Consider the following 57,671-nt stretch of genomic DNA (forward strand, 5'->3'; position numbering starts at 1 on the left):
CTTCCGATGACATTCATGCTCGGGAGCGTCTGGCTTGCCACTTGGCCCAGACTCTCGCCGGTCACGAGCGCAAGCGCCCCTTCCCGCTCGGCCAGCCGGGTTGAAATCCGCAGCATGGCGCGGCGCATCAGAGTGACCATCAGATTGTCCTGGCCAATTCCCGTGAAGGCGGTCTGCACCTCCGTGAACGGCACCAGGTGAAGCGTCACCGAACCGGCGTAGCGCGACAGGCGCCGGGTCAGGTCGATGACCTTCTGCCGGGCCTCCCGGCTGGTGTAGGGGTAGCTGTAGAAGTGGACGCATTCCACTTCGAGGCCGCGGCGCATGGCCGACCAGCCCGCCACCGGGCTGTCGATGCCGCCCGAGAGCAGCAGCAGCGCCTTGCCGTTCGTCCCCAGCGGGAAGCCGCCGACCCCCGGAAGATTCTCGCAGAACAGGTACGTGCCGTTCTCCCGCACCTCCACCCGCAGTTCCACCTGCGGATGATGAACATCGACGCGCAGATGGCCGAACTGCTGAAGAATCGGGCCGGAGACCAGCCGGTTCAGCTCCTGCGAGCCGTGCGGGAATGCCTTATCGACCCGGCGGGCGTTGACTTTGAAGGTCGTCCCCGGTTCGGGAGCGAGGGCTTCCATGAAGGAGCGGGCCGCTTCGATGATGGCCTGAAGCTCCGAATCCGCCGTTCGGACCGGGCTGACCGAAGCGATGCCGAACAGCTTCCGCAGCGCTTCCGCCAGCGGCTCCGCCGGCGCGCCGTTCAGCGCGACATAGATCCGGCCGAATTCGCGCAGCAGCTTGACCTGGGGATAAGGCTTGACCAATTCCCGGACCTGCCGGTAGATGACTTTCTCGAACCTTACGCGGTTCTTGCCCTTCAGGGTAAATTCGCCGAATCTCAGGAGCAGCGTATCCGCTTCCTGCAGGCTTCTTCCCGGGACCTGCCCGGGGCTATGAATATTCATGATGGATGATTAACCTCCTGCCTTCAGTTCCTACAGTTAGAACGATTCGTACAGTATAGAACGGCTCCGCCGCAGGGCGCAATCCCGGCCCGCAAGGAGCGCGTAACTTCAGCTATCTGGCCGCCGGCTTCAGCTCGGCCACGGCTCTTGCGATCGCCTGCTCCAGCGCGGCGACGTCGGCTTCGGTGTGTTCGGCGCCCAGACTGATTCTCACGCCGCTCTGCGCCGTCTCCCGGTCCAGTCCCATCGCGAGCAGAACCCGGCTCGGTTCCGCCGTCTTGGAGGAACAGGCGGACCGGGTGGAGACGATCATGCCCAGCGCTTCGAGCTGCCGGGCCATGACCTCGCCCTTCATCCCGGGAAAGACAAAATGAACGATATGCGGCGCCCCGTCCATCGGGCTGATAAGCCGCAGCTCCGGCAGACCGGCCACAAAGCGGGCCAGCCGGTCCCGCAGCGGCCGGAGCCGGGCCGCCTCTGCGGGCCCGTTCTCGGCGGCCAGCCGCACCGCCTTGGAGGCCGCGACCAGCGCCGGCACATTCTCGGTGCCGGCCCGCAGGCCGCCCTCCTGTCCGCCGCCGGCAAGGAGCGGAGCCAGCCGCACGCCCCGGCGGACATACAGCAGCCCGGCCCCGCGCGGGCCGCGCAGCTTGTGGGCGGACAGGCTGTACAGGTCCGCGTCCCAGTCCGCCGGCACGCCCGGCACGCGGCCGAAGCCCTGGACGCCGTCCACATGGTACAGCGTCCGCGGATTCACGGCCCGGATGGCGCGCCCGATCCCGGCTGAAGGCTGGACCGCGCCGGTCTCGTTGTTCACCTGCATGATGCTGACCAGCGCCGTATCCGGCCGGACGGCAGCGGCCACCGCTTCGGGGGTAACCGATCCGTCCGTCTGCGGATCGACCACCGTCACTTCCCAGCCTTCGTTCGCAAGCTGCACGAAGCTCTCGTAGACGGAAGGATGCTCGATCCGGCTGGTGACCAGATGTCGGCCGCGCCGGTCCGGATGCCGGGCGGCTCCTTTGACCGCCAGATTATTGCTCTCGGTCGCACCCGAGGTGAACAGAATTTCTTCCGGCTGCGCGCGCAGCGCCGCGGCGCAGGTGCTCCGGGCCCGTTCCAGCAGCTCCGCCGCCCGTCTGCCCTCTCCGTGCAGAGAAGCCGGATTGGCATAGAAGAGGGGCATCAGCTGCCCCATCGTCCGGACCACCTCTTCATAAGGAGGCGCAGCAGCGGCATAATCCCAGTAGATCATCAGTTCTCTCCTCCTCACAGCTTATTCGGAACTCCTTCTAAGCTCCCTCCATACTCCTTCTGTACACAGCGAAAGGACCAAGCTGTCCTTCGCTTGATCCTTTCTATTATACCGCGTATAAGATCCAAATGGATGATTTCTATTGATCTGCGTATTTCTGCCGGTTCCGCTCAATCTTGGCGATATAATCCTGCGTCTCCTTCGGCAGCCGGTCCATCTGGTCCAGCAGTTCCTGATCCGTGCTGACCCCAAGCTTGAGCACCCGGCCCGGTCCGGCATTGTAGGCGGCCAGCGCCATGTTCACCTGGCCTCCGAACCGCTTGAGCTGATAGGATAAATATTTGACTCCGCCGTCGATGTTCTGCGCCGGGTCGAAAGGATCGGAGACGCCCAGCCCTGCGGCCGTGCCGTCCATAAGCTGCATCAGCCCCTTCGCGCCCGCGGAAGATTCCACATTGGGATTGAAGGAGGATTCGGCATCGATGACCGCTTTGATAAGGTCGCCGGGAACGCCGTATTTGGCACTGGCTGCCTGAATCAAATCCTCATAATCCGTGGGACGCCCTGCCCCACCTCCGAGAGAGACGCCGGAAATGGCTCCGCTGACCGATCCGCCGGAATCCAGCCGCTGCCACAAAAGCGCATCGGTATCCAGCGTTCCCTTGGCCAGAGCCGCCGCCGTGTCCGATGTTCCTTCCTTCTGTCTGCCCTCCAGCAGCTTCGCGAACTTCACTTCGCCGCCCGCTTCGGATGCGGATGCGGACGCCGCCGCGCCGACCGAGCTTCTCAGACTGACCCATCTTAGTTGTCCCGATACTGCGGGCACTGCAGAGCTTGCATTCATCTGGATATTTCCTCCCCGCCTCATTCTACTCCTTTTATCGGACGGGACGGGACGGGAATGAAGCCCCGGACGGCAAGAAGACCGAAGCACCGACAGGAAGCCGCCTATAAGCGCCCTGATCGGAACAGGACGCTTGATAGGGCGGCTTCCCGCGGCTTTGCCGATGTCCCTCTTCCCGGAAGAGAAGGGGCTCAGCGCGTCAGAGGAACCAGTACCAGATAACTCAGACTCGACAGGATGCCCAGGCCGATCGCCCAGGCCCCGACCGTCTTCTGCTTGCGGGCATAGGCGTAGCCCCCCAGCACGATGGCGGCCGGGCCAAGAAGAATGGACCAGATGAAGAGGGAAGCGATGCCCAGTGCGAGGCCCACGTAACCGGTCGTCCGGTTCGCTTCCTGCTCCCGGGCCTTCCCTTCTTCCCGCCCGTCTGCCGTTACGCCCTGCTCCGGCGAAGACAGTGCCCCTACTTCCGCCGCGTATTCCTCGCGGTGCTCCGGCGACTTGCGCGGATAATCTACCCGACGCGGCCGCAGTATAATCGTCTTGCGTCTCGGGTTATCGCGGTCCATGGCGCCCTCCTAGGATTTCGGCTTGAACGTCAGACAGCAGGTCGCGGAGGAGTTCGGCGCGACGTCGCGATGATTCTTATCCAGCGTCATTTCCTCGGCAAATTCTTCCTTGAAGCGGCTGCCCGTATGCTTGTCGATCTCGATGATGATCTCCTCGGCCCGGCAGATGTTGCGTTCCCCCCAATAGCCGCAGTTGCTTACGCTGCAATTGACCACCGTTTTGGCGGTATCATTCATTAGGATCACCTCGCCGGTTAATGTAACCGCAGGCTCGGCTCCTTATGCGCAGCAAGTTGTTCCGGTCACGGCTGCGGCCCGGCTGAACCCGGAGCCTCTCGGGCGGAACAGCAAAAAACCTCCCCGGCCGGAAGCCGGGGAGGTCATGAATCAAGCGCTATACCTGATTCTGCATGCGCCGTTCAGTCAAGTAATCATTCTCATAATAGGTGAGATCGTCCCGAAGCTCTTCATACACCTTCGTGATCTCCAGGATGATATCCCGCGCCGGGCGAACCGGCTTCTTGCGGAAACGGATGGCATCCTGCCCGGTATACGCATAGCGTCCGTCCTCGGAGTAGCTCTCGCTCTTCGGATAGAAGAAGTTGTTCACTCCGTAATGATACGTATTGTACAGCGCCTTCTGCGCAAAATCGACGTCGAATTGGGCTCTGCGAAGGGCGACGCCCAGCTTCTCGTAAGACATCTCCGAGAAGACCAGCAGATGCCGAAGGTCCGACAGAAATCCTTCATAGAAACGGGTTGCATCTTCATCGTCACCCGGATCCAGTTGAGGCAGGGCGTAGTGGTTCAGAAAAAACTCCATTTTGTCGATGGCTGATTTAAGTTTTTCTCTCGTCGTTTCGCACAGCTTCTGGACATTGGCTGACATGGCGGTGCTCCCCCTTAAAGTTCCAGCTAGTATTGGATGGTGAAGTAACATACTTCCTTGCAATAATTACGCTTTCCTGCTTATATCCTACCATAAAAACGGGACCGGCGGTATCCTTTTTGCGTCCCGCCCGTCAGGCTTTTCGGTATGCATAATTCTGCGCGGCTTCCCGCAACCTAACGGAAAGATGTCTACGCATGAATGAAAGGAGCCTGATTGATCCGTGTCCCGAAAAAATGCGGCCATCGCTCTCTCCCTGACGGCGGTTCTGGCCGTCTCCGTGCTCGCTGCCCGTCCAGACCGGAAAGGCAACACTGCCGCCCCGGAGCCCGCTCCGCCTGCACCCGCCGCCGAGCAGCAGCTCAAAAGCTCGCAGATGGACCGGGATGTCATGGCTACCCGGGCCATCGCCTCGGCCGACCTCGGCCATGATCTGGAGCGCCTGCTGGCCGTTTCCCCCGGGAGCGGCAAAGGCAAGGCCCTTCCGGACCGGGCCGCCGCGCTGCAGCGCACCCACAAGCACATCGCGATGCTGATGTGGATTGATTTTGACCAGAACCAGGTCCGAACCTTCACCTCCCATTCTCCGAAGGGCAGCGAGGCCGAGATGAAGCAGATGCGCCGCTACCTTGCCGCCGCCAAGAAGGCGCTCAAAGCGCACCGGACGTACGAATCCCCTTCTTTCCGCGTCGAGGACCGGTCCTACCGGCTGCTCGGACAGCGCAGCGAAGACGGCCGCACCGGCGTAATCGCCCTGCTTGACCAGGACCTGCTGAGCAAGGTCGAGGAACATCAGCGCAAGAACCTCCGGCTGATTCCCTATCCCCGGGAGGGCCGCTACCGCGTGGAATCGGTCCACACCGATACGCTGCGGGACATGACGGTCAAGACCGGGCACGACAACGAGAACGCCAGCCACTATTACGAGAACGAGATTGTCGTCCGCTTCCGGAACGGCCATCCGACCGGCCGGCAGCTCCGGACGATCGCCCGGGACATTCACGGGGGTAGCCCGAGAAAGATCGGGTACGCCTACATTTTTAAATCCGCCGACATGAATTTCTCGCAGCTCCGGACCTACTTCGCCTACAAATGGCATCCGCAGTATACGGAGCCTCACTATCTGTATTTAACCAATGACCGCGTCGTTGCCCAAACTTCGGATGAAATCATGCCGAACGACCTGCTCTTCTCGGCTTATCAGTGGAACCTGCCGGCGATCGAAACCGGGAAAGGCTGGGCACTTACGCGCGGAAGCGGGGACTGCATCGTAGCGGTGGTGGATACCGGGGTGCAGAAGGACCATCCCGATCTTCAGGGACAGCTGCTGAACGGTTACAATGCGGTGACGGGCGGCGGTTCGGTTCCCGATGACGATGTCGGGCACGGCACCCATGTCTCGGGCATCATCGGAGCTCTGGTGAACAACGGCGAGGGCGTGGCGGGGATTAGCTGGTACAACAAGATTTTGCCGGTAAAAGCGCTCGACGCGAGCGGCGCGGGCACGACCTATTCCGTCGCCGAAGGCATCATCTGGGCCGCCGATCACGGCGCCCGGGTCATCAACCTCAGCCTCGGCAATTACGCCGATTCGCAGTTCCTGCACGATGCCGTCAAGTATGCCTACGACCGGGATATTGTGCTCGTCTCCGCTACCGGCAACGACAATACGGAACGGCCCGGCTACCCGGCCGCCTATCCCGAGGTGCTCGCCGTCGGCGCTACCAATGCGGGGGCGGAGCGCGCCTCCTTCTCCAACTACGGCGATTACGTCGATGTCTGCGCCCCCGGCGAATCCATCGCCAGCACTTACATCGGCAGCCAGTATGCCGCCCTGTCCGGCACGTCGATGGCCAGCCCGCATGTCGCTGCGCTCGCAGGCCTGGTCCGCTCGCTGAACCCCGACCTGACGAACAAGGAGGTCGTCGAGCTGATGAAGAAGAACGCCACCGATCTCGGCTCGCCGGGCCACGATAAATACTTCGGCTGGGGACAGGTCGATATCTACCGCACCCTGGCCGCCGCAGCCGGGGAAGATACGCCCCTTCAGCTCTGGCCGCAGCGGGTGCGGGAGAAGATCCGGCGGCTTGAGAGCCGGGAGTAGACCGGGGGACCCGCAGCTTCGCTGGTCGCGCGCGGCTTATGGGCCGGTCCGAAGCGCCACAGCATGCAAGGCGCTGCGTCCGGGAGGAGGCGGCGGCTTAGCGGCCGGGCTTGCGCTTACGCCCGCGCCAGATGCCGGGCCAGCAGCGGAAGCAGCAGCCGCAGGGCCCGCTCCGTATCCGCCTCGCTCAGAATCGAGTAGCAGATTCGGATGTGGCGGGAGCGGGCTTCGCCGGTGCGGCATACGCTGCCCGGCAGAAAGGATACGCCGGCCGCTGCGGCGTCGGCGGCCAGCGCGGCCGTGTCCAGCGGCCGCGGCAGGGACAGCCACAGGCAGAGTCCGCCCTCCGGGGCGGTCCAGCCCACACCGGGCGGCGCGATTTCCGAGAGGATCCGCGCCGCCTTCTCCATGCGCCGGCGCAGCGCGGCGCGGAGCCCCGCCGCATAGGCGTCATAGCGCCCGGCGATGAAGGGCAGCAGCGCCCGCTGCGTCAGGAGCGGGCTGCCGAGATCGCTGGCGGACTTGGCCGCGATCAGCCGGGTCAGCACATCGCCGTCGGCGGCCAGAGCGGCGAGCCGGAAGCCGGGCGCCAGCATTTTGCTGAAGCTTTTGAGATAGAGCACATGCCCGTCGGTATCCAGCGATTTGATCGGGGGCGGCGGCGGGCTGCCGAAGTAGAGGTCGCTGAACGGATCGTCCTCCAGGATCAGGGCGCCGTACGCCTGGGCCACCTCCAGCAGCGCCCGCCTTCTTCGCTCGCCGAGCGTCACGCCGCTCGGGTTCTGGTACGTCGGAACGGTATAAATCAGCTTGGGCGGCCGTTCATCGCACATCCTTAGAAGCATATCCACCCGCATGCCGTCCCGGTCGGTGGGAACGAACGCCATGCGCGCGCCCCGGCCGGCCCACAGATCAATGGCCCCCGTATAGCTCGGATCCTCCAGATAGACAACATCGCCCGGCCCGACAAAAGTCCGGGCCACAAGATCAATGCCCTGCTGGGCTCCGCTGGTCACCAGCACCCGCTCCGGCTCCGCGGCAATCCCCCTTTGACGAAGATGCCGGGCCATCGTCGCCCTCAGCTCATAATCCCCTTGGAAATTCCCGTACGCCGACATCAGTTCCGGCTGCCCGGTCACCAGCTTCGCCACGCTCCCTCCAAGCTCCCGAAGCGGAAGAAGACTCTCATGAATGGCCGCCAGGTGAAGCGGATAGCGCATTTCCCGGTCATCGAAATTCCGCCACAGCTGCGCCCGGGGCAGGTAATCGTTCAGCCTCTCCTGCCAGGCATAGCCCGAACGCTCCTTCCCCGGGGCCGCCTGCTTCACATAGCATCCGATTCCGTGCCGGCGTTCAATCCAGCCCTCCCGCTCCAGCTCGGCGTACGCCTTGCCCGCCGTCACCTGACTGACACCCAGCTCGCGGGCCAGATTCCGGATCGACGGCAGCAGCGCTCCCGGCGCCAGCAGCCCGGAAGCAATGCGGTGTCCCAGCGCCTCCGCAATCTGCAACGGAAGCGGTGGGGCCCCTCCCGACCGGTCCAGTCCAATCTGCATCCTCTCCGCCTCCCACTGTTATACCGAGCCCTTTACTGTTATAGCTTCCTGCCGCTATGATACCATCAAAATCAACGGCAAGGGAGCGTTTCTCATGAACTACCGATATTCCGCCGCAGCCCGGAACCTGGGCAGCTCAGCCGTCCGCGAGATTCTCAAGCTTACCCAAGGCGGCGACATGATCTCCCTGGCGGGAGGCCTTCCCGCCGAAGATCTGTTCCCGCTAGAAGCGGTCCGCTCCGCCTATGAGAGCGTCTTCCGGGAGGACCGCGGGGTGCTTCAGTACGGCTTGACCGAGGGCTACGCCCCGCTGCGCGGAGCGATCGCCGACCGTCTTCGGCTCCAGGGCATGCCCGTCTCGGCGGACGAGCTCCTGCTTACGACCGGTTCCCAGCAGGCGATTGACCTGATCTGCCGAACGCTGATCGACCCCGGCGATGCCGTGCTGGTGGAGTCGCCTACATACTTGGCCGCTCTCCAGGTTCTGGGCTCGTACCGGGCGAAGATCATTCCCGTCGACGGGGATGAGCACGGCATGGACCCGGACGATCTGGAGCGCAAGCTGGCGCTCCACCGCCCGAAGCTGCTCTATGCCGTTCCAACCTTCGGCAATCCGACCGGGCATACGTGGAGCTCTGCGCGCCGGCTCGCGGTCGTTGAGGCCTGCCGGCGGCACGGCACGCCGATTCTGGAAGATAACCCGTACGGCGAATTATCCTTCGCTCCCTCCGGCCAGCTCCCGCCTCCGTCTCTCTCCGCCGTCGCCCACTCCCTCGGCTGCGGGGATCTCGTCCTCTATACCGGCACCTTCTCCAAAATCGTAGCCCCCGCCCTCCGCACCGGCTGGATCGCTGCCGACCGCTCGCTGATTGCCGTGCTGGCCCGGGCGAAGCAGGCTGCCGATCTGCACTCCGGCACGGTAGACCAGCGGGCGCTGGAGGCGCTCCTGCGGAACTTCGATCTGGCGGGCCATATTGCCGCCGTCTCTCTGGAATACGGCGTCCGCATGAAGCGGCTCTCCGCCGTGCTGGCCGCCCGCGCCTAGGAAGGCGCCGTCTGGCGCGAGCCCGAAGGCGGCATGTTCCTGTGGCTGGAACTCGCTCCCGGCATCGAGACGGCGCGGCTGCTGCCGCTCGCTCTGGAGCAGGGCGTCGCCTTCGTGCCGGGCGAAGTCTTCTTCGCCGGCGAGCCCCGGCGGAATACGATGCGTCTGAACTTCACCCACACGCCGCCGGAGCGGGTTCCGGCCGCCGTGGACCGGCTGGAACGGGCGCTTGCCGGCTACAGGGCTGCGGCAAGCGTACAGAGCTGAAGACACAAACGGCGCCTACGCAATCCGCAGAGCGCCGCTTTTTCCTGCACCGCAGCTATTATGGCCCATTCACCTCTCCCAAGCGATTACTCCGGCAGAATTCATCACGTTCATCCTATATATAAAAAAAACGGCGGCGCCTGCATCTGCAGCGCGCCGCCGTCTGTTCACGACGAATTCCGTTCTATTCACAATAAGCTGTTGCCAGTTAGGAAAGTCTGCCGTAAGCCGGGTTCTGTGCTTCTGGTGGTTATAACGGGAACTACCCTCCCACGTCAAGCGACAATCATCTATCTAGGCCGTACATTGCTGCACAGCTCCAGCGACCAACCCGAACGCGCCCCAGGCGAGGGCTGCCTCCTCCCTTGCGGGATCGGCGGCGTTCCATTAGGTCTTGCTCCAGGTGGGGTTTACCAGGAACGAAGTCACCAGCGTTCCTCGGGGTCTCTTACACCTCGGTTCCATCCTTGCCTGTGCGCGCTGCGCTGTGAAGCGAAGCGGCCATCGGCGGTCCATTTCTGTGGCACTATCCTTCGGCTCGCGCCGACTGGACGTTATCCAGCACCCTGCCTTGTGGAGCCCGGACTTTCCTCCCGCGGCCTCTCGGCCGCCGGCGATTGTCTGTCAAACTTTCCGAAACAACACGGTATATTATACAGACTCGGCTCTGCTTAGACAAGAGGCAAATGGCCCCAGCTATCAGCAGCGTCATCAGGTCGGACCCAAATGACCTTATTCCGTATTCTCCACTTATTTTCTCGTTAGAGCGGGCCTCAGTGACCTAATTCCTGCATGATACCGTTGATAATCACCTGATCTCACAAAATAGCGCCTCCTCGGTCCGCTTGCAAGGAAATCCGCGGGTTACCGGGCCCCATAAGGTCTCTCTAGTCCGATACCAGATAACAGCAGCAATACGGATCAATAAATCCGGCGCGCCGGTCATCTTCCTCGCATGTGCGTGCCTGCCCTCACAGAAAGCGGAACGGCTCCGTATTAACCGCCGAAGCGAAGACCGGCGTGGCATACTTGTGCTCGCCCAGCTTGCAGCTGATCCATTCCGCCACCTTCAGCTTCATGATCTTCTCGGCATTGTGTCCGGGGTCGATCAGCGCCACCCCGGCCATCAGGGCATCCTGCGCCGTATGGTAGTCGATGTCCCCGGTCACCAGCACATCGGCTCCCCGGAAGATGGCGCTCTGCAGGAATTTGCCGCCCGAGCCGCCGAGCACGGCGGCCTTCGAGACCGTCCGGTTCAGGTCGCCGACCACGCGCACCCGGTCGACCTGCAAGCCTTTCTTCACCGTCTCGATGAATTCGGCCAGCGACACCGGCTGCTTCAACCGGCCGACCCGGCCCAGACCGAAGCTGCGCCCTTTCAGATCCATTGAATACAAGTCATAAGCCACTTCCTCATAGGGGTGGGCTTTCAGCATGGCCTGAATCACTTTGGCGCGGACGCCCAGCGGCACAATGGTCTCGATCCGGATCTCCTCGGCCCGTTCCATCTTGCCCTGCTCCCCGATGAACGGGTCCGTGCCCTCGCGCGGAACGAACGTCCCGTACCCTTCGATATTGAAGCTGCAATGGCTGTAGTTGCCGATCCATCCCGCGCCTGCATTCAGCACGGCGTCCAGCACCTGCTGATGATGGGATTTCGGAACGAACACGACCAGCTTGGACAGGCGTTCCGTATGAATATCCTTCAGCGGAGCTACACCCTCCGTAATGCCGAGCACCTCCGCCATCCAGTCGTTCATCCCGCCTTCGGTTACATCGAGGTTCGTATGACTGATATAGACGGCGATGTCGTGCTTGATCAGCTTCTCATAGATCCGGCCCATCGGCGTATCCGTCTGAAGCTGCTGAATCGGCCGGAAGATGATGGCATGATGGGCGATAATCAGGTTGCAGCCGTGGGCAATCGCCTCTTCTACGACCTCATCCGTCACATCCAGCGCAACCAGAACCCCGGTAATTTCTTTCTGAAGACTTCCGAGCTGCAGACCGATCTTGTCGCCTTCCTCGGCCACATGCTTCGGAGCCAGCTGTTCCATGTACTGAATTACAGTCTGTCCTTTGGCAAGCATTCCAGCACCTCCGCAATCTTCCGGATGCGCGCTTCCAGTTCAGCGGATTTCTCCTCGGCAGCTCCCTGCTCCGAACGGGAGAGCGATTCCCGGATTTTCTTCATTTTGTCGATTTCGCTTCGCCATTTGGCTTCAAAAATCTCCCCGCCGCTGCGCAGCAGCCAGGGCCCCATCAAATACTTTATTTCCCGGTCAATAATCGGACCGTTTCCGTCCGCCAAGGTGCTGTCTGCGTACAGCCCGGCGCCGTACGGAGCAGCTACCGCTGCGGACGGAATCGCAGCCAGCACCTCATAGATCTTGCCGTCTTCCTCCAGAATCCGCTCGTCCGTCAGCAGCCAGCCGTTTCGGTCCAGCCACCTGCGGACGATATCCTCGCCGACATTCGGCTGAAGCAGCAGCTGCTTCACCCCGTTCAGCTTGCCGGCGGCAGCGCCCCGCTCCAGAATGGATGCGATCAGCCCACCGCCCATGCCGGCAATCGTAATGCAGTCGGCCTCGCCGGCCTCCACCACGTCCAGCCCGTCTCCGCGGCGCACCTCCACGGCTGCGCCAAGGCCTGTCTCCGCCACAGTCCGCCGCGCGGCCTCATAGGGCCCCGGATTCACCTCTCCGGCGATGGCCCGGACCGCCCGGCCTTCCTGTACCGCAGCCGCCGGAAGAAGCGCATGGTCCGATCCGATATCGGCCAGCACACTCCCCGTCGGAATTTGCTCCAGCAGCTGTGCCAGCCGCCGCGATAATTTGACAATGCTCATGTTGTTACCCACACCATCCATTTCTTCCGAAATCCAAAAAGCAGCGCCAGCCCGATCCCGATTTTGGCGATGAGCAGCGTCGGCAGCCAGTCCGGTTCCGTGCCGCGCAGCACCAGGCTGTCCAGCTCAGGCATCAGCCACAGCGCCGCCCCTACCGCAAAATACACGCCGGCGATTCCGCTGATCCGGTGATGGAGAAGCCAGCTCAGCCAGATCATCAGCACACAGAGCGGAAGCCAGAGCAGCTGGAGCTCGGCAATTCCCGCATCCGGACGCACACTCCCGAAGAATTCCGCATAGAGCAGGCAGAGAGCGCCGTAGCCGGCGAACTGCAACAGCCCGATTCGCATGCCGAATCCGAGGATGCACCACAGGAGTCCGCACAGGGCCAGCAGCGAAGGCTTCCAGTAAGGCGCGGTGAGATCATGAAGTCCGATCATCCAGATGCCGAAGAGGAGCGTCAGCAGGCTTCCGATCCCCGCCAGAATCAGACTGAGATTCGGTTCACGGACCCGAAGAACGCCGGCATACCCGTAGCACACCACCAAAATCGATATCGCTGTCGCGATTTGCAAACCCCAGGGAAAAACGCTAAAATAAAAGCCAATTAACAAAATCAAGGAAATTACGCCAAAACCAAACAGCCAGACTTTGATGCTGCCCTGCTCCAGATTTCGCAGCGAAATGGGGTTCCCGCCGCGCTCCCGGCCTTCCTCATCGTACAGATTAGTTAGAAAGTCGCAGTATTGCTCCGGCAGCAGCTTGCTCCGTCGCCAATACTGAATTTCACGCAAGATCGTTTCCCGCTTCTCCGTATTCAAGGGCACGTCCCCCAACTTTCGCATCTACTAAAGTTCCGGTAAAGTTCCGGTTACGACAAGACCTCCTGCCGCATGCAGCAGAAGGTCAGAACAATCGCCTTTATTCGAGAAAATCCTTAAGCCGCTTGCTGCGGCTCGGATGACGGAGCTTGCGAAGCGCCTTCGCTTCAATCTGACGAATGCGTTCGCGCGTTACGCCGAATACCTTGCCCACTTCTTCCAGCGTCCGGGTGCGTCCGTCGTCCAGCCCGAAGCGGAGACGAAGCACATTCTCCTCGCGCTCGGTCAGCGTATCGAGCACATCCTCCAGCTGTTCCTTGAGCAGCTCATAGGCTGCCGCGTCGGCCGGAGCCAATGCTTCCTGATCCTCAATGAAGTCGCCCAGATGCGAATCGTCCTCTTCCCCGATCGGGGTCTCCAGCGATACCGGCTCCTGCGCAATCTTCATGATTTCGCGCACCTTCTCTACGCTCAGCTCCATCTCCGCCGCAATTTCTTCCGGCGTGGGTTCGCGCCCGAGTTCCTGCAAGAGTTGCCGGGATACCCGAATCAGCTTGTTGATCGTCTCCACCATGTGAACCGGAATCCGGATCGTACGCGCCTGGTCGGCAATCGCCCGGGTAATGGCCTGACGAATCCACCAGGTGGCATACGTACTGAATTTGAAGCCTTTGTTATGGTCAAATTTCTCGACCGCCTTGATCAGACCCATATTGCCTTCCTGAATCAGATCAAGGAACAGCATGCCGCGGCCGACATAGCGCTTGGCGATGCTGACAACCAGACGCAGGTTCGCTTCGGCGAGCCGGCGCTTGGCTTCTTCGTCCCCGTTCTTGATCCGCATAGCCAGTTCGACCTCGTCGTCTGCGGACAGCAGCGGAACGCGGCCGATTTCCTTCAGATACATGCGCACCGGGTCATTGATCTTGATGCCGGGCGGCAGCGACAGATCGTCGTCAAAGCTGAAGTCGTCGCTGTCGTTGTTCTCGTTGTCCTCGCTTGGACGCAGATTCACTTCTTCGTCGTTATCGTTGACCACCTCGATGCCGAGATCGCTGAGCTGCTCATAGAACTCATCCATCTGTTCGGGGTCCTGATCGAATGGCGATAACTTCTCCATAATATCCTTGATGTTCAAGGATGACCGTTTCTTGCCCTGCTCAATAAGCTGATCCTTAACCTGGTCGAGCGTAAATTCCGTCTCCAGTTCCGTATGCTGATCGTTCGCCATTATACGACTCCCTCCTCCCTAGCTGCCTGCTGACTGAACGTTTATTGTCGCTCTAGGGCTATAATCTCACTTGCAATTTGAGCCGCGCGCAAAAAATCGCCGGCTCGCTCCGCCCGGATCATCTCTTCCCGCTTCTGCTCCATCTGCCGCTGCACCGGGTACTTCCGCACTTCGCGGATGCAGTCGTCCAGAACCTGGGGATTCCATGCCGGCGGCGATTCCATCATGGCTATGGAGGCAGCGGTCTTCTCCAGCTTGTCGTCCTGAAGCGAGGACAAAAAGCGGCTCAGATCCGGCTGCTTGCCTTGCGCATAATAAGCATATAGATAAGCGGCCAAAGCCGCATGATCCTCGATGTTGAATGCATCGCCAAGGCGTTCATTCACATAAGCGGCGGCGTCCGCGTCCTGGAACATGACAGCCAGAAGACTGCGTTCCGCCGCATGATAGGCCGGCAGCAGGGCTCGCTTCTGCACCTGCTCTTTTTTATGCCTACCATTATTCCACCTTTTGTCGTTATTATCCCCTTCGGGAATGTTTTTTTGCAGAGAGGCCCGCAGCAGATTGCAGTCCTGCTTCAGACTCTCGTAACTTAGATTCAGTTCGGTTGCAATCTCCTTGAGATAGACCTCCCGTTCGGTCGACGACGGCAGCGCGGCGATGATCTCCAGCGCCTCCTTAACATAGGCAATCTTGCCGTCTTCCTCTAGGAGTATATGGCCTTTTTTCAGATATATAAGCTTAAATTTCACCGTGGAAACAGCGGCATGAATGACCTGATCCATGAAGCGTTCCCCGCCGTAGCGGCCAATAAATTCGTCGGGGTCCAGCCCGCTCGGCAGTACGGCGATCTTGACCCGCAGACCGACATTCTCCAGCATCGGAATCGACTTCATCGCAGCGGCCTGTCCGGCTTTGTCGCCGTCGTAAGCGACCACCACTTCATCCGCCAGCGTCTTCATCAGCGCCGCATGGCCTTCCGTCAGAGATGTGCCCATAGTCGCCACGCCGTTGTGCACGCCCGCTTCCCAAGCCGAAATGACATCCCCGTATCCTTCGAACAGAACGATTTGCCGCGTCTTGCGGATGGAGGCTCTGGCTTGATGCAGGTTGTACAGCAGCCGGCTCTTGTTGAACAGTCTGCTCTCCGGCGAGTTCAGGTACTTGGGCTGTCCTTCGCCCAGAATACGGGCGGCGAACGCCACGGTCTTGCCCGTGCGGTTGGCGATCGGAAAAATAATGCGGCCCCGGAATCGGTCCACATAGCCCCGGCCTTCGCTTCTTGCCGACAGCAGTCCGCCCCGTTCCATTTCGGCCAGATCGAAGCTCCGCTTCTCCAGAAACTGCTGAAGGGTATCCCAGCGGTCCGGTGCAAAGCCGATCTGGAACTGGTCAATCATCTTGTCGCTGAAGTTGCGGCTCCGCAAGTAAGCCATCGCTTCTTTGCCGTATTCCGTGTTCTTCAGCAGAAAATGATAGAACTTGGCCGACAGGTCATAAGCCTGAAGCAGCCGATCCCGCTCGGGATCGGGCGCGGCATGTCCGCCGGACGGGCCGTCAGGTACAGCGATATCGCTCTCGTCGGCCATAATCCGGACGGCCTCGGGAAAGGACAAGCCTTCAATCTCCATACGGAACTTGATGGCATTGCCTCCCATGCCGCAGCCGAAACAGTGGAACACTCCGCGGTCGGGCGTCACAGTAAAAGATGGGGTGCTCTCCGAATGGAAAGGGCACAATCCCCATAAATATTTGCCCCGCTTCGTCAGGTGAACGACCTTTCCTACTGTTTCGACAATATCATGTCTGGCCAGTACGCTCTCGATGACCTCTTCGGGAATGCTCCCGTGTCCGCTTGCCAATACAAACCACCTTCATCTCAAATAAATAGTATTCGCTATGGCTGGACATTTTCCTGCAACCGGGATAAAAGATTTGTCAGTTTATGTTGAAAAAATAGTTTCTCCCCCGCCGTAAGCGGCTTGGGGCCTTTGCCGTAGCGTCCGCTGCGGCGTTCCTTGGCTCTGGCGTGCCGGCCTTCCAGCATCATATCCATGTTGTCGTCGCCGTAGACAATCCCGCGAAACGACAGACACAGGCACTTCTTGCCGAGCGCCAGCGCCGCCAGGCCGTAATCATTCGTCAGCACAAGATCGCCGGGCTTCATCCGGTTGGCGATATAGAGATCGGCACTCTGATCCCCGCTGTCGACGCGGACAATCTCCACTCCCTCTTCCCCCTGAAGTTCGTGGTTGTAGGAAGAGACCATGATCACCGGAACCCCGGCCGTGCGGGCCGCTTCGGCGATTTCGCTTTTGACCGGACAGGCATCTCCGTCTACCAGCACCATCTGGTTCGAGGATCTGGAATGGGCCATCTTCTCAGCCACCGCCGTTTCCCGTGTAATATATATACGCGCCGCCTTTCCCAAAATCCTTCAAGATCAACAAGGTCCGGGAAAAGCGTAAATACGGAACGGCTCCTCCGGCTTGCGCCAGGCACCGTTCCGTATATTTATACCCCAAAGTGTTCCGTGCTACCAATTCCCGCTAATGGACGGGTATTACCAGACCAATTTGCCGAAATCGGCAAAGCGCTTCAGGTCGGCGTCGATGCCCGACAGTAGGGCCAGACGGTTGCGGCGAACCGCATCGTCCTCGGCCATAACCATGACGGAATCGAAGAATGAGGTGACCGCTTCCTTCAATCCGGACAGAAGCCGGAGCGCTTCGGCGGCATCCTTAATTTCCAGCGCCTTGGCGTAAGGAATGCGCAGGGACTGCCATCCTTCATAGAGCGCTTGTTCAGCCGGATCATCAAAGACGCCGGTATCCACCGCATCGCCGCTCTCCGCCTTGGCGGCCAGATTGCTGACGCGCGTGAAGGAATCCACAGTAGCTTTGAAATCAACCTGCGAGGCTATCGTCTCCGCCAGCGCCCGGCTTCTGGCTACCACTGCCGCGATATCGTCATAACCGGCCGACATGGCCGCATCCACGACATCATAGCGAATTCCCAGATCGGACAACAGGCGCTTCACGCGAAGGCCGAAGAACTCGTATAAGTTTATACGCAGTTCATTTGCAGAAAGTTTCAAATTACGGACATTTTCATGCACGTCGACGGCAATATCAAAAATGTCGCCCAGTTCGATTTCCAGACCGCGCTCCAGAACGATCTGCACAATGCCTGCGCTCTGGCGGCGCAGCGCGTAAGGGTCCTGCGATCCGGTCGGAATAATCCCGATCGAGAAGCAGCCGACGATCGTGTCGATCTTGTCCGCAATGCTGACCAGAGCTCCCGCTTCCGTGGAAGGCACATCGTCTCCGGCAAAGCGCGGCTGATAGTGCTCGAACACGGCCTTGGCAATCGTCTCCGGCTCTCCGGCCTTGCGGGCGTAATCCTCGCCCATCGTCCCCTGCAGTTCAGGGAACTCATACACCATTTGTGTGACAAGATCGAACTTGGCGATGTCCGCAGTCCGCGATACTTCGGCCGCTGCCGCATCCGTAACCTGCAGCTTCGCTGCCAGCTTGTCGGCGATGGCGCGAATCCGGCGGACCTTGTCGCCCACGCTGCCGAGCTCTTCATGGTAGACAATCGTTTCGAGCTTGGCCAGCGCATCCCCGATCTTCAGCTTCTGGTCTTCTTCATAGAAGAACTTCGCGTCGGACAGCCGGGCACGCAGCACCTTCTCATTCCCTTTTGCAATGACGTCCAGACTCTCGGCATTGCCGTTGCGGACGGTTACGAAGAAGGGCAGCAGCTTGCCGGAAGCATCCAGAACCGGGAAATAACGCTGATGCTCGCGCATGGAAGTGATCAGCACTTCCTGCGGAATATCAAGGAACGACGGATCGAACGTGCCGAAGAGCACGGTCGGCGTTTCGACCAGGAACAACACCTCTTCAAGCAGGTCTTCCTGGATGGCAATCGTCCATGCTTTATCATCGGCCAGTTGATGAATCTGGTTAAGAATCATCTGCTCCCGTTCTTTTACATCGGCGATGACATGCTGGGCGCGCAGGCTCTCCACATATTCCGCAGCCGATCCGATTACGGCTTCTTGTCCGAGGAAGCGGTGTCCCCGGCTGACCCGGTCTGCCCGGACGCCTGCCACCGACAGATCGATCACATCCTGGCCGAAGAGGGCCACGATCCAGCGGATCGGACGAACGAACTTGATCTCATGCGCTCCCCAGCGCATATTCTTCGGGAAGGTCATGGCGGAGACGATGCCGCTCAAGCCCTCGCCCAGCAGGGAAGCCGTCTCTACCCCCTGGCTGCTCTTGGTGGCGTAGACGTACTCTACGCCCGCCAATTCCCGGAAAGTGAACTGTTCCGGCGAGACGCCCTGGCTTCGGGCGAAGCCGAGAGCGGCTTTGCTCCAGCCGCCGCTTTCGTCCAGCGCGATTTTGCGGGAAGGTCCCTTGACTTCTTCATTCACATCATCCTGCTTGTCGGCCACTTCCTTGACTCGTACGGCCAGACGGCGCGGGGTTGCGTAGGCCGTTACCTCGCCGTGGGCGATGCGGGAAGCCTCCAGCCACTTGACGGTCCGCTCCTGGAGCTGATCCATGGCGGCGCGCAGGAAGCGGGCCGGCACTTCTTCCAGCCCGATTTCAAACAGCAGATCTTTAGGCATGGGACGCACCTTCTTTCTTCAGAAGCGGGAAGCCGAGCTTCTCGCGTTCCTCTACATAAGTCGCGGCTACCTGGCGGGCCAGGTTGCGGACGCGGGTAATAAAGCCGGTCCGTTCGGTTACGCTAATCGCGCCGCGCGCGTCCAGCAGGTTGAAGGTATGGGAGCATTTCAGCACATAGTCATAAGCCGGGAAGACCAGATGGCGGTCCATGGCCCGCTTGGCTTCCGCTTCATACGTATTGAACAGATTGAACAACATCTGCACATCCGAGACCTGGAACGTATACGTCGAATGCTCGACCTCGGCTTGATGGAAGACATCTCCGTAGGTCAGACCGTCTACCCACTCCAAGTCGAACACATTCTCCTTCTCCTGGATATAAGAAGCCAGCCGCTCCATACCGTAAGTAATCTCCACGGCCACCGGATGGGTCTCGATTCCGCCGACCTGCTGGAAATACGTGAACTGCGTAATCTCCATGCCGTCCAGCCATACTTCCCAGCCGAGTCCGGCACAGCCGAGCGACGGATTCTCCCAGTTGTCTTCGACGAACCGGATGTCGTGCAGCAGCGGATCGACGCCGAGCGCCTTCAGACTGTCCAGATACAGCTCCTGAATGTTGTCGGGGGACGGCTTGATGATGACCTGGAATTGGTGATGCTGATACAGCCGGTTCGGGTTTTCCCCGTAGCGGCCGTCGGACGGACGGCGGGAAGGCTCGACATAGGCGACTCTCCACGGCTCCGGACCGAGCGAGCGGAGGAAGGTCATCGGGTTCATCGTTCCTGCACCCTTCTCCGTATCGTAAGGCTGCACGATGATGCAGCCCTGTCCGCCCCAGAATTCCTGAAGCGTCAAAATCATCTGCTGAAAGTTCATGCTTACCACTCCTTCGGCTCAAATCTTGGTTCAGACTTATGGAGGCGCCAAAAAAGCTCCCGCCCCCATGCCTGATCGACAGACATAGGGACGAGAGCTGTAATCTCCCGCGGTTCCACCCTACTTGATTTTAGCGACAGAGAAGACTGAACCATCCGGATCTTCCGCCGCAAAATCCACTTTCACGTTAATGCTACCGCGCTCCCGGGCGCCCTTTCGCCTGCCTGTCGTCCGCCGGGCTCCCACTCTCCCCGACTCGCTGTCTACCGGACACTCAAGGCCGCTACTTTCCCGTTCACCGCGCGTCATATGGAATCTATATTAGCGCATCCGGCTCCGTCCGTCAAACCCCGTATTTGTCGAGCTGGTCGAGGAAGTTTCTCGATTTCAGCTTCAGCCCCAGCTGGACATCCATGAAGGACCGCATAATGGCCTTCAGCTCATCCCGCGTCTCCTTCTTCACGTCCACGCTTCCGAGCCGGGTCAGATCCAGCTTCGCGAACAGACGAAGCAGCTTGAGCGCCTTCGGCGAGACAGCCGGGGCGGCAGGGTCGTTATGCCGGCAGCGGCGGCAGAGCATTCCCCCGAGCCCCGCGCTGATGCGCACGTCTTCATCCTTCTCCTGCGCGCCGCAGAGCACGCAGTTCTCCAGTTCCGGGCCGTAGCCGGCGGCCTGAAGGATTTTCATCTCGTAGACATTAAGAATAATATCGGGTTCCTTGTCTTCGTCAAGCGCCGTCAGACAGGCGGAGAGCTGCCGGAACCAGAACGGTCCGCTCTCCTCTTCATGAAGCACACGGTCCAGCAGTTCGCAGGCATAGGAAGCGTAAGCCGCTTTGGTGAGATCCTCGCGCAGCCCGTGGTGGGATACGATGATCTCGCCCGCATTCAGCGTTCCAAGCCCGCTGTTGCCGCGGAAGAATACGTATTGTCCCAGCGTGAACGGCTGAATGAGGGCCGAATGCCGGCTCTTCGCCTTCTTCGCCCCTCGGACCAGCACGCCTATCTTGCCCGCGTTCTCGGTACAAAGCGTAATGATCGCATTCCCTTCTCCGTAGTCCATGCTGCGGAGGACGATCCCTTCCACTCGGTGTAGCACATCTCTTCCTCCAGCCACTGGGCCGGCAACCGGTCCCTACCGGGCTTCTTCATCATAGACGATCGGTTCCTCCTCCGCCGGTTCTTCCGCTGCCGCGCCGGCGGCTTCGGCCGCCTGCCGGTACAGCAAGTAAGATTCGACATCACCGGTCTTTGCAAAATACTTCCACGAAAAATCTCGCATCGTATTCATCCCCCTTCGCCAAACGCGATGTCTCTTTGACTTAGGATGGAACGAAGGGACCGGATCTATCCGTGCAAATCCTGCCAGCGGCCAAGGAAGCGGCGGGGCCGCTTATACGTCTTTGTGGAAGCCCAGGTCGCGCAGGACGCGTTCCTGGTTGCGCCAGTCTTTTTTCACTTTCACCCATAATTCCAGGTAGATCTTCGAGCCGAGCAGGTTCTCGATATCCGTGCGCGCCCGCCGTCCGACCTCTTTCAGCATGGCCCCCTGCTTGCCGATGATAATGCCTTTCTGGGAGTCCCGTTCGACAAAAATCACCGCGCCGATATGAACGACGCCGTTGTTCTCCACGCGCATATCTTCAATGGCGACGGCAATGGAATGCGGAACCTCTTCCCGGGTCAGGTGCAGAATCTTCTCGCGGATGAGCTCGGCGATTACAAACTGTTCGGGATGATCGGTTACCTGGTCTTCCGGGTAATATTGCGGGCCTTCCGGCAAATACTTCTGGAGCTGCTTCAGGAGAGTATCGACATTGCTTCCCGCCTTGGCAGAGATCGGAACCACCTCGGCGAACGGATGCAGCTTGCTGTACTCGGTAATGAGCGGCAGCAAGGCTTCCGGCTCCAGCTTGTCGATCTTGTTCATCACCAGAATGACCGGGGTCTTCAGCCCCTTGAGCTGCTCGGCGATATAGCGGTCGCCTCCGCCGAGTCCGTCGGCGGCGTCGATCAGGAACAGCACCGCTTCCACCTCGTTCAGCGTGCTCATCGCCGTCTGATTCATATAGTCGCCAAGCCTGGACTGGCGTTTGTGAATGCCCGGCGTGTCCAGGAATACAATCTGCGATTGGTCCTTCGTGTAGACGCCGTGAATTTTATTGCGGGTCGTCTGCGGCTTGTCCGACATGATCGCGATCTTCTGACCGATCACCTGGTTCATCAGCGTTGACTTCCCGACATTCGGTCTGCCGATAATGGCGACAAAACCGGATTTAAATGCCATCAATTTCTTCCTCCTCGTCAATGCCTTGCCTGTGAGCCCTGCACTTGTCCAACCATCATACCAGACGGAACAGACCGATTCAATGCAGACGGCAGCACGTCAATCCGCCTCCGGAACGGCCTCGCAACAAACAACCCCCGCCATATTAAGGAGGGGGTTGGAGAATCAAAGATGAAGTCAGGCGTCCTTCTGTCCCTGCCGAAGCTCATCCGGTCCAAAGGCGCCCGGAAGGAGATCGCGAATCGTCGTCTCCCGGATATCGCCCTTCATGTTCCCGAGATACACCGGCATGTCAGGGTCGCAGAGCTCCAGCATCACCTGGCGGCAGACGCCGCAGGGCGTAATCGGCTGATCCGTATCGCCGACCACCGCCAGCGCCTTGAAGGAACCCGGCGCCAGTCCCTGGGAGATTGCGCTGAAGAGCGCGCTTCGTTCCGCGCAGTTGCCGGCGCTGTAGGCCGCATTCTCGATGTTGCAGCCGTGGTAGACCTGTCCGTCCCGCCCCAGCAGCGCGGCGCCAACGCCGAAGCGCGAGTATGGAATGTAGGCCTTGGCCCGGGCTTTGATCGCTTCCTGTAGCAGTGTCGTGGAATCCATGGGTCATTCCTCCTGATTCGCTTAAATGACTTCAATGAGTCGTACTCCCGATTATGACACAATCCCTGCAATCCAGTCTATCACCGGACGGTAGAAGACATAAATCCCCGCTGCGACAGCGAACAGCGCCGTCAGGAGCACAGCGCCGGCGGCGGTATCCTTGGCAGCCTTGGCAAGCGGGTGAATCTCCGGCGACGCAAGATCGACTGCCGCCTCGATCGCCGTATTGAGAAGCTCTGCGGACAGCACCAGCGTAACGGCCAGCAGCAGCAGCATGACGTCCCGGCCCGGCACCCGGAAGAAGGCGGCCGCAGCCAGGACCACAACCGCAACGACGCTATGGACCCTCATATTCTGCTCCGAACGGTACGCCTGGACAATGCCCTGCGCGGCATAGCGGAAAGAATGCAGAAACCGCTTGATTCCGGTCGCCTCCGGCTTGGGCATCAGCGCGTCAGCCCCACCTGGGACAGCACCTGCTCCTGCTTGCCCATCATGACCGCTTCTTCCGCTTCCGTCCCGTGGTCGTAGCCCATCACATGCAGGAAGCCGTGGACGAAGAGAAAGCCCAGCTCCCGCTCCAGCGAATGCCCGTATTCTTCCGCCTGCTCCCGGGCGCGCGTTACGGAGATAATGACATCCCCCAGCAGCTCCGGAATGTCGCCGTCTTCGCCGTTCTCATCCACCTCATATACGATATCCGGTTCGCCTTCTCCCGATTCGTTCATAGCAAAAGACAGTACATCCGTCGGACGGTCGATCCCCCGGTACTCCCGGTTCAGTTCATGAATCCGCTCATTGTCAACGAAGGTAAGATCCAGCTCTCCGCTGTCCACGCCTTCCATTTCGGCGGCCTTCTGCAAAATTTGTTCGAGCAGGGCAATCAGCTCTTCGCCAATCTCCATTTCATTTTGTTCATTGTTCCATACCAGCTCCAGGCTCATGCTTCAGCCGCCCCCTCTTCTTTTTTGGGCTTCTTGGCTTCCTCCGGATACTCGATCCGGGAATGGAAGATTCCCATAACCGTCTCTTTCAGCGTCTTGGCGATAATGTCCAGCTCGCGCAGCGTCAGGTCGCATTCATCGAACTGATGATCGTCCAGCCGGCTCTTGATAATCCTCTCGATCATGGTCTCTACCTGCCCCACGGTCGGGCTGCGGAGCGAGCGGACCGCTGCTTCCACACTGTCCGCAATTCCGATGACCGCGGCTTCCTTGGACTGAGCCTTCGGTCCGGGATAACGGAAGTCGTCCTCGGTGAAATCCGGCGCCAGCCCTTTCTCTTCCGCCTGACGGAGCGCTTTATGATAGAAATAGTGCAGGAATGTTGTGCCGTGATGCTGCTCCGCGATATCGCGAATCGGCTTGGGCAGCTTGTACTCTCTCAGCATCTCCACGCCGTCGCGGGCGTGGGCGACAATGATCGACTTGCTGAGAGAAGGGTCGATCGAATCATGCGGATTCTCCATATTGTTCTGATTCTCGATGAAGTAGAACGGACGCTTCGTCTTGCCGATGTCGTGATAATAGGAGCCGACCCGGCAGAGCAGCCCGTCCGCCCCGATGGCTTCCGCCGCCGCTTCCGACAGATTGCCGACCATCACGCTGTGGTGATACGTTCCCGGCGTCTCTGTAAGAAGCTTGCGCAGGAGCGGATGATTCGGATTGGAGAGCTCCACCAGCTTAAGCGCCGACAGAATGCCGAACGTCGTCTCGAAGAAAGGCATCAGTCCGATGACCAGTACCGAGGTCAGGAGCCCGCCCGTCAAGGCAAAGCCTACTGCGTACAAGGTATCCATCTCTTTCCAGGCCGAGTTGCCCAGAAGGAAGAGCGCGAACACCGTCAGTGCACCGGTCAGGCTTGCGAGAATGCCGCCTTTCAGCACCGTAGACCGTTGGCCTGCCCGGTGCGTCGCGAACACGGCCACATAAGAAGTGACGAGTGCAAAGAAACCGTAGTTGAAATCAAACACCGTGTTCTGCTGAACGTTCAGGACAATGCTGGCGATCAGGGCGAACAGCGTGGAACAGAAATAGGCCAGCGACACATCGAGCAGCAGCGCAACCAGCAGCGCCCCTACGGAGACGGGAGCCAGGTAGCCGATGAAATGGCGGGCGTCGCTCTGAAGCACCGCAATAATCCGAAGCGAAACGATGGTGATGAAGAAGACCAGCAGCAGCATGAGCAGCTGGGCGTTGTTGTATTTAAATCCTTTATAGTCCAGATGGCGGATATACATCAGCAGACCGACGGCGAGAATAGCCGACAGAAGGAACAGACCGAGCTCCGGCCAGTAGTTGACCTCATTGTTGAGCAGACCGTTCTCGTCCAGCAGCTTGTACAGCTCGGGCGTGATCTTCTCGCCCTTGGCGACCAGCACATCCCCCTGCTCGATGTATACCGGCGGCGTGTTCTCCCGGGCTTTCACTTCCGCTTCCTTCGTCGCGTCCTCATCGTAGAACTTATTGGCCGTAATAGCCAGCCGGGCCAGCTCCTGCACGACTTCCCGGGCCGTCCGCTGCGACAGCGAACTGATGCTGACCTGCTCGGCGACTTTGGCCCGCGCGGCATCGGCATCGACAATCTGGTCGTTCATCAGCTTGCTGACAATATCCCGGGCCACCGGCTTCATCTCGATGATATCCTGGGAAGTCAGCCGGGGAATCTTGATATACGTCTCTTCAGGAATCGTATAGGTCTGTTCCTTGATCTTCGTCTGCATCTCCTGCAGAAGATGATCGGAGTACGAACCCGCCGAACGGCTGGAGGCCACAAAATTCAGAATGAAATCGCTGGCCCGCTTCGGAATCTCCTCCCGGTAGATGGCCGTCTTGTCGCTCTGGGAGATCGAATCATCCTGATTGAGCCGGTCGATCCGGTCCAGCAGCGACGTAATCAGATTCTCCGCCCGAAGCGGAATAATCTGATACTTCGGCTGAACGCTCTCGGCCGCTTCTTCCTGCGCTTTCAGCGTCGCCTTCTTGTCCTGAATCTGGACAGGCGCCGTAATTTCCTTGGCGCTCAGCGCGCCCTCCTTGATATCGTAGCGTTTCGGCAGCAGGTCCGGCGACATGCTGAAGTAGAACATCAGACCCAGCAGAAAAAACAAAGCATAGCGCGTTGCCGCGCTATACTTCCATCCGTTGTTGTTGTATTTGAATCCGCTGAATTTACCGGGCTGTGGCGAAGGCATGAAGACAATCCCCTTTATTCAAGGTTTTCGGCTGAACGTTCATAGGCAACGATGATTTTTTGGACAAGGGAGTGACGAACCACATCCTGCTCCGCAAAATAGACAAAGCCGATTTCTTCAACGGACGACAAGATCGTATTGGCTTCGATAAGACCCGATTTCTTGCCCCGCGGCAGGTCAATCTGGGTAACGTCGCCCGTGATGACCATCTTCGACCCGAAGCCCAGACGCGTAAGGAACATCTTCATCTGCTCCGGCGTGGTGTTCTGGGCCTCGTCTAAAATGATGAAGGAGTCGTCCAGCGTGCGCCCGCGCATGTAGGCCAGCGGAGCGATCTCGATCAGCCCGCGCTCCAGCGCCTTGGATACCTGATCCGGCCCCATGACATCATACAGAGCATCATACAAAGGCCGCAGATAAGGGTCTACCTTCTCCTGAAGATCGCCCGGAAGGAACCCGAGACTCTCGCCGGCTTCCACCGCCGGACGGGTCAGAATAATCCGCTTGGCCGTGCCCTCCTTGAGAGCGGCTACAGCCAGAACAACGGCCAGATACGTCTTGCCTGTACCCGCCGGCCCGATGCCGAAGACAATATCGCGTTTCTTGATTGTAGTTACGTAGTGCTTCTGTCCGATGGTCTTGACGCGGATCGGCTTGCCCCGGTAAGTCGTCGTAATCTCGCCTTTGAATAGATCCAGCAGTTGATCGGCCTTGAAATCTTTCGCCAGCTCGACCGCATACTGAACGTCCCGCTCGGTCAGAATATACCCGCTGCGAATCAGTGTCAGCAGCACCTGGAAGAGCTGATCCAGCATATCCACCTCGCGGCTGCCTCCGCGGATTGTGATTTCCGCTTCGCGGGAATCGACCACGGCGGGAATTTCCTGTTCAACCAGCTTCAGAAACCCGTCCTGCGGACCGAAGAGCGCCAGCGCTTCGCCCGCATTCTGCAATGATATCCGTACGCTTGCACTCTGCTCTGCCAAATAGCCTCATTCTCCTTGGTTGTATACTATCGGTAGCTCCTGAGAGATAACCTCTTCCACTTCAAAAAGCACTTTCATATAAACTTTACCATTCTCTTTCTTCTCATGCAAAATTTTTTGACTCCGAATGACGCTGTCCGTGCCGTAGCGGGCCGCAATATCGGCCATCGCCGCGGTCAGTCCTTCCCGCTTCGCCTCCGCCGCGGTTACGGTCTCGGAAGTCTGGCCGACCTCCATCTCCTTCTCGGTCATTACACCGACAGGAAGCTCGATCCCCCGCCAGGTCAGCGGGTCCATCTGGGACAGTGTACGGGACTTCGCATACGGCTCCCGGCCATAGCCCCAGAGCTGCACCGCCCAGTTGCCCAGCACGAGATAAGTCCGGTCTTTGCGCCCTCCGGTGTAGGCGTCCCGGGTGCGGGTCAGCGGCACGGCAATCTCGTACTCGTGCCAGACGAGCCCTTTGACCGTGCCTTTGGCCACGACGCTCTGACTGTTCTCCTCGTCTCCGAGCGTGCCGGAGATGAGAATCTGGCCCTTCTTCACGCGGGCATGGCGGGAGACAACCGGCCGGCCCTGCTCGGCAAACACATCCGTCACCACGGCGTCGCTGCGGCTGACCAGATGGCGCGGACTGCTGAGCGGCTTCTCGGGAGGCAGATCGGCCTCAACCACCTGAATCGTAATCACGGTCCCGCTGCGCTGAATCCCGACCCAGGAGACGCCAGGAAGCCGGCTTGCGAGCTTCTTCGACAGCTTGTCCGGCTCCTCCAGCCGCCAGATCCACTGAAACGCCGAGAGCCCCTCGCGGCGGGCCGCATCCAGGATGTCCTCGCGGGCCAGCCGCTGGTTCCCTTCCACGCGGATGCTCCAGACGAGCGAACACAAGAGAAACAGCAGCACCGCAAAGAGCACCACCCCGGCCGCAAAAAACTTGCGCTTCCACAGGCGCGCCAGCCGGAACGGCAAGCCGTCCCGCTTCGTTATCCTGACCCGGCAGCCTGTCCCCCGCACGAACGGACGCAGCCGGTAAAAGTCGCCCAGCAGCAGCTTCAGCGACACCCCGTCCTCCCCAGTCCGAACTTCCCAGACCACAATGCCCGCCTCCGTCAGCGCATTGAGCAGCCGTTCGGGCCGTTCGCCGGTAATCCGGACTCTAACCGTCCCGCGCAGCTTCGATGCCGGCGGTTGCTTCATAGGCCATCCCCGCTTTCTTTATAGCTGATCTCGCCAATGATCCCCTCCACGGCCATGTCTCCGCCGATGATCGAGGCAATCTCGAGTCCTTCGCCTTGGATTTCCAATACTCCGTTCTTCAGCGCCAGCTTCAGCCGGCCGGGGGAAAAATCCAGCACGCCGCGGTGGTTCTCGATATGCAGCTGCCGGTTACCGATCAGGGTAAGGCGAGGCAGATCATGCACCAAATCCTGCGGCAGATCCAGCATCCCGCCGGTCAAGCCCCGTAGTCTGCGGCCAATCCGGGTCATAGGTAGAGACTCCCCCTTCCTGTACTTCTAACCTTATGCGGAAGAAAGGCGCTTTATGAGAGCGGGGAGATTCCGGCATGACAAAAAAAGAGTGTCCCCGTCACGGCCGGTAAGGCCGCTTGGGGGACACTCTTGCTTTGCAGGGAAAAGGCCGCTTGACGGACGCGGCCAAGGATTGCCGGCCAGCGGCCGGACAGCAGCGCAGCCGGCTGCGCGCTTAACGGGGAGGCCGGCTTCCGTGCGGCCGGCGGGCCCGGGGCGGACCGAGGATCTCCGCCCAGATAAGCCCTTGGCGGAGCCGCTCGGTACGCTCCGCCTCCTCGGCCTTGGCTCCGCTGCGGACAGGGCGGTTCCGGGCGGTCTGCCCGGAACGGGCATTGCCCGGAGCCGTCGTCTCGATCTGGTCAAAGGCCGCATGCATGCGGTCCAGCTCGCGCTGCATCGACCGGATGCGGTCGTCCAGGCTCGTGTCCGGCTGCTCCTGCGATATCCCTTCGCCCGTCTCGTAATCGGGCGAAGGCGGGGGCGGCGCGAACGGCGACGCGCCGCGTTCTTCCGCCGGCCGCTGCCCGGCCGGCGCCGGACGGTCCGCCCGGGTTCCGGGCGGACCCGGGAACCCGCTCCCCCCGGCGGGGCGGGACCCCGGCTCCCGCGCCTGCTGCGCGCGGGGAACCGGACTGTCATCCCGCCGCCGGTCCGGGGCGGGACGGGACTCTCCTCTGCCCTGGCCGAACGGAGGCATGCCTCCCCGGCCCGGCGGACTGCCTTTTCGGCGGGAGCCCTTGCCGAGACTCGACAGCAGCGCAAACGCAATGACCGCCACCACATACACTATGCTCACGGGGAATCACCTCTTCTGCCGCCGATGGACGGTCTTATTTGCCGCTCTTCGGCGCGTCCGGCCCTTCGGCATCGCTTGTTTTGCCCAGCGAACCGCGCATCTGCGTATCGGCTTCAATGTTCTTCAGATTCATATAATCCATCACGCCGAGCTGGCCGCCGCGCAGCGCTTCGGCCATTGCCAGCGGCACCTGGGATTCGGATTCCACGACCAGCGCCTTCATTTCGACGACGCGGGCTTTCATCTCCTGCTCCTGGGCAACGGCCATCGCCCGGCGCTCTTCCGCCTTCGCCTGGGCGATCCGCTTGTCGGCTTCCGCCTGCTCGGTCTGGAGATAAGCGCCGATGTTCTTGCCGACGTCGACGTCCGCGATGTCGATGGACAGAATTTCAAAGGCCGTCCCGGCATCCAGCCCCTTGGACAGCACGGTCCGGGAAATGGAATCCGGATTCTCCAGCACGTCCTTGTGCGAGCCGCTGCTGCCGACTGTCGTTACAATCCCCTCGCCGACACGGGCGATAATCGTCTCTTCGCCGGCGCCCCCGACGAGCCGGTCGATGTTCGCCCGCACCGTAACGCGGGCCTTGACCTTGACCTCGATGCCGTCCTTGGCGACGGCCGCAACGGTCGGAGTCTCGATCACGCGCGGGTTAACGCTCATTTGAACGGCCTGGAGCACATCGCGCCCGGCCAGATCAATCGCGGCGGCGCGGGTGAATTCCAGCGGAATATCCGCGCGCTGGGCCGCAATCAGGGCATTGACTACCCGGTCGACGTTACCGCCCGCCAGATAGTGACTCTCCAGCTGGTTGATATTGAGGCCAAGCCCCGCCTTGGTGGCCTTGATCATCGGGTTGACGATCCGGCTTGGCGTGACGCGCCGCAGCCGCATCGCGACCAGCGTGATGATGCTGATGCGCACGCCCGAGGCCAGGGCCGAAATCCAGAGCATAAACGGGAAGAAACTGAAAAACACGCTCAGTACGATGACCGCAACGACCGCGATCAGCAGAATGGTGACCAAAGATGCATCCATGCCACTACCTACCCTTCAACTTGAATTGTTTGAACGACTACCTTGCCGCCTTCTACGCGAATAACCTGCACCGGCACGCTGGCGGCGATAAATCCGCCCTCCGTAATGACGTCGAAGCGGCGGCCGCCGATCTCCGCCGTCCCGGCCGGACGCAGCGGCGTCAGACTGACGCCTCTCTCCCCCAACAGCTCCGGCAGCGGGGCAACCGGGACGAAGCCTTCCTCCCGGGTCAGGCTGCTGCTGAGGATGAACCGGTTCCAGATCCCCCGGTCCCGAAATACCATAACCACAATCGCAATGACCACGACCGCCGCGCCGAAGGCGATGCCGAGCGAGAACAAGGCATGCTCCAGGCTGAACGCTGCCCGCACCACCCCGGCAATCAGACACGCCGAGCCAAGCAGACCCAGAATGCCAAAGCTCGGTACAAAGATCTCCAGTACGAGCATCACCAGTCCGGCAATGAACAGCAGCCAGGTCTCGGCCCCTGCGAACCCCGCCACGTAGTTCCCGAAGAAATACAGGACAAAGGCGACGATGCCGACGATGCCAAAGACACCGAACCCCGGGACAAGCAGCTCGATCACAACTCCGGCAATTCCGAGGAACAGCAGGATCGTCATCACGATCGGATTCGTCAGAAAGGTCGACAGCTTCTCCGCTCCGGTATGCTTCACCTGAATCATATCATGCCCGCCGTACCCCATCCAGTCCGCCGCTTCCTTCACTGACGGCTCAATCGAATCGGCGTAGCCTGCCTTCAGCGCCTGCTCCGGCGACAAGGCGGTGATCTCTCCCTTCTCTTTCTTCAAGCCGATCTCCGGCTTGTCAAAGACAAGATTGCGGTCGGTCATTCCGGCGGCAATGTCGGGATCGCGCTGATTCAACAGAGCTGCGCCTGTCATTTTGGCTTTCCAGAAGGAGATCAGCTTGGCGTCTTCAATGGCTCTTCCCGACCCGTCCACCAGCGACGCCGATCCCATCATGCTTCCCGGCTTCATGACAATGGCATCCGCGTTCAGAGCGAGATAGCTTCCCGCAGAAGCCGCATCGCCTTCGATGTAGGCCAGGACGGGAATCCTGCTGTCGCGGATCAGGGCCCCGATCTCTTCGGCGCTTGCTACCAGGCCTCCCGGCGTGTCAATCGTCAGGACGATCAGAGACGCCTCATACTTCCGGGCTTCCTTGAACCCCCGCTCCAGAAACGCCTGCAGCCCCCGTTCAATCGGCTGATCCACCGGTATGACGTACACCGGGCCCTGTCCCGCAACATCCGTCTTCACGGAAGGCCTCGCTTCCCCGGAACCAGACGCAGCGGAGACGGAGGGCAGGGCCAGCAGCATAAGCAGGCACACCAGCATCAGGCAGACGGCCGGCCATCTTTTTTGAAAGGTCACGTTTCTCTCCTCCATTCCCTTGCGGATCGACATTCACCCTAATGCTACATACGCAGGAATAACGAAAGCGTTTCATCGGCCGGAAGGCCGGGAGACAATCCCATCATGCCCGCCATACTCCCCAAAGATTCCGAACTGCGTCTAAATGCGGCTTAAATAAAGAAAAGCCGCCACACATGTGGCGACTTCTCGTCAATCTTAAAGGTGCTTTGCTTATTGCAGAAATTGCTGAACCGCTTGGTTCACGAGTTTACCGTCGGCGCGCCCCTTGACTTTCGGCATCAGCGCGCTCATCACCTTGCCCATTTCGCTTTTCGAAGAAGCACCGGTTTCCTGGATGGTCTGCTGTACAATTGCCTTAATTTCTTCTTCGGTAAGCTGCTGGGGAAGATACTCCTGAATAACCTCGATCTCTGCTTTATTGCTCGCGGCAAGTTCGTCGCGGCCCGCTTTCTCAAATTCCTGGAGGGCATCTTTGCGCTGTTTGATCTCACGACTAAGGATATCAAGCACTTCGCTGTCGTCTAATGTTCTCTTCAAATCTATTTCAAGATTCTTTATCGTCGAACGAACCATTCGAATGGTGGAGAGTCTGAACTTGTCCTTACTCTTCATCGCTTGCTTCATATCTTCGTTCAATCGTTCGCTAAGATTCATGCTACTTCTTTTCCTCCTAGAACTTTCTCTTGCGAGCAGCCTCGGACTTTTTCTTGCGCTTAACGCTTGGCTTTTCATAATGCTTGCGTTTCTTCACCTCAGCCAAGACACCATCCTTTGCGATGGAACGTTTAAAGCGACGAAGTGCAGCATCAATTGTCTCGTTTTTGCGAACTTTCGTTTCAGACACCAGTTTTCCCTCCCTCCGACCAGACCGTCCAAGAGCATAACACGGTTCATCAAATTTCATTATAGTTCATTGCAAAACAGGGTGTCAACCTATAGTGAAGGTTTTTATTCTCCCGCTCAGGAATGGGAAGCCGAGATGCCGGTCAGGGCACCGAGCTTCGCTCCGCCGAGCAGATGATAATGCAGGTGGTAGACGGCTTGTCCGCTGTCTGGGCCGCAGTTGTTAATCAACCGGTACCCGCTCTCGGCAATCCCCAGTTCGGCGGCGAGCTTCTGCGCAACCTGGTGAATCTCGGCGATCAGCGGGAGGTCCTCCTCGGTCACATCGTTCATCGTCGGAATCGGCTTCTTGGGAATGATAAGCACGTGAACAGGGGCCGCCGGTTCGATATCGTGAAAAGCGAGAATCCGCTCATTCTCGAATACTTTATTGCTCGGAATGGTACCTTCGATGATTTTGCTGAAAATCGTCTCCATCTGGCTCGTTCCTCCTACAGAATCAAGATCACGGTCGCTCCTGCAATCGCTGTTCCTCCATCATACAGGAAAATGTTCTTTCGCGAAAGACGGAGGACCTCTATTCAGGCCCCGAATAAGTCTAGTTGTGCAAACCGTGAGGCTGCGGCCGATGAAGCCTGCGGATGACAGCCTTCCAAGGCTGTATCAGTAACAGTTGTCCCTGCTTGGACTTGATCCCTGGAAGCGGCGGTCCGGTGAACAGCCGGACGGATCGCCCGCCGCCGTTCAGACCGGTCTTTCGATTCCTGCCGTTCTGAAGCCTTGCGCCCGCTTCTGCCGCAGAATCAGCGGCGGAGAAATGCGGAACAGTCAAAAAGACAAAAAAAAGAAACACCCTTCGCAAGCTCAGAGAGCTGCTCTGGCGGCGAACGTATACTTGGGAGTTCATCCCCCGCATACGTCCGCCGAGGTGTTTCAAGAAGATGTCGGCTTAGCTGTATTATAACAGCGGGGTGCCACAGCCTCTGTGACCGTTGTCACACCCCGCTTGCTATTTTACATTTTTTCCAAAACGATTCGCGACCCCTGTCCGCCCGGCTCGGCCGGGACGACGATGAGCTTGCGGGCGAGGCGCGCGCGCAGCTCGGGAACGTGACTGATAATGCCCACCGACAGCTTGTCGTTATGCAGCCGTTCCAGCGACGTAATCACGGTATCCAGCAGTTCCGGGTCAAGCGTCCCGAAGCCTTCGTCCAGGAAGAAGAACTGCAGCGGATACTGCCCGCGAAGCTGGATCTGGGCCGACAGCGCCAAGGCCAGCGAGAGCGAGGTCAGGAACGTCTCTCCGCCCGAGAGCGTGGAGACCGGACGCTTGACCCCGCCGTTGCCGTCATCGCGAATCACGAACCCTCCGCCGGAGTCCACCTCCAGGGAATAGCGCTGCTTGCTCAGGTAGCGCAGCCGCTGGGAGGCGGCCTGGCAGACCTGCATCAGCTGCTCTTCGGCGATGTACTCAACGAAGGCGTTGCCCCGAAGACAGGACTGCAGCTTGCCGAGCCGTCCGCGCTGCTCTTCTTCCGCCGCCCGCAGTTCCTCCAGCTCCATCCACCGCACATGGCGCCGGCGCAGGTCTTCCAGGTCGCGCTCGGCTCTGGCCCGGCTCTGTAGCGCTTCCTCATCCGCCGTCTTGGCCTGGTCCAGCCCGTCCCTGGCGTCTGCCCATTCCTGCTCCCCGATGCGTTCGCCGTTCAGCTTCTCCACAATGTGGCGAAGCTGCGCTTCCGTCCGGGCCAGACCTTCGCGGTGCTCCCGGATCAGGGCCTGACCCCGCTCCTGCTCTCCGGGGCTCAGCGCCGCCGCAAGCGCCTCTTCAGCCGTAGCGAACGGAGAACCGCTCAGCAGCTCTCCGAAGCGACCGGCCGCCTGTTCCTCATGCTCCCTGGCCGACTCGAACGCTTGGCGGGCGATTGCGGCTTCCTGGGCAAGCGCCATCGCAGCCTCGGCGTTCTGCCGGTGCAGAGCCCGCGCCTGCTCGGCCGCCGCCCTCAGCCCCTTGAGGCGCTCCTCGCATGCCTCCAGCAGCCCTGCGGCCGGCCGGCCTTCGGTCCACTGGAACAGCCGCTCTTCCTTCTCCCGGATCAGTTCGCCCCGGCTCTGTATGCCCGATTCGCACTGGACCAGCTGTTTGTCCAGCTCGGCAATCTCTTCCCGAAGTCCCTGGACCAGCATCGTCTTGTCCTCCAGGAACTTGACGCTGACTTCCAGCCGGGCGCGGATATCCTCGGCCTGCTCGTCCTTGCGCCGCAGCTCCCGGCTTGCTTCCTCGGTGTCTTCCGGCGCAAGCCCGGGAAGCTCTTGCCGCCATGCTTCCAGGAGAGCCGCCGCTCTGCGGTTCAGCTCATCGGCTTTGCCCGCGGTCTGCTCCGCCCAGCTTCGCTCGGCCTCCACCGAGGCCGTCTCCTTCTCCCCGAGCTGCCGGGCGGCCTGCCAGGCGCTGCTCCAGCGCGTCCCGGCTGCCCGCAGCTCCCGGGACCGGCTGCCGGCTTCCCCGGCGGCGCGCTCCAGCTCTTCCAGCATCGCTGCGGCAGCCGGCCCGTCTGCCGCAAGCCCGGCCGGTACCGCTTGGTCCCCCCCGACCGCTGCCGCCTGGTCCCCATCTGCGCCGTTCCGTCGCGCAGATTCGCTTCCGGCTGGCGCTTCGCCCGCGGCTGCCGCCGGCGGGAACGCTTCTTCCGCAGGCAGGCTGTAGGACTGCGCCAGCAGGATGCGGTCCTGCTCGGCCTGGGCGCGCAGGGCGGCGGCAAGCTCCGCCGCTCTGCGCTGGAGAAGGCGCGTCTCCTCCAGCGCCCGGGACGCTTCTTCCGCCCCGTCTTCGCCGTCTTCCTGCGGCGCGGCGGGGGCGGGGTGGCTCAGGCTGCCGCAGACCGGACACGGGCAGCCTTCCCCGAGTTCGCGCGCGAGCGAGAGCGACAGCCGGTGAATCTCGCCGCTGCGGCGCGCGTCCTCCAGCGCCGCTGCGCGCCGGTCCAGCGCCTCGGCCGCGCCGGAGGCGCGCAGCGCCAGCTCCTGCATCGCTTCCAGATGCAGGGCGATCTCCCCGGCGGCGCTCCGCTGCGCCGCCGCAAGGTCCGCCGCCGTCTTCGAGGCGGCGGCCAGGCGCTGCTGCGCCGCCGCCAGCGCAGCGGCGCGGGCGGCGCGCTCCCGCTCCGCGTCATCCCGCAGGGACTCCGCGGAGCGCAGCGCTTGCAGACGCTGCATCGCTTCCTGCAGCGTCTGCCGCTCCCGGGAGCGGACTTCGAGCGGCTGCAGCATCGCCTGCAGCTCGGCCTGGCGCTTCTGGCCTTTGGCCGCAAGCTCCTGCTCCCGTTCCAGGCTCTCCTTCCGGCCGCCCAGGCGGCGGCCCGTCTCCTCGCGGCGCCGGCTCCAGTCGGCCAGCTCGCGGCGCCGGGCGCCCAGCTCGCCTTCCAGCTCCAGCGCCCGGCGGAAGCGCTCGGCGCCTTCCCTAAGACCCGGCTCCTCGCGCTCCAGCGCCGCTGCGCCCTCCCGGTCCGATGCTTCGGACCGGCGCGCCGCCTCCTCGGCCCGGGCGCTTCTTGCAGCCTTGGCCTCGGCGGCGGCCTTCTTCGCTTCGGCAGCCACCGAAGCCTCCTTCCAGGCCCGCAGCGCCGGAGCCAGCTTCCCGGCCTCGTCGCTGCGGCCGAGCGCCGCCTCCAGGCGGGCGATCTCCGGCTCGGCGGCCAGCAATACCTGACGCCGGCGCTCCCGCTCTTCGCGTTCGGCCTGAAGCTCCCGGATGCGGCCGAAGCGCTCGAACCGTTCCTGCGCCTCCGCCAATCTACGGCGGCAGTCTTCGGCATGCCGGACCGCTTCCGTGAGCCGCAGCTCGGAAGCCTCTACCTCCTCGGCTCCGGCATTCCCGAGTCCCTGGCGCTCGGCCTCGAGACTGCGAAGCGCTGCCTCATTCTCCTTGACCCGCCGGCTCAGCTTCAGGGACAGCACATCCCCGTACTGCTCCAAGTGGAACAGGCGCTGAAGCATCTGGCGGCGGTCCGCTCCGCGCAGCGACAGAAATTCCGCGAACTTGCCCTGGGGCAGCACGACGGCGCGGGTGAAGTCATCCATCTTCAGTCCGATCCGTTCCTCTACGCTGCGGGTAACCTCGGCCAGCTTGTCCGCCACTACGACGTCGCCGCCGTCCGTCACCTCGACGAACCGGCTGACCGTGTTGCTGACGGTCTGCTCCCCTGTCCGCTTGAAGCGCCGCTCCACCCGGAAGCGGCGCGGCCCGTCCGCGCCCGACAGCTCGAAGGTGAAGGACACCGCGAGCTGGTCCTCCGAATGGTTCATGATTCCCTGGGTCCCGCCCGGCGCCCGTTCCACCTTGCCGTACATCGCCAGGGTAATGGCATCCAGCAGGCTGGACTTGCCGCTGCCCGTCGGACCGAAGATCCCGAACAGCCCGGTCTCGCACAGATGGGCAAAATCAATCTCCTGCGGCTCCCGGTAGCTCTGGAGCCCCGACAGTTTCAAATGAATCGGCTTCATTCGGCCTCCTCCTCCCGTTCGTCTTCCTCCTGGGCCAGCTGCAGGAACAGCTCCACCATCGCCTCGTCGGGCTCCGCGCCGCCTGTCTGCCGCTGGTAGAACTTGCGGAAGAGTTCGTGCACAGGCAGACGGGAGCGCAGCGACGCTTCGATCTCGCGCTCCATCTCGGGGTAGACCGGCCGAATGTGAACGATGCCGTCATGGGCCCGGCGGAGCCGCTGAATGTCGCCCAGCGACAGCGCCTCGTCAAGACGGATGCGCAGGTCGATGAACGCCCCGGCGTCCATGCCTTCGTCCAGCCGGCGGTACACTTCGTCGAGTCCGCCGGCCACGTCCCACTCTACCAGCGGACGGCCGCAGCTCAAATAGACTTCCCGGATCAGCGCCTCTCCGCCGGGAGCCGCATCCAGCACGGTCACCGACTTGGCCTGGCCCGCCTCCGAGAAGCTGTATGCAAGCGGCGAACCGCTGTAGCGGATGTGGCCGTTCCCCTTGACCCGCTGCGCCCGGTGCAGGTGGCCCAGAGCCGTATACTGGGCCCCGCAGTCCAGCGCGGAGGGATCCACGGTATAGGCGCCGCCGACCTGGATCGGCCGTTCGGAATCCGACTCGACCCCGCCCAGCACATAAATATGGCTCATCGCCAGATTAACGGTCTGCGGCGTGAACTCGCGGGCCAGCGTCTTCATCAGCATCCCGACCCTGGCGCTGTAGGCAAGCCGCAGGCCGGTCTCCTCGTTGTCCTCGGCCAGCAGTTCGCCGAGCCGGGCTTCGGAGGGATACGGAAGCGCGGCAATCTTCGCAAGCTCTCCGGTACGCGAAATCCCGACCGTCAACGGACTGGCCGCCGGCATCCCCACCAAATGGATGCCCTGGCCGGAGACCAGCGGCGATACCGAAGCTACCCGTTCCGGATGGTCATGGTTGCCCGATATGACGACCAGGGGACGTCCGCCGGCGGTAAGTCTGGCCGCCGCTTCATAGAATAACTGCTCCGCCGCCGCCGGAGGGTTGACGGAGTCGTAGACATCTCCCGCCATCAGCACCAGATCAATCTTCTCGTCGTCGGCAATGGCCACCAGCTCGTCAACGAACGCTTCCTGCTCCGCCTGCCGGCTTCTCCCCTCCAGCGTGCGTCCGAAGTGCCAGTCGCCCGTGTGCAAAATCCGCATAACATTCCTCATTCCCGCCCGCCCGGGCGTATAGTAAGCGGCGCAAGGCCCGGCTCTAGAGCCGGACCGCCTCGCCGTTGTCAAAGAAATAGAGCCAGGATTCGGCGATCTCCTCTCCGAGAATATCGCCCAGCGCCTTCGCGTACAGGGTTAGCTGGACCCGGTATTTCTCCCGCAGGGCGTCGATTCCACCCTTGTGCGGCAGTACGGCGTCCGTCTTGTAGTCCAGCAGAATCAGCCGGCCGTTCTCCCGGAAGAGACAGTCGATGACCCCCTGGATCAGCACGCGGCCTCGGACCTTCGCGCCGGAGCGTTCCAGCTCTTCGGCAGCCCGGCCGAGCGCCCCTGCGTTCCGGTACGCCTCGGAAGCCGGAACCGTGTAGCTGAACGGCAGCTCCCGCCGCTTCCACTCGGCAGCCCGCAGCCGCTCCCCGATCGGAGAGCCGCAGAACCCGGCGATATCGCCGGGTTCTACCGACGACCGCTGCTCTTTGGTCAGAATCCCGCTCTCCTGCAGATACTCCAGCACCGCCTCGACGGCTGCGCTGTCGGCCGGTCCGTCCAGCGGCATATGCTGCATGACCGTATGGTACGCCGTACCCCGCTCTGCCGGTGATATTCCGCGCGCTTCCATGAACTTCGGCCGCCGAAGATGCAGCTGATCGGGCGTAGAGGTTCCTGCGCGCGCCGGTTCCTCCGCGCCCGCACCTGCGCCGGGCGGCGTGAATCCGCTGCCGTCGCCCTCTGTGACGCCGTCTTCCCCGAGCAGGTCGTAAGAAGGTTCGTTCTGGAGCGTCAGGAGCGATTTCAGCTCCGTCACGGACGTCTTCGCCGGAAGAGCGGACGCTTCCTTGTACGGATATACCCAGCCCAGCCGCGAGGCTGCTTCTGCGCTTCCGCTGCCGTAAGCCGGAATCGGCCGGCCCTGGCTCAGCGCTTCCAGAACGGCCTCCCGCTCGGCGGCGTCCTCGCCGCGGGCGGGCGGCGCGAAGCCGACCGCAAGTTCCGCGGCGGGCAGAACGCCGACGCTCCAGCCGGCGCCGTCGTCCGTCAGGGCGACGGCTTCGCCTCCGGCGATTTTACGAAGAATCGCTGCGCCCGGATGGGTAATGAGCGCCGGTCCGAGCCAGTCCATGTAGCTGCGCGCCCGGGCCAGCACATGGTCGGCGACGGACCCGCCTCCGGCGGCCGCCAGCCAGTTCCCCGCCGAAGAGGCGAGATCGCGGAGCGTGCCGACCAGAATCATTTTGTCGCGGGGACGCGTCAGGCCGACGTACAGCACCCGCATCTCTTCCGCCAGCAGTTCCATTCTGGAACGGCGGGAGATTGCCAGGTAAGGCAGCGTCGGATAGGCGACGCGGGTCTCCCGCTCCATGAATCTCGGACCGAAGCCGAGCTCCTTGTGCATGAGGAAGGAGGCGTGGAGGTCCTGACGGTTGAACATTTTGGACATGCCGGCCAGAAAAACAACGGGAAACTCCAGCCCCTTGCTCTTGTGGATGGTCATAATGCGCACGCCTTCGCCTTCCTCCGCGCTGCCGCCCGCAGCGCCCAGGTCGCGGCCGTTGTCACGCAGGCGCTCGATGAACACGAGGAACCGGAACAGTCCGCGCGAAGCCGTGTCCCGCTCGAACTGCACCGCCCGGTCATACAGCGTCTTGAGGTTGCTCTGGCGCTGGACGCCGCCGGGCAGTCCGCCGACCCATTCCAGATAACCGCTCTCGCCGTAGACCCGCCAGATCAGCCCGCTCAGCGAGCCCTGGCGCGCCTCGTCCCTCCAGGAAGCGAGCCGGTCCAGGAACCACAGGAGCTTGCGCCGCAGTTCGTCCGGCACCGGAGCCGGCGGCTCCTCCTCTGCCGGGGAGGAGAACGCCGGGTTCTCCTCTTGGAGAGACGGCTTAGCGGCCGTCCCGCTTCCCACCTCGCTGCTTGCGGCGGTCTCCGCCGCGCTCTCGGACAGCGGAGCCGCATAAGGACCGGAGACACGCTGCGCATCGCCGGCAGGCACCGCGGCCAGACCCGCCCCCGGACTCCATGCGCCGTCAGTCCCGGCCGCGGCCAGCATCGCTTCGTAGAAGCTGCCTCTGGCCTGAAGCCGGACCAGCGCCAGCTCCTCCTCGGTCAAGCCGACGATCGGCGAGCGCAGCGTACCGGCCAGCGGAATATCCTGCTGCGGATTGTCGATCGTCTTGAGCAGCGAGAGCATCACTTCGACCTCGGTCGCCTGAAAATACCCGGCGCTGCTGTCTCCGTAGGCCGGTATGCCGGCCTGCCGCAGCTCTTCCATCATCAGCGGCGCCCAGACGCTTGCCGAGCGCAGCAGAATAACGATGTCTCCGTAGACGGCCGGGCGCATTCCCTTCATCGCCTTGTCGTAAATCTGCATCGGAGCGGCGCCCGAAGCGCCGACGATTCCGGCAATCCGGCGGGCGATGGCGCGCGCTTCCAGCTGCGCCGTCTCGCTCTCGGCCAGTTCGCTCTCGGCGTTCTCCGCTCCTTCTTCCTCGGCGGCGGGGACGCTTCGCGCGGATGAGCCGCGGTCGATCAGCAGCAGCTCCGGCGCGAACGCCGTCTCCGCCGTGCGCGCATCCGCTCCCGGGAAGCTTGCGCCGTACACGAGCTCGGCCCGATCGTCGTAATCAATCTCGGCCACCTTCTCGCGCATGATCCGCCGGAAAATGCCGTTGGCCGCGTTCACGACCTCCGGCCGGCTGCGGAAGTTGCGGGACAGGTCAATGACGATTCCGCCCGCGCCGCCTTCCGCATCCGCTTCTGTACGAACTCCGCTGGAGTAGCTCCGGTATTTATCGAGGAACAGGCCCGGCTCCGCCAGCCGGAACCGGTAGATGCTCTGCTTCATGTCTCCGACCATGAACCGGTTGCCCGGCGTCTCGCGGGCAATCAGCCGCACAATCTCCTCCTGGACGCTGTTCGTATCCTGATACTCGTCCAGCAGCACTTCATCGAACCGTTGCCGGTATTCCAGCGCCGCATCCGAAGGCTGCGGGTCTCCGGGGCGGGAATCGGGGTGGCGCAGTATCTTCAGGCAGTAATGCTCCAGATCGCTGAAGTCGACCAATCCGCGCGCAGCCTTGGCCGCCCGGAAGCGGGATTCGAATTCGATGACCGTCTCGGCCAGCTCCCGCATGATCGGAGCCGCTTCGCGCATTTCCCGCAGGAAATCGCCCGGCGGACGGCCGAACAGCGATCCCTGAAGATCGGCCAGCGCCTTCTTGGCTTCATCGCGGAGCGTCTTGACCTTCTCTTGCAGAACGGGATCGGCCGCATCCTTCCGGCACGGCTTCAGCTTCCCGAACGCCGCGGACCGGAAGCGGCCGTGCAGCTCTTCCCAGCGGCCGGAGCGCACGGCATCCAGCAGGCCGCAGACAATGTCCAGGTCAGCCTCCAGATTCTCGGCATAAGGAGCGGGGCCCTCGGGCTCGCGGCAGAGTTCAAGGCCGCGGCGGAGCCTGCTCTCGGCGCCTTCCAGCGTCAGCGCCGCTTCATCCAGCAGGCTGCGCACCCAGAGCGTCTCGCCAAGCTTCTCTTCGCTCTCCGCCTCGAAGGCGGCGGCGGTCTCGCGCAGCCATTCGTCCGGCCACGGGTGGCTGCGGGCGAAATCGCGCAGACGCTGGACCAGCGCCAGCACGGCGTCGTCGCTGCGCTCTCCGCTGAACCAGTCCGCCATGCGCACGAAGAGTCCGTCTTCGCCGCTCTCGCCGTATTTGTCCTCGAACAGCTCCTCCAGCAGCTCCTGGCGCATCAGCTCGGCTTCATGCTCGCTGAGAATCCGGAAACCGGGATCGAGGGGGATCATCTGATAATACCGGCGGATGACCTCAAGGCAGAAAGAATGGAGCGTCGTAATCGACGCTCTTCCCAGCAGCGCCAGCTGCCGCCGCAGATGCTCGTTCTCCGGCGCTGCATCCAGCTCGCGCTCCAGCGCTTCGCGGATGCGCTGGCGCATCTCCGAGGCGGCTGCCTTGGTGAAGGTGGCGACGAGCAGCCGATCGACGCTGAAGCCGGCCTCGGGATCGCTGATTCTGCGGATAATCCGCTCGACCAGCACCGCCGTCTTGCCCGACCCGGCCGCGGCTGCGACCAGAATATCGTCTCCGCTCTCGCTGATGGCGCGCCACTGGTCGTCGCTCCAGTAGCTGCCCTCCGGCTTGGGCGGAAGTCCTGTCCGTTCTTCTCCGGTCACTTGTCGTCCTCTCCTCTCAGCATCTCCCACATTTCGGTCTTGTCCGGCTTGCCCAGCCGGTTGTATCCGTTGCCTTCCACCGCTTCGTCGAACTGGCAGACCGGACGGTAGGCGCAGAACGTGCAGGCGGTCTCCTGCCCGATCTTGTACGGAGTGATGGCTACATCGCCGTCCGTAATGCGCGTGCCGATCTCGGTCATCGTACCCCGGACCTTCTTCAGCAGCCGGTCCCACTGATCGGGGGAAGCGACCGACGAGCTGCTGTAGAAGCTGCCGTCGCTCTTGACGGCGGCCGGAATGACGCTGGAGTGGCCCTTGTCGAAGCTGTTGTCCATCAGCGAGACGATCTCGCGGTCGGCCACCAGCAGGCCCTTCATCTTGAAGCGCTTCAGCAGCTCGCGCCCCGCCTCCTCCCGGCTCATGCCGTTCGCCGACGTCAGCAGCGGATCATGAACGTGGAAGTACAGCGTTCCCGCCGGATAGGCCGGTTCCCCGAGCCATTCCTCGGCATGGGTCAGGAGCACGTCCAGATAGGTCAGCATCTGCAGGGCCAGCCCGTAGTACACTTCATGCAGCCTGAGGTCTTTCTGGCTGGACTTGTAATCAATGACCCGCAGCAGAATTCCCTGCTCCCCTTCGGCGGTATCGACGCGGTCGATCCGGCCCGCCACCTCCAGCACACAGCCGTTCGGCAGCGGAACGCGCAGCGGCGGCAGCGGCTTGCCCGGGCCGAAATCCAGCTCCAGAAAAGCCGGCTCAAAACTGCCCCGGCGGGCGTGTTCGCCGAGAATGACCGAAGCCCGGCCGACGATCGACTTCAGCTTCCGCGTAATGTAGCCGTAGCGTTTGGTGCTGAGCAGGATTTGGCCCTGCAGCATCGGAGAGAGCCGGTCTACGGTGTCTCCCGCCCTGCGCAGGCACTCATCCGGCGACAGGCTGGCCCATCCCAGACCCCGGTCGCGCAGCTCTTTCGCCATTTCGCTCAGCGCCGCATGGAACAGCTGTCCGATGTCCGGCGCCTTCAGCTTGTACATCTGCCGTTCTTTCAGCCTCAGGCCGTGGGAGGCAAAATGCGAGAACGGGCAGGCGGCGAACTGCTCCATCCGCGACACGCTGCCCCGCAGGGTGCGCCCGCCGTACAGGCGCAGGCTGGTGCCGCTCCGCAGCCGCACACCGCGGTTGCGGTAGAAGAGCGATCCCGCCAGCACCTGCAGGCGGGGCTGCCACGCTTCCTCCGCCGCGAACCAGTTGTAGGCGTCCCACCAGACTTCCGGCAGTTCTCTTCCCTGCTTCCATTCCCGAAGCTGAAGAATCAGCATCCGAAGCGTCTGGCCCGGCTCGGCGATGAATCCGGCCTGCTCCTCCGGCGGCGCAGAAGACGGCACGCCGGGCAGAAGATGCTCTCCGAGTTCCGGATACATCCGCCGAAGATGGCGGATGATCTCCGACGGCAGCATGGTCTTGCCTTCGTTGTCGAGGGTGGTATAGCTGATCCACAGCCGCTCGGAAGCAACCGTCAGAGCGCTGTAGACCAGGAAGCGCTCGTCCAGAACTTGGCGCGAAGTGACCGGCCCCAGCTCCACGCCGGTCCCTTCCAGAAGATTCCGTTCGTTGTCCGACAGCAGTCCGTCTTCCTCGAACAGCGCGGGTACCACGCCCTCATTGAAGCCGAGCAGAAAGGCGTATTTGATCCCTTCCAGCCGCGTCCGGTCCATGGAACCGACCAGCACCTGGTCGAGGGAAGGCGGCACCAGCCCCATGCGAAGCTCGGCCAAGCCGGTCTCCAGAATGCCGGCGAACAGTTCAACATCCATCTTCTCCGGGCCCATCATCTCGTCGATCTGATCCAGCAGGTCCATGACCGCTCCCCAGATCTGCCGGTGCTCGCGTGCCGCCTCCGGCTGTCCGAGCTCCAGCGCGCGGGCGCTCATCGCATCCAGCTTGCGCGCTACTTCGGCATCTTCGAGAAGCTGGTAGACGGCCCGGCACAGTTCCGAAGCCGTCGCCTTCCGGGAGACGGCTCTGTCCAACGGCTCCAGCGGTCCCGTCACAGCGCTCCGGCAGCGCTCCATCAGGTCTCCGAGAGCGGCATCCTTCACCGGGGCGCTCTCCAGCGACAGGCTCGGAAGCTCCCGCCATTCCTTCTTGTCCGTCCAGCGGTAGCCGTGGATGCCGCAGGCGAGCACATAGTTCTCCAGCGCGTCCAGATCGGCGCGGCCCAGGCTTCCGTCCGGCGGCAGCAGCAGATCGGTCTTGATGCAGCGGAACACATCCTCGTACTTCCAGTTGCGGCGGACGACATCCATCGCGCCCCGGATGAATTCCACCAGCGGATGATGCAGCTCGCTCTCCTTGCGGTCCATGAAGAACGGGACGCCGTAATCCCGGAACAGGGCGGGAGCCAGATCGCCGTAATCTTCGAGATTGCGGACAAGCACGACCATCTCGGAGAAGGCGGCGCCTTCCTCCCTCGCCAGCCGGATCATCTCGCGCAGCGCGCCTTCCAGCTCGGCCCGCCGTCCGGCCGCAGCATGAATCGTCAGCGATTCGCCTGCCGGCTGTTCTCCCCGGTACACCCGGCGGCGGTCGAAGCCCCGCTCCAGGTGCAGGAGCGCCGGCGAAGCGGCGAACCGGGGAGCCTCATCCAGAAGACGGTCCCGGATGTCGGCCCCAAGCTCCTCGGCCATTCCCCGGAGCTTGACGTAGGCGGCGGCGGTGGGGTGAAACAGATCCAGCTCATGCGGCTTGGCTCCGCCGCGGTACGGCTGATCCAGCGTGAGGGCCACCGTAACATTCCGGGCATGCCGCATCAGCTGGCGGATCACCGTATACTCCATAACCGTGAAGCCGCGGAAGCTGTCCAGATAAATATCCGCTCCGCGAATCAGCCCCGAAGCGGGAATCTGGGCGGCCAGCTCTTCCAGCCGATCCTCGTCGTCGGTATACAGATTCTCCATTTCCTTCTCCAGATCGGCGAGCACGATGCCGAGATCGGCCAGCTTGCCGGCCAGTATCGGACTGTCTCCGGCGCTCTCCAGCAGACGGGGCAGCAGCTCGTCCAGATCGGCCGACCGGAGGCAGCACTGCTTCAGCTCGGCATGCAGCGCGCTCAGCCGCTCGACGAAGCCCGGCCGGTCCGCCGACGCCCCGAACAGCTTCAGCTCATTCTTGCGGCGGCCGAGGATTTTGTAGATCAGCATCTTCTTCCCTTCGGAAGTAATCGGCACCGCTCCGCTGCCTCCCAGCTCCTGCTTGACCCGGTAGGCCAGTCTCGGGAAGCTCAGCGTATGCGCGCGCAGACTTCCCCCCGCTCCGCAGGCCGCAAGGAGGCCCTGCTCCGCACCGAACGAGGCCTGCTCGGGCACGAGCTGGAGGATCGGCGCGCCCAGCGGGTCCTCCTTCAGCGCGGCGCAGATGGCCTCCCGTATCGCTGTCGTCTTGCCGCTCCCGGCCCGTCCGACAAGAAATGTAACCGCCATATTCTCCGGCTCCTTCCGCTCTCTCGCATTCTATGAAATCGTCCCTGTATTATACCATACGGCCGATAACCGGAACAAACGTTTGCGGGTTCCTATAAATAGAAAATCTTCTCGGGCCTCCGCGCAAAAAAAAGCCCCGGCCAGAGCCGGGGCTGAGATACTGCCGGTCGCAACTCAACCGGCCGGGTTCGGCCCGGTCCGTCAATGCTGCGTCTTGCTGGTAACTTCAAAGATGGCGAACTTCAGGTAGTGTCCTTCGTCCACGCCGAGAATCTGCGGATGATCCTTGCCGGCGGCCCGCCATTCAATCAGGCGGAGCGTCTTGCCCGCATCCTCGGCCGCTTCGGCGATGGTCGCCAGGAACAGCTCCGGGCGCATATGGTACGAGCAGCTCGCCGTCACCAGGTAGCCGCCTTCGTTGACCAGCTTCATGCCGTGCAGGTTGATGTCCTTGTAGCCGCGGCAGGCGCCCTGGACCGCGCTCTTCGTCTTGGCAAACGCCGGCGGGTCGAGAATGACCACGTCCCAGGTCCGTCCGCCTCCGGCCGTCATCGGCTTGGAGGTATCGGCTGTAGAAGAAGCGCGCTCGGTGCGTTCTTCGAGCCCTTTTACCTGATTGCGGAGGTACTGGAAGGCATCGTCCACCACAAACTCCACGCGGTCCGAGAATCCGTTCAGCTCGACGTTGACTTTGGCGCTCTCGATGGCATGGGCGGATACGTCCAGGCAGGTCACCTTCTTCGCGCCGTGCTTGCAGGCGTTCAGCGTGAAGCTGCCGGTATGGCTGAAGCATTCCAGCACCGTCGCTCCGTCCCAGTACGGGAACGTGACTTCCTTGCCGCTCTTGTTGACGGGAACGCGCCGGACCTCGCCGTCTTCGCCTTCCACTTCCGCCAGCTCGATTCCGCTCCGGGCTCCCCAGCCCTTCATCAGCGGCGCAATCGCCGAGCGGTTCTCGCGCTGGTCGAAGAAGTAGCCGGTCTTCTGGCCCTCCACGATGTCGATTATGAGCTTGAGCCCGTTCTCGGTTACGGTCACATGGCGCGGACACTCGCCGTACAGCAGGCCGGTCTTCTGTTCCAGACCTTCCAGTTCCCGCACGGAGACGTCGCTGCGCTCATAGATGCCCTGCGGCCCGACCGTCCGAACCAACGCCTCCACAATCTCTCCCCGCACCTTGTCCATGCCGAGCGTCAGGATCTGAACGACAAGAACGCTTCCGAAGCGGTCTACGATCAATCCCGGCAAAAAGTCGGCTTCGCCGTACACGAGCCGGTACGCGTCCTCTCCCGGCAGAAACCGCTCCCGGTGCGCCAACGCCCGGCGGAACCGGCTCTCGAAGAACGCGGTGTCCATGGCCTCAAGCGGCGTATGGGACACGATCCGCACCCGGATCTGGGAAGCGGGGTTGTAATAGCCGGTCGCCAGATAGCGTCCCTGATGGTTGCGGACCTCGACCAGACTGCCGGCCTCCGCCTCTCCTTCCAGGGAAGCGACCTCGCTCGCATAGACCCACGGATGCCCCTCTTCGAGCCGTTTCTTCCGGCTGCGCTGCAATAGAATGGATGCCAATCCTGCCAACTCCTCTTCTCGTCATGCCTTATCGGCTGTCTTCATATATTGGTACAACCCCGCAGGCCTGTCAAGCGGGACCCCTTCCCCTATTATGTCTGCAAAGGAGTCTGGCCTTCCATGCTATCCGCTCTGCTCTTTACGGTGCTGTACGGGCTTGTCATCTTTCTGGCCGGCATGAAGCTGATGGAGACGGCGCTCTCCCGGCTGAGCGGCCCGCTGCTTGAAGCTGCGCTGCGCCGCGCCACGGCCACGCCGCTGACCGGCATGGCCGTCAGCGCCCTGCTGACGGCGCTGCTCCAGAGCAGCACGGCCGTCACGGTGCTGGCAATCGGCATGGTCAATGCCGGTCTGCTGACCTACGGCCGGACGCTCGGCATCGTGCTCGGGAGCAACATCGGCACCTGCCTCACGACGGAGCTGATCGGCTTGCAGATCAGCCGGTACGCCGGACCGCTGCTCGCCTGCTCGGCCGCGCTGTGGGCCGCCGGGGTGACGGCTGCGGAGATCTCGCCGTTCCGTCCGGGCCGGGCGGCGGCGATGGCCCGGCGGAGCGGCGAGCCGCTGCAGTTCATCGCCCTGGCGGCGGGCGGGTTCGCGCTCGTGCTGTGGGGAATCGCCGTGATGCAGTCCATCGCCCCCGAACTGAAGTCCAGCGGTCTGCTGGACCTGCTGCTGGAGAGAGCGGCGGGCGGCGTGCTCTGGGGCTTCGCCGCCGGAGCCTGCCTGACGGCGCTCCTGCACAGCAGCGCGGCCGTCATCGGCATGGCGATGGGCGTCGCCGCTGGCGGAGGCCTGCCGCCCGCGCTCGGGATCGCGCTTGTGCTCGGCGCCAACGTCGGCACCTGCCTGACGGCGGTGATCGCCGCCATCGGCGGCACCCGCTCGGGCGCTTTCGTCGCCTGGGCGCATGTGGCGCTGAACGCCGGCGGGGCGCTGCTCTTTCTGCCGCTGACCGGCGCCCTCGAGCGGGCGTCCGCCCTCCTGGGCGGGGGCCCCGCCGCCCAGCTCGCCCACGCCCAGACGATCTTCAATGTCGCCTGCTCGCTGCTGGCGCTGCCGCTGTGTTACCTGCCGGTCTGGTCGCGCGGAGAGCGGAATCCCGACGGGCCGCTGCCGCATTGAGCTTAAGCTTCCGGAAGCTGTGCGGCTTCCGGGGGTGGCTTCCGGGGACGCCCCCAACACCAATACGGGCAGCGGCGATTACTCGCCGCTGCCCGCGCCTGCAAGCCTCTCCCCGCTCCGGCCCGATCTACTTAACCGTAACGCTGACCGTCACCGTCTTGCCGCCGAACTTGCCCTTCAGAACGGCGGTGCCCTTCGATACCGCCGTCACGACGCCTTTGTCCGATACCGCCGCCACAGACGGCTTCGAGCTGCTCCAGCCCGTCAGCGGGGTAACCGAAACGGTCTTGCCCGTATCGTATTCGGCGGTCACCGCCAGTGAATACGAGGCCCCGACCGGAAGCTTCAGCTTCGTGTCGCTTGCGGACAGCTTCTTGAGCTTCGGCACGACCGAGATCTTGACGGTGGCCGGAAGCCCCTGATAGGAGCCGGTGAGCGTCGCGGAGCCTTCCGCTGCCGCCTTAACGCTCATTCCCTTGACCGTCGCCACGGAAGTGTTGGAAGAGGTCCAGTTCATGCCCGAGGACAGGTTGACCGTCTTGCCGTTCGTATAGTAGCCGGTTACTTTAAGAGTCTTCGATGTTTTGAGATTCAGTTCGAGACTGCCGGATTCCAGTTCCAGCTTGACGATCTTCGGTTCGGCTGTCACCGGAATGCTGATCGTCTTGTCCCCGTACACGCCTTTGAGCACGGCATTGCCTTTCGTCAGCCCTTTGATGACCTTGCCGGTGTCCACGGTCTTGATGACGGCGCTGACGCCGTTCAGACTCCAGACGATCTCGCTTGTAACATCCCGTTCATTCCCGTCATCCAGTACGGCCGTTATGCCGGGAAGCGGAACCGTCTCTCCGATGACGACGCTGAGCGGACTGTCCGGTCCGATCAGTACCAGCGTCTTGTTCTTGACGGTCACGGTCAGCTCCAGCGCCTTGGAACGCACCGGAGAAGCCGAGGAACCGAATCGTTCGCTCTCCAGCCGCCCGGTCAGAACGGTCTTGCCGGGTTCGCCCGCCACGATCTTGCCGCCTGCAATCTCCGCTACGTCCTCATCTGCGGACGTCCAGACCATCTCGCCGCTCATGTCGATTTTGTCGCCGTCCAGCTTGATGCCGGATACCTTCGGCAGCGCAGCTGAGCCTGACGTATAGAGCGCCAGTTCGTTCTTCTCCGCTTCCAGTCCGCTCAGCGTCGGATAGACCGTCACCCGGAAAGTCCGGGTCAGTCCCTTGTACTCGGCCTTAATGTTCGATACGCCGGCGGCTCTGGCCGTCAGCTTCACTCCGTCGCTGTCTTTGGCCAGCGTGACGGCGAGCTGATTGTCGGAGGTCCAGACCGCGTCGCCCGATACGTTCAGCGTCGAGTTGGCCGAGTCCCGGACTTCGCTCTTGACCTTCATCGACTCTCCGATGAACAGGGAGGAGTTGCCCGCAGGCTTCAGCAGCAGCGCCTCGTAAGGAGCGCGCACATAGACGTCCACGGAACCGGCCACGCCCAGATACCGGGCGGTTACCGTCGCCTTGCCCGGAGCAACGGCGGTGATCAAGCCGTTCTCTACGGTGACGACGGCAGCGTTGGAGCTTGACCAGACCGGCTCGACTTCTTCGCCTGAGCTGCCTGCCTCGGCTTCAAGCTGAACCGGGTCGTCGCCGACCAGCAGCTCCAGCTCTTCGGTCGGTTCGCCATCCCGGACCAAGGCAAGCGAGGCATACGGCAGCTTGACCGTTGCTTTGAACGCAGCGGACAGCCCCTTGTATTTGGCCGTTACCGTTGCCGTTCCTTCGCCGGCCAGCGTCAGCTGCCCGTCCGCAACCGCCAGGACCGAGGAATTGGAACTGCTCCAATCGGCATCCTTCGTTACATCGACGGTCCCATTCTCCGTAGCGCCGCCTGCTGCCGTGGCCTGAAGCTTCAGAGATTCCGCGCTGTCGCCGAGCTTGTAGGCGGCCGCTCCGTTCTCGATCTTCAAGTTCTTGTACGGATAGGAGGCAGATACTTCAACCGTAGCTACCGAACTGCCGTAGGTCGCTTTGACCAAAGCGCTGCCTGCTCCGACTGCCGTGACCACGCCGCCCGATACTGCAACCGCGGCGGAATTGGAAGAGGTCCAGACCGCCCCTGCGGTCACGTCCTTCTTGACTGTGCTTCCTTCCACGGCTGCCAGCACTTTCAGCTGCTTCGGCGACTGTCCGACCGTCAAATCCAGCTTGGCGCCGCTGTCCAGTTCAATCGAGGTTACATCCCCCGCTGCCGCATAAGCCCCCGCCGGGAATGCCGCAGCGGCGAACAGTACAAGTACCAGAAGCCATAAATTCCATCTTCGATTCACTCTCATTGTTCTCTCCTTCAAGGTTTGAATGGGCACACTCCGCAATCTGTCTCTATTCCCTTATCGGCAGCATGGCCGGAAGTCTTTAACCCGGCGCGTCCGAGCCGAGGCGGCGGCTCCTTCTTCCATCAGACGAAGGTCCTGTACGGGCCATGCAAAAAGACGGTTCTCCTTCATGGAAGAACCGTCTTGCAAGCTTGGTATTCGAATCGCGTTCTATACGCGTTCTATCCATAGCGAAAGATACGACGGGGTCTCGTTCGTCCGTTCCGGCAAGTCTAGCGCACCAGCTCCGCTGCCGCTTTCGCAGCCTCCGGCGCAGAGGATTCAACGCGTTCGCCGCGGCACTCGTTCACCCCGGCTTCGGTAATCCGCACCTGGCACATCCGTCCCTGCAGCTCGTCGCCTCCTTCAAAGAACACTTGAAGGTAATTGTCCGAGAAGCCGTGCTGCACGGACCGCGCAGGCGCATCCTTGGCGGAGCGCTCGGGAATGACATCGAGCGTCCGGCCGACAAAGCGCCGGGCATACGCCAGCTGCATCTCTTCGGACAGGTCGATCAGCTGCTGAACGCGGGCATTCTTGATCTCTTCATCGACCTGGTCTTCCATCCGCGCCGCCGGTGTGCCCGTCCGTTTGGAATACGGGAACACGTGCATTTCGGAATAGTTCACGGCCTTCATGAAGTCGTAACCGGCCCGGAACATCTCGTCGGTCTCCCCCGGGAAGCCGACAATGACGTCGGTGGTAATGCCGACATCCGGCATCGCCTGGCGAATCCGTTCCATTTTGCCGAAGTATTCCTCGGTAGTGTACTTGCGGCGCATCCGCTTCAGCACTTCGTTGTGTCCGGCCTGAAGCGGGATATGCAGATGGCGGCACATCTTGGACGAGCGGTTCAGCACATCGAGCAGCTTGTCGTCAATCTGGCTTGCTTCAATCGAGCTAATGCGAACGCGCTCCAGTCCGTCTACCTTATCCAGCTCCCACAGCAGGTCCGCCAGCCGGTAGTTGTCGAGATCGTCGCCGTAGCCTCCCGTATGGATACCGGTCAGAACGAATTCCTTGTACCCGGCTTCCACCAGCTTGTGCGCCTGCGCCACAATCGATTTCGGGTCCCGGCTGCGCGACAGCCCGCGCGACCACGGAATGATGCAGAAGGTGCAGAAGTTGTTGCAGCCGTCCTGAATCTTCAGGAAGGCTCGGGTCCGGTCGGCAAAGCCCGGCACATCCATCTCCTCGAACTCCCGCGTCTTCATGATGTTGCGGACGGCGTTCACCGGCTCGCGGGAGCGGCGGATGGCGTCGATATGCGTCAGAATCTGCGCGCGGTCCTGGTTGCCGATAACCAGATCGACCCCCGGAATGTCCAGAATCTCTCCCGGGGAAGTCTGGGCGTAGCAGCCCGTTACCGCGACGATAGCGTCCGGATTGCGGCGCACGGCCCGGCGGATCATCTGCCGGCTCTTCTTGTCGCCGGTGTTGGTCACCGTACAGGTATTGATCAGATACACATCGGCTGTCCCTTCAAAGTCGACCTGTTCGTATCCGGCATTGCTGAACAACTGCCAAATGGCCTCCGTATCGTAGAAGTTCACCTTGCAGCCTAATGTGTAAAACGCGACGGATGGCATTCTCAAGCTTCCCCCATTTCTCCGGATTCATATAACATACAGGCGGCGGCGACCATGCCCGCCGTCTCGCAGCGCAGAATGCGCCGGCCAAGGCCGACGCAGACGGCGCCCGCCGCTTCGGCCTCCCGGCATTCTTCTTCGCTGAAGCCGCCCTCCGGCCCGACAATCAGCAGCGCCGAAGCTTCGGCGGAAGGCTCAAGGCTCCGCAGCCAGGGAGCCACAGCCGAACGAAGCTGGTGTCCCTGTTCTTTCTCATAGCACAGGTAGACGGCGCCGTAACGGTCAAACGTCCGAAGCAGCTCCTTCCAGCTTAAGGGAGCATTCACTTCGGGAACGCGGTTCCGGTGCGACTGCTCGGCCGCTTCCTTGGCAATTTTGCGCCAGCGGTCCAGCCGTTTGCCCTCCTTGCGCTCATCGTACTGCACAATGGTTCTCTCTGACAGAAACGGCACGAACGCGGCGGCGCCGATCTCGGTGCCCTTCTGGATGACGGTCTCCATCTTGTCGCCTTTCGGCAGACTCTGGGCCACCGTAATCCGCAGCCTCGCCTCCTGCGTCTGCGGGAGTTCTTCCAGCAGAGTTACGCGGACAAAGTCCGGGCCGATCTCCTCAACGGCAGCCAGCGCCTCCCGGGACCGGCCGTCGCTGACAATGAGCTTGTCGCCCGCCTTGCCGCGCATGACTCTGGCGATATGCCGGGCATCGTCGCCCGTCAGGGTGGCCTCCGTCTCTCCGAATTGTCCGGGGGATACAAAATATCGCTGCATGTCTATCAACATCCTGTTCCTGCATGAATTTGACGCCCTGATTGTGGAATCAGGGACAAGATTAAGCTATAGGCCGAACAGCCGGCCAAAGAAGGTGAACAGCTCTTCCCGGATATCGAACGCCCAGATCTGAAGCGGCAGAATGACCGCTCGGGAGAGCGCCGGAATGAATACAATCAGCAGAAAAATGAAAATCGACCACTGCTCGAACTGCTGCAGCTTGCCTCGAACCTGCCCGGTCGCCAGATCCTCAACGACCCGGTAGCCGTCCAGCGGCGGCAGCGGAATCAGGTTGAAGAAGAACAGGAACAGATTCATATAGACGAAGATGGAGAAGAACGTATCGAACGCCCGCAGCAGCTGCACATTGGAATTGGCGTCCACTGCACCCGCTGCAATCAGCGCCATATAGACGGCAGCTCCCGCAATCGCGAGCAGCAGATTGCTTACCGGACCGGCTACCGATACGATGATGCCCATCAGCCGGGGACGGTCGAAGTTGGCCCGGTTGACCGGGATCGGCCGGGCCCAGCCGAATCCCGCGATGACAATCAGGAGTACGCCGAAGAAATCAATGTGCGATGCCGGATTCAGCGTCAGCCGGCCGAGCAGCCGGGCCGTCGGATCGCCGAATTTATTGGCGAAGTACGCATGCGCGAACTCATGCACCGTGAACGCAATCATAATGGTAACCAGAAAAAACGGAAGCTGTTCCAGCGGCATTGCTATAATTCGTTGCAGAAAATCCATATTTACCTCTTTCCGGCCGTAATCGCCACCCAGTCTTCTTCCTTCGCGACTTCCAGAATGTCGAAGCCCGACTTCTCCAGGGCATCCGCCACCAGACGCTCTTTGTCTTTATAGATGCCCGAAGTAATGTAGATGCCGCCCGGCTGAAGGGCGCGGTAGACATCATCCGTGAAGAGCGCGAGAATTTCAGCCAGAATATTCGCAACCACAATCTTCACGGGCAGGGTTACGCCAAGGTCTTCCGCCCCTCCGGCGGGCTCCGCTTCATCCGAAGCCGAGCCTCTGGCCGTCGGCCACATGGCCCCGGCGGCCGTGTCCGAAGCGCCTCCGCCGCCGAGCAGCGACAGCAGATCGCTCTCTTTGACGGTGATATCGGATTCCAAGCCGTTCAGCCGGACATTGTCGGCTGCGCTCAACACAGCGACCGGGTCCAGGTCCAGCGCCAGCACCGAACGGGCGCCGAGCAGCTTCGCGCCGACGGCCAGAATGCCGGAGCCGGTGCCGACGTCGATGACTTCTTCGCCGCCGGCGATCACCTTCTCCAGCGCGCGCAGACAGAGCGCGGTCGTCGGATGGGTTCCGGTCCCGAAAGCCATGCCCGGGTCGATGCGGATGATTTTCTCGTCTGGGCTTAGAGGCTCGTACTCTTCCCACACCGGCTGAATCGTCAGCGTCTCGCTCACCCGCAGCGGCTTGAAGTACGCCTTCCAGGCATGGCTCCACTCCTCTTCGTCCACGGTCTTCCAGGAGAGCTCCGCTCTGCCCGGCTCTATGCCGTAGTCCCGCAGTTCCAGAATGCGCGGGCCGATCTCGGCCACAGCCGCATTCATATCCGCTTCCAGGGCAAAGTAGCCCTTGATGACGGCCTCGCCTTCGGGAATGTCGTTCAGCGGCTCATCGTACAGCTCGCCGTACCGCGTGTCGCGGACCTTGGAGAGCGTTCCCGACTCCTCGATCGATACCCCTCCCGCTCCGGCTTCCACGAGAAAGTTGGAGATCATCTCCTGCGCTTCTTCGGTTGTATGTATGGTCAATTCCTGCCACAGCATGATTCGTTAGCCTCCCAAATGATAATGCCTGTTAAATTTGTGCAAAAGCCAGTCCCATTTCCGGCCGCAAGCGGCCTCCGTCATTATACCATCGTTTGCCCGTCCGGCGCCAAACCGCTGAACGCGCAGTCCCTCGTATGATCGTTCACCATCCCGGACGCCTGCATGAACGCATAACAGATCGTGGAACCGACGAATTTCATGCCCAGCTTCTTGAGCGCCTTGCTCATGGCATCGGATTCCGGCGTGCTTGCCGGCACATCGGCGGCCGACTTCGGAAGATTCACTCTCGGCTCTCCGCCCGCGAAGCTCCAGAGATACTCCGAGAACGAAATGCCCCGCTTCTTCAGTTCCAGATAGACCCCGGCGTTGGCGATAACCGCGGCGATCTTGAGCCGGTTGCGGACGATGCCGGGATTATTCATCAGCTCCAGGAATTTGGCGTCTTCGTAGAGGACGATCTTCTCCGGATCGAAGCCGTCGAACGCCTCGCGGTAGTTCTCCCGCTTCTTCAGGATGGTGTACCAGCTCAGCCCCGCCTGCATGCCTTCCAGCATCAGCAGCTCGAACAGCTCCCGGTCATCCCTGACCGGCCGTCCCCATTCCTCGTCATGGTAAGCCCGGTACAGCGGATCGGCGTTAACCCAGGCGCAGCGTGCAATCTCCATTCTTCCTCCGACTCCTCTCCGGCCGTTCCGGTTGGGACTTGCCCGTCCCGTGAATCTTAACACTACTGAAAGCCGGGGGTTATTGTCAATGGCGGCGCGGCGAAGGAGAATCTCTCCCCTGCCCAAAGAAAAAGGAGACCCGCCGCGGGTCTCCTTCTCTACTATCTGTTCGTCCACTCTTCCGTTCCGGTCGCATACGCGTTGTATCCGTGGCCGACGGAAGCTTCCATAATATCGGTGTACGCTCCGTGCGATTCCTTCACATCGGACCAGACCGGCGTTACGCCGACCTTGTCGCCTGTGCTGCGCTTGAGCAGCCGGTTGAAGATCTTCACCGCTTCGGTCCGCGTTACGGCTTGGTCCGGACGGAAGGTTCCGTCACCGTAGCCGTTGATCAGACCCTGCTCGGCGAGCGCTGCAATCGCCTTCCCGGCCCAATGGCCCTGCGCATCCGCAAAGGAAACGGAACCCGCCGCCTTCCAGCCGTAAATGTTCGCCAGCGTCTGCGCCAGTTCGGCCCGGGTTACTTTGCCTTCCGGCTTGAACGCGCCGCCGGCATAGCCGGTCATCCAGCCCTGTGCGCGGGCAGCGGCGATGTCCTTGGCCGCCCAGTGTTTGGCGGCGACGTCCTTGAAGGAAGCCGCGGCTTTGGCCGGCGCGTTCTTCGTCATCGTCCGGCCCAGAATAGCGGCCAGCTCGGCGCGGCTGATGCCGTTCTCCGGCTTGAAGCTGCCGTCCGGATACCCCTTGATGTAGGCGGTATGCGTACCGCTGCCGGTCTTGGCCGGATGGATTTGAAAACTGTGCTCGACGATCGACTGGCCGACATGAATAATGCCGTCCTTGATGTAGCTGTCTTCGCCCTGTTGTTCGCTGCGCGTATCCTTGCGGCTGTCGTATACTTCGTAGCCGTCCTTCTCGGCGAGAATGTAGTAATCGCCTTCCGGATAGACCATCCAGCCGTACTGTCCGCCCTTCACGCTCGTCTGCGGGTCCAGATTGCGGTTCGGCGCAAAGTCCGGCAGTTCCGGCAGTTCGACAAGCGCGTCGACAGTCCGGCCCTTGGCCCGGTTCAGCGCGGTATCGCTCCAGTGGAGCGTGACCTTGACGCCATCGACCGGCTTGCCGGTAACGGAGTCGGTAATGATGCCGTACGGGTCGATCAGCTCGGCGCTGATGCTGACGTTGCCGGCTGCGTCAACGGTCACCTTGGCGACGGTTCCCGCCAGCTTCTGTCCGTTCGGGGCCACCACTTGAAGCGGCAGCTTGTAGGTTCCGGCCGGCACGTTCGGCATGGATACCTGTCCGCCCGGCTTGATGGTAGCACTTCCGAGGCTCTGGCCGCCGGCATTCAGCAGCTGTCCGGTCAGCGGCAGAGAGGAGCCGATCGTCTGCGTCAGCGGCGTCTGCAGGGCTTGGCCGGACCCATCGACTACCTTCAGGGTAATCTGGCTGTTCGGTACCGTGGCAGCGGCCGTAGCTACAGGCGTTGAGACCGGAGACGAAGCTTCGACGGTGTAGGTCCATTCCTTGACTTCGCTTGCAATCATGCCGTCTTTCACGGCGTATGCCTTGATCGTTACATTCTCACTTACAGTAATCGGTCCGGTGTACGCCGGGCTGCTTGTCGTAGGCACGCTGCCGTCCAGCGTGTAATAAATGGTCGCGCCTTTGGTCGCTGTGCTCAGGGCAACCGTCGTTCCGGCCGTGACCTGGCCGGAACCCGGCAGGGCGGAGACCGGCTGAACGGTCTGAATCAGACGGGTCTCGGCTGTATTGGAGAGCCCTTCTTTTGCGCCTCCCCATACAGCAAGGCGGAACTGGTAAGCGGTGCCG

Annotated in this window: 45 protein-coding genes, 1 other RNA gene and 1 pseudogene (2 of these 47 running past the window's edge); 3 read left to right on the forward strand and 44 right to left on the reverse strand. The window is 61.8% G+C overall.

Annotated elements, in window-relative coordinates; translation table 11 throughout:
* The 6 genes from thiI to RBI05_RS04700 form a co-directional block, all read right to left on the reverse strand.
* Positions 1-962: the 5' portion of a tRNA uracil 4-sulfurtransferase ThiI gene (thiI, locus tag RBI05_RS04675; protein ID WP_310550264.1), read on the reverse strand. 316 nt of this gene lie to the left of the window's left edge; the window shows 962 of its 1,278 coding nt (coding positions 1-962); its start codon is at positions 960-962; its stop codon lies beyond the left edge, outside the window.
* A gap of 112 nt (positions 963-1,074) precedes the next feature.
* Positions 1,075-2,217 (reverse strand): cysteine desulfurase family protein, encoded by a 1,143-nt coding sequence (locus RBI05_RS04680; RefSeq protein WP_310550265.1) that lies wholly within the window; start codon positions 2,215-2,217, stop codon positions 1,075-1,077.
* 139 nt (positions 2,218-2,356) lie between these two features.
* Positions 2,357-3,061 carry a lytic transglycosylase domain-containing protein gene (locus tag RBI05_RS04685; protein ID WP_310550266.1) on the reverse strand — a complete coding sequence of 235 codons (705 nt, stop codon included), beginning with the start codon at positions 3,059-3,061 and terminating at the stop codon, positions 2,357-2,359.
* A gap of 191 nt (positions 3,062-3,252) precedes the next feature.
* Entirely contained in the window at positions 3,253-3,630 is a 378-nt protein-coding gene (locus RBI05_RS04690; RefSeq protein WP_150456920.1) for a hypothetical protein, read from the reverse strand.
* A gap of 9 nt (positions 3,631-3,639) precedes the next feature.
* Entirely contained in the window at positions 3,640-3,867 is a 228-nt protein-coding gene (locus tag RBI05_RS04695; protein WP_310550267.1) for a DUF1540 domain-containing protein, read from the reverse strand.
* A 157-nt stretch (positions 3,868-4,024) separates the two neighbouring features.
* Positions 4,025-4,519 (reverse strand): YpuI family protein, encoded by a 495-nt coding sequence (locus RBI05_RS04700; RefSeq protein WP_150456922.1) that lies wholly within the window; start codon positions 4,517-4,519, stop codon positions 4,025-4,027.
* A 223-nt stretch (positions 4,520-4,742) separates the two neighbouring features.
* Here RBI05_RS04700 and RBI05_RS04705 point away from each other — a divergent pair, with 223 nt between their 5' ends.
* Positions 4,743-6,623 carry a S8 family peptidase gene (locus RBI05_RS04705; protein ID WP_310550268.1) on the forward strand — a complete coding sequence of 627 codons (1,881 nt, stop codon included), beginning with the start codon at positions 4,743-4,745 and terminating at the stop codon, positions 6,621-6,623.
* Between the two features lie 116 nt (positions 6,624-6,739).
* Here RBI05_RS04705 and pdxR read toward each other — a convergent pair whose 3' ends face one another.
* Positions 6,740-8,179 (reverse strand): MocR-like pyridoxine biosynthesis transcription factor PdxR, encoded by a 1,440-nt coding sequence (gene pdxR, locus RBI05_RS04710; protein WP_310550269.1) that lies wholly within the window; start codon positions 8,177-8,179, stop codon positions 6,740-6,742.
* Between the two features lie 94 nt (positions 8,180-8,273).
* On the opposite strand from pdxR, the pseudogene RBI05_RS04715 reads away from it, so the two are divergent.
* Positions 8,274-9,491 (forward strand): annotated as a pseudogene (locus tag RBI05_RS04715) (aminotransferase-like domain-containing protein).
* 209 nt (positions 9,492-9,700) lie between these two features.
* Here RBI05_RS04715 and rnpB read toward each other — a convergent pair.
* The 30 genes from rnpB to RBI05_RS04865 all read right to left on the reverse strand — a co-directional run bounded on the left by rnpB (position 9,701) and on the right by RBI05_RS04865 (position 47,516).
* An RNA gene (gene rnpB, locus RBI05_RS04720) (RNase P RNA component class A) lies at positions 9,701-10,124 on the reverse strand.
* Positions 10,125-10,462: 338 nt separating this feature from the next.
* Positions 10,463-11,581 (reverse strand): Nif3-like dinuclear metal center hexameric protein, encoded by a 1,119-nt coding sequence (locus RBI05_RS04725; RefSeq protein ID WP_310550270.1) that lies wholly within the window; start codon positions 11,579-11,581, stop codon positions 10,463-10,465.
* Positions 11,557-12,339, reverse strand: a complete 783-nt coding sequence (locus tag RBI05_RS04730; protein ID WP_310550271.1) for a tRNA (adenine(22)-N(1))-methyltransferase — start codon at positions 12,337-12,339, stop codon at positions 11,557-11,559. Before RBI05_RS04730 ends, RBI05_RS04725 begins: the two co-directional genes overlap by 25 nt.
* Positions 12,336-13,160, reverse strand: coding sequence for a hypothetical protein (locus tag RBI05_RS04735; protein WP_310550272.1), 825 nt, complete (start codon positions 13,158-13,160; stop codon positions 12,336-12,338). The genes RBI05_RS04730 and RBI05_RS04735 overlap by 4 nt, the downstream gene beginning before the upstream one ends.
* A gap of 100 nt (positions 13,161-13,260) precedes the next feature.
* Positions 13,261-14,391 (reverse strand): RNA polymerase sigma factor RpoD, encoded by a 1,131-nt coding sequence (gene rpoD, locus RBI05_RS04740; RefSeq protein ID WP_150456928.1) that lies wholly within the window; start codon positions 14,389-14,391, stop codon positions 13,261-13,263.
* 41 nt (positions 14,392-14,432) lie between these two features.
* Positions 14,433-16,253 carry a DNA primase gene (gene dnaG / locus RBI05_RS04745; RefSeq protein ID WP_150456929.1) on the reverse strand — a complete coding sequence of 607 codons (1,821 nt, stop codon included), beginning with the start codon at positions 16,251-16,253 and terminating at the stop codon, positions 14,433-14,435.
* Between the two features lie 35 nt (positions 16,254-16,288).
* The gene (locus tag RBI05_RS04750) at positions 16,289-16,768 is read right to left on the reverse strand and encodes a YaiI/YqxD family protein (RefSeq protein ID WP_310550273.1); all 480 of its coding nucleotides are present in this window, start codon (positions 16,766-16,768) and stop codon (positions 16,289-16,291) included.
* Between the two features lie 186 nt (positions 16,769-16,954).
* Entirely contained in the window at positions 16,955-19,036 is a 2,082-nt protein-coding gene (gene glyS / locus RBI05_RS04755; RefSeq protein WP_310550274.1) for a glycine--tRNA ligase subunit beta, read from the reverse strand.
* Positions 19,029-19,916 (reverse strand): glycine--tRNA ligase subunit alpha, encoded by an 888-nt coding sequence (glyQ, locus tag RBI05_RS04760; protein WP_150456932.1) that lies wholly within the window; start codon positions 19,914-19,916, stop codon positions 19,029-19,031. Before glyQ ends, glyS begins: the two co-directional genes overlap by 8 nt.
* Positions 19,917-20,259: 343 nt before the next feature.
* Positions 20,260-21,015: a DNA repair protein RecO gene (recO, locus tag RBI05_RS04765; protein WP_150456933.1), complete on the reverse strand. Its 756-nt coding sequence runs from the start codon at positions 21,013-21,015 to the stop codon at positions 20,260-20,262.
* Between the two features lie 36 nt (positions 21,016-21,051).
* Complete coding sequence (locus RBI05_RS04770; RefSeq protein ID WP_150456934.1) at positions 21,052-21,198, reverse strand: YqzL family protein; 147 nt, start codon at positions 21,196-21,198, stop codon at positions 21,052-21,054.
* 111 nt (positions 21,199-21,309) lie between these two features.
* On the reverse strand, positions 21,310-22,203 hold the full coding sequence (era, locus tag RBI05_RS04775; protein ID WP_150456935.1) for a GTPase Era: 894 nt from the start codon (positions 22,201-22,203) through the stop codon (positions 21,310-21,312).
* Positions 22,204-22,380: 177 nt separating this feature from the next.
* Positions 22,381-22,800: a cytidine deaminase gene (locus RBI05_RS04780; RefSeq protein ID WP_150456936.1), complete on the reverse strand. Its 420-nt coding sequence runs from the start codon at positions 22,798-22,800 to the stop codon at positions 22,381-22,383.
* Between the two features lie 51 nt (positions 22,801-22,851).
* Positions 22,852-23,247 carry a diacylglycerol kinase gene (locus tag RBI05_RS04785; protein WP_223879763.1) on the reverse strand — a complete coding sequence of 132 codons (396 nt, stop codon included), beginning with the start codon at positions 23,245-23,247 and terminating at the stop codon, positions 22,852-22,854.
* Positions 23,247-23,744, reverse strand: coding sequence for an rRNA maturation RNase YbeY (ybeY, locus tag RBI05_RS04790; protein ID WP_150456937.1), 498 nt, complete (start codon positions 23,742-23,744; stop codon positions 23,247-23,249). Before ybeY ends, RBI05_RS04785 begins: the two co-directional genes overlap by 1 nt.
* On the reverse strand, positions 23,741-25,993 hold the full coding sequence (locus RBI05_RS04795) for an HD family phosphohydrolase (RefSeq protein WP_150456938.1): 2,253 nt from the start codon (positions 25,991-25,993) through the stop codon (positions 23,741-23,743). The genes ybeY and RBI05_RS04795 overlap by 4 nt, the downstream gene beginning before the upstream one ends.
* Before the next feature lie 14 nt (positions 25,994-26,007).
* Positions 26,008-26,979: a PhoH family protein gene (locus tag RBI05_RS04800; protein ID WP_150456939.1), complete on the reverse strand. Its 972-nt coding sequence runs from the start codon at positions 26,977-26,979 to the stop codon at positions 26,008-26,010.
* Positions 26,980-26,985: 6 nt separating this feature from the next.
* Entirely contained in the window at positions 26,986-28,176 is a 1,191-nt protein-coding gene (gene yqfD, locus RBI05_RS04805; RefSeq protein ID WP_310550275.1) for a sporulation protein YqfD, read from the reverse strand.
* The gene (gene yqfC / locus RBI05_RS04810; RefSeq protein WP_150456941.1) at positions 28,173-28,466 is read right to left on the reverse strand and encodes a sporulation protein YqfC; all 294 of its coding nucleotides are present in this window, start codon (positions 28,464-28,466) and stop codon (positions 28,173-28,175) included. Before yqfC ends, yqfD begins: the two co-directional genes overlap by 4 nt.
* A gap of 217 nt (positions 28,467-28,683) precedes the next feature.
* A complete protein-coding gene (locus RBI05_RS04815) occupies positions 28,684-29,307 on the reverse strand; it encodes a hypothetical protein (RefSeq protein WP_310550276.1) in 624 nt (207 codons plus the stop codon).
* Positions 29,308-29,341: 34 nt separating this feature from the next.
* On the reverse strand, positions 29,342-30,343 hold the full coding sequence (gene floA, locus RBI05_RS04820; RefSeq protein ID WP_150456943.1) for a flotillin-like protein FloA: 1,002 nt from the start codon (positions 30,341-30,343) through the stop codon (positions 29,342-29,344).
* An 8-nt stretch (positions 30,344-30,351) separates the two neighbouring features.
* Complete coding sequence (locus RBI05_RS04825) at positions 30,352-31,755, reverse strand: NfeD family protein (RefSeq protein ID WP_408638306.1); 1,404 nt, start codon at positions 31,753-31,755, stop codon at positions 30,352-30,354.
* A 198-nt stretch (positions 31,756-31,953) separates the two neighbouring features.
* Complete coding sequence (locus tag RBI05_RS04830; RefSeq protein WP_150456944.1) at positions 31,954-32,397, reverse strand: GatB/YqeY domain-containing protein; 444 nt, start codon at positions 32,395-32,397, stop codon at positions 31,954-31,956.
* Positions 32,398-32,413: 16 nt separating this feature from the next.
* Positions 32,414-32,587 (reverse strand): 30S ribosomal protein S21, encoded by a 174-nt coding sequence (gene rpsU / locus RBI05_RS04835; RefSeq protein ID WP_005547957.1) that lies wholly within the window; start codon positions 32,585-32,587, stop codon positions 32,414-32,416.
* A gap of 116 nt (positions 32,588-32,703) precedes the next feature.
* Positions 32,704-33,063, reverse strand: a complete 360-nt coding sequence (locus tag RBI05_RS04840) for a histidine triad nucleotide-binding protein (protein WP_150456945.1) — start codon at positions 33,061-33,063, stop codon at positions 32,704-32,706.
* Between the two features lie 537 nt (positions 33,064-33,600).
* Positions 33,601-37,089: an AAA family ATPase gene (locus tag RBI05_RS04845; protein WP_310550278.1), complete on the reverse strand. Its 3,489-nt coding sequence runs from the start codon at positions 37,087-37,089 to the stop codon at positions 33,601-33,603.
* Positions 37,086-38,261, reverse strand: a complete 1,176-nt coding sequence (locus RBI05_RS04850) for an exonuclease SbcCD subunit D (protein WP_310550302.1) — start codon at positions 38,259-38,261, stop codon at positions 37,086-37,088. The genes RBI05_RS04845 and RBI05_RS04850 overlap by 4 nt, the downstream gene beginning before the upstream one ends.
* Positions 38,262-38,316: 55 nt before the next feature.
* Complete coding sequence (addA, locus tag RBI05_RS04855; RefSeq protein ID WP_310550279.1) at positions 38,317-42,465, reverse strand: helicase-exonuclease AddAB subunit AddA; 4,149 nt, start codon at positions 42,463-42,465, stop codon at positions 38,317-38,319.
* Positions 42,462-45,944: a helicase-exonuclease AddAB subunit AddB gene (gene addB / locus RBI05_RS04860; RefSeq protein ID WP_310550280.1), complete on the reverse strand. Its 3,483-nt coding sequence runs from the start codon at positions 45,942-45,944 to the stop codon at positions 42,462-42,464. Before addB ends, addA begins: the two co-directional genes overlap by 4 nt.
* Before the next feature lie 201 nt (positions 45,945-46,145).
* On the reverse strand, positions 46,146-47,516 hold the full coding sequence (locus tag RBI05_RS04865; RefSeq protein ID WP_310550281.1) for a class I SAM-dependent rRNA methyltransferase: 1,371 nt from the start codon (positions 47,514-47,516) through the stop codon (positions 46,146-46,148).
* Between the two features lie 120 nt (positions 47,517-47,636).
* Between RBI05_RS04865 and RBI05_RS04870 the strand changes: the two genes are divergently transcribed.
* Positions 47,637-48,641, forward strand: coding sequence for a Na/Pi cotransporter family protein (locus RBI05_RS04870; RefSeq protein WP_310550282.1), 1,005 nt, complete (start codon positions 47,637-47,639; stop codon positions 48,639-48,641).
* A 127-nt stretch (positions 48,642-48,768) separates the two neighbouring features.
* Here RBI05_RS04870 and RBI05_RS04875 read toward each other — a convergent pair whose 3' ends face one another.
* The 7 genes from RBI05_RS04875 to RBI05_RS04905 form a co-directional block, all read right to left on the reverse strand.
* The gene (locus tag RBI05_RS04875) at positions 48,769-50,973 is read right to left on the reverse strand and encodes an Ig-like domain-containing protein (RefSeq protein WP_310550283.1); all 2,205 of its coding nucleotides are present in this window, start codon (positions 50,971-50,973) and stop codon (positions 48,769-48,771) included.
* A gap of 272 nt (positions 50,974-51,245) precedes the next feature.
* A complete protein-coding gene (mtaB, locus tag RBI05_RS04880; protein WP_310550284.1) occupies positions 51,246-52,601 on the reverse strand; it encodes a tRNA (N(6)-L-threonylcarbamoyladenosine(37)-C(2))-methylthiotransferase MtaB in 1,356 nt (451 codons plus the stop codon).
* Positions 52,602-52,603: 2 nt separating this feature from the next.
* Positions 52,604-53,368 carry a 16S rRNA (uracil(1498)-N(3))-methyltransferase gene (locus tag RBI05_RS04885; protein ID WP_310550285.1) on the reverse strand — a complete coding sequence of 255 codons (765 nt, stop codon included), beginning with the start codon at positions 53,366-53,368 and terminating at the stop codon, positions 52,604-52,606.
* 66 nt (positions 53,369-53,434) lie between these two features.
* Positions 53,435-54,118: a site-2 protease family protein gene (locus RBI05_RS04890; RefSeq protein WP_310550286.1), complete on the reverse strand. Its 684-nt coding sequence runs from the start codon at positions 54,116-54,118 to the stop codon at positions 53,435-53,437.
* A gap of 2 nt (positions 54,119-54,120) precedes the next feature.
* Positions 54,121-55,167: a 50S ribosomal protein L11 methyltransferase gene (gene prmA, locus RBI05_RS04895; protein WP_310550287.1), complete on the reverse strand. Its 1,047-nt coding sequence runs from the start codon at positions 55,165-55,167 to the stop codon at positions 54,121-54,123.
* An 83-nt stretch (positions 55,168-55,250) separates the two neighbouring features.
* Positions 55,251-55,835, reverse strand: a complete 585-nt coding sequence (locus RBI05_RS04900; RefSeq protein WP_310550288.1) for a DNA-3-methyladenine glycosylase I — start codon at positions 55,833-55,835, stop codon at positions 55,251-55,253.
* Between the two features lie 161 nt (positions 55,836-55,996).
* Positions 55,997-57,671 carry the 3' end of an S-layer homology domain-containing protein gene (locus RBI05_RS04905; protein ID WP_310550289.1) on the reverse strand. It continues 2,234 nt past the right edge of the window, so the window shows 1,675 of its 3,909 coding nt (coding positions 2,235-3,909); its start codon lies off the right edge, out of view; the stop codon is at positions 55,997-55,999.

The organism is Paenibacillus glufosinatiresistens, assembly GCF_031470375.1.
GTDB lineage: Bacteria > Bacillota > Bacilli > Paenibacillales > Paenibacillaceae > Paenibacillus_AQ > Paenibacillus_AQ glufosinatiresistens.

What these genes read in the sequence shown, in the direction of transcription:
- RBI05_RS04795 (WP_150456938.1), bottom strand. Translation starts at nt 25,993, where the DNA reads ATGCCTTCGCCACAGCCCGGTAAATTCAGCGGATTCAAATACAACAAC.
- RBI05_RS04845 (WP_310550278.1), bottom strand. Translation starts at nt 37,089, where the DNA reads ATGAAGCCGATTCATTTGAAACTGTCGGGGCTCCAGAGCTACCGGGAG.
- RBI05_RS04685 (WP_310550266.1), bottom strand. Translation starts at nt 3,061, where the DNA reads ATGAATGCAAGCTCTGCAGTGCCCGCAGTATCGGGACAACTAAGATGG.
- rpoD (WP_150456928.1), bottom strand. Translation starts at nt 14,391, where the DNA reads ATGGCGAACGATCAGCATACGGAACTGGAGACGGAATTTACGCTCGAC.
- era (WP_150456935.1), bottom strand. Translation starts at nt 22,203, where the DNA reads ATGGCATTTAAATCCGGTTTTGTCGCCATTATCGGCAGACCGAATGTC.
- ybeY (WP_150456937.1), bottom strand. Translation starts at nt 23,744, where the DNA reads ATGAGCCTGGAGCTGGTATGGAACAATGAACAAAATGAAATGGAGATT.
- RBI05_RS04780 (WP_150456936.1), bottom strand. Translation starts at nt 22,800, where the DNA reads ATGGATTCCACGACACTGCTACAGGAAGCGATCAAAGCCCGGGCCAAG.
- RBI05_RS04680 (WP_310550265.1), bottom strand. Translation starts at nt 2,217, where the DNA reads ATGATCTACTGGGATTATGCCGCTGCTGCGCCTCCTTATGAAGAGGTG.
- mtaB (WP_310550284.1), bottom strand. Translation starts at nt 52,601, where the DNA reads ATGCCATCCGTCGCGTTTTACACATTAGGCTGCAAGGTGAACTTCTAC.
- yqfD (WP_310550275.1), bottom strand. Translation starts at nt 28,176, where the DNA reads ATGAAGCAACCGCCGGCATCGAAGCTGCGCGGGACGGTTAGAGTCCGG.
- RBI05_RS04730 (WP_310550271.1), bottom strand. Translation starts at nt 12,339, where the DNA reads ATGAGCATTGTCAAATTATCGCGGCGGCTGGCACAGCTGCTGGAGCAA.
- RBI05_RS04840 (WP_150456945.1), bottom strand. Translation starts at nt 33,063, where the DNA reads ATGGAGACGATTTTCAGCAAAATCATCGAAGGTACCATTCCGAGCAAT.
- glyS (WP_310550274.1), bottom strand. Translation starts at nt 19,036, where the DNA reads ATGCCTAAAGATCTGCTGTTTGAAATCGGGCTGGAAGAAGTGCCGGCC.
- floA (WP_150456943.1), bottom strand. Translation starts at nt 30,343, where the DNA reads ATGGATGCATCTTTGGTCACCATTCTGCTGATCGCGGTCGTTGCGGTC.
- RBI05_RS04825 (WP_408638306.1), bottom strand. Translation starts at nt 31,755, where the DNA reads ATGGAGGAGAGAAACGTGACCTTTCAAAAAAGATGGCCGGCCGTCTGC.
- RBI05_RS04695 (WP_310550267.1), bottom strand. Translation starts at nt 3,867, where the DNA reads ATGAATGATACCGCCAAAACGGTGGTCAATTGCAGCGTAAGCAACTGC.
- RBI05_RS04885 (WP_310550285.1), bottom strand. Translation starts at nt 53,368, where the DNA reads ATGCAGCGATATTTTGTATCCCCCGGACAATTCGGAGAGACGGAGGCC.
- yqfC (WP_150456941.1), bottom strand. Translation starts at nt 28,466, where the DNA reads ATGACCCGGATTGGCCGCAGACTACGGGGCTTGACCGGCGGGATGCTG.
- RBI05_RS04690 (WP_150456920.1), bottom strand. Translation starts at nt 3,630, where the DNA reads ATGGACCGCGATAACCCGAGACGCAAGACGATTATACTGCGGCCGCGT.
- addB (WP_310550280.1), bottom strand. Translation starts at nt 45,944, where the DNA reads ATGGCGGTTACATTTCTTGTCGGACGGGCCGGGAGCGGCAAGACGACA.
- pdxR (WP_310550269.1), bottom strand. Translation starts at nt 8,179, where the DNA reads ATGCAGATTGGACTGGACCGGTCGGGAGGGGCCCCACCGCTTCCGTTG.
- glyQ (WP_150456932.1), bottom strand. Translation starts at nt 19,916, where the DNA reads ATGAACTTTCAGCAGATGATTTTGACGCTTCAGGAATTCTGGGGCGGA.
- RBI05_RS04770 (WP_150456934.1), bottom strand. Translation starts at nt 21,198, where the DNA reads ATGCGAGATTTTTCGTGGAAGTATTTTGCAAAGACCGGTGATGTCGAA.
- RBI05_RS04875 (WP_310550283.1), bottom strand. Translation starts at nt 50,973, where the DNA reads ATGAGAGTGAATCGAAGATGGAATTTATGGCTTCTGGTACTTGTACTG.
- RBI05_RS04870 (WP_310550282.1), top strand. Translation starts at nt 47,637, where the DNA reads ATGCTATCCGCTCTGCTCTTTACGGTGCTGTACGGGCTTGTCATCTTT.
- RBI05_RS04785 (WP_223879763.1), bottom strand. Translation starts at nt 23,247, where the DNA reads ATGCCCAAGCCGGAGGCGACCGGAATCAAGCGGTTTCTGCATTCTTTC.
- RBI05_RS04750 (WP_310550273.1), bottom strand. Translation starts at nt 16,768, where the DNA reads ATGGCCCATTCCAGATCCTCGAACCAGATGGTGCTGGTAGACGGAGAT.
- RBI05_RS04850 (WP_310550302.1), bottom strand. Translation starts at nt 38,261, where the DNA reads ATGCGGATTTTGCACACGGGCGACTGGCACTTCGGACGCACGCTGGAG.
- prmA (WP_310550287.1), bottom strand. Translation starts at nt 55,167, where the DNA reads ATGCTGTGGCAGGAATTGACCATACATACAACCGAAGAAGCGCAGGAG.
- RBI05_RS04900 (WP_310550288.1), bottom strand. Translation starts at nt 55,835, where the DNA reads ATGGAGATTGCACGCTGCGCCTGGGTTAACGCCGATCCGCTGTACCGG.
- RBI05_RS04890 (WP_310550286.1), bottom strand. Translation starts at nt 54,118, where the DNA reads ATGGATTTTCTGCAACGAATTATAGCAATGCCGCTGGAACAGCTTCCG.
- RBI05_RS04700 (WP_150456922.1), bottom strand. Translation starts at nt 4,519, where the DNA reads ATGTCAGCCAATGTCCAGAAGCTGTGCGAAACGACGAGAGAAAAACTT.
- RBI05_RS04725 (WP_310550270.1), bottom strand. Translation starts at nt 11,581, where the DNA reads ATGCTTGCCAAAGGACAGACTGTAATTCAGTACATGGAACAGCTGGCT.
- RBI05_RS04830 (WP_150456944.1), bottom strand. Translation starts at nt 32,397, where the DNA reads ATGAATCTTAGCGAACGATTGAACGAAGATATGAAGCAAGCGATGAAG.